The organism is Arthrobacter sp. CMU6, assembly GCF_059090205.1.
On sequence record NZ_JBNHFL010000023.1, the window covers coordinates 1 to 56661 of the forward strand.

The following is a 56661-nucleotide window of genomic DNA, read 5'->3' on the forward strand; positions in this document are numbered from 1 at the left end:
CCCCGCTGTTCCTTTTTCTCCTTTTTTGGGCCCCGCGGGGCCCCTTACCCCAAATAATGTCCAAAAAACCCCCTGTATAACGGGGGTATTGATTACCCGGGGGGGGGCCCCCCCTTTGGGGGGGCCCCCACTCCCTGTTGCTATTGGATTACGACGGCGGTGTGCCGCGGGTTAGGTGTTAGTCGTCGCCGCGGAGGATGGCCAGCAGGCGGATGATTTCCACGTACAGCCACACGAGCGTGACGGTCAGGCCGAAGGCGGCGGTCCAGGAGAAGCGCTCCGGCGCTCCCGCGCGGACGCCGGCCTCAATGCTAGTGAAGTCCATGATCAGCGAGAAGGCAGCGAGGCCGATCGCGAGCAGGCCGATGAAGACGCCCAGCGGAATGCCGAAGATTTCAAAGCTCGTGCGCAGGCCGAACGGGGAATCCACCGCGCCGGTCCACATCATCACCATGTTGATCAGGGCGAAGACCGCGTAGCCGATCGTGGCGATCATGAAGAAGCGCATCGCCTTGGGGGTGGCGCGGACCTTGCCGCTCTTGAAGAGCACCAGGGTCACGGCGAAGACCGACAGGGTGCCGATGACTGCCTGCAGGCCGACGCCCGGGTACATCCCGTCGAGGATGCGGGTCAGGCCGCCGAGGAACAGGCCCTCGAGGGCAGCGTAGGCCAGGATGAGGGCCGGCGAGGGCTGCTTCTTGAACGTGTTGACGAGGGCCAGCACGAAGCCGCCCAGCGCGCCGACGATCATGAGCATGCTGGCGAGCGGCAGGGCCACGACCAGCGTGACGGCGGCACCGGCCACCACTGCGGCGAGGCAGATGGCGGTCTTGACGATGACGTCGTCGAAGGTCATCCGCCCGGTTTCGGACGGCCCCGCGGCAGGCCGGTTGTACATCTGCTGCAGCTGGTCGTTGCTCATGTTCTGCTGCTGCGACATCCAGCCGGACTGTGCGTCCATGACCTGGCCGGGGGCGCGGCCCTGGCCGTACGCCGGCTGGCCGAACTGGTTCTGGCCGTAGTTGTTGTCGCCGTACGCCTGCGGGACAGGCGGTGCCTGGGTGGCTCCACGGAAATTCTTTCCGTTGAAGATCGGGTTTCCGCCAAGTGCCATTGCGGGTGTCCTCCATGTATGGGGTCGAGTGATAAATCTTCTGGTCACGCTATCAATTTCCACGGACCAGCGGCCCGGAAAGTTCCTGCTGGTGGCGGCGCATTTCAGTTGTTACCGGATCGCTATCTGATGGTCAGCTCCGCCCACACGGTTTGTACTGCTCGCGCTGTACGATAAGCGGGTCAGGGTGACGAATATCACAGCTAGTCAAGACCCGCTCTACCAGCAAGGATATACGCCATCCTCCGTTCGCAGCGGCTGCAATGACGCGGCCGCCACCACCCCCACGTGGAGGTTTACAATTTGAGACGCACACCGAGAGGGCTGCCTATCCGGCGGCCGGCCGGGCTGCTGAAGGTATGGGGGGCCATTGCCTCCGCCGTCGTGGCACTTTTGCTTGTCGCAGCGCCGGTATCGCAGGGCGCCACTCCGGCTCCGACACCACCCCCGTCGAACCAGCAGTTCCAGGACACCATCAGCGGGTTTCTCCGCGACGATACACGGCGCCCCATCGAAGGCGTGAAGATCACGGCCAAGAGCGGGACCTTCACCGGCGAGGCAACCTCGGGCGCCAACGGCGCCTGGCGGATCGGTGTTCCCACCCAGGGCACCTACGAGATCCAGCTCGACGAATCCACGCTTCCGGAAGGAATCAAGCTCGCCGAAGGCCAGTCGAACCCTCGCACTGTCACCTTTAGCCAGACGTCTAACCTCTCGGTCATCTTCGCCTTCGGCAAGGGCATCGTGGTGCAGCAGCAGGACTTCGGCCAGAACCTGCTCAACAGACTCGTGGCCGGCCTTAGCTTCGGCCTTCTGCTGGCCCTTGCTTCCGTAGGCCTGTCCCTGATCTTCGGTACCACCGGCCTGACCAACTTCGCGCACGGCGAGATGGTGACCCTTGGTGCTGTGCTGGTCTTTGCATGCAGCGCCTTGAACCTGCCCTTCTGGCTGGCCATAGTCTTGGCACTGGTTGGTGGCGGGCTCTTTGGCTACGCGCAGGACGCCGGGCTCTGGCGTCCGCTGCGCCGCCGCGGCACCGGCCTGGTCCCGATGATGATCGTCAGCATCGGCCTGGCTCTGGCCGTCCGCTACATCATCCAGTTCTACTTCGGCGGTGCCACCCAGCAGCTGCCATTCGCACAAAGCGCGGAAATCCAGCTCGGCCCGGTTTCCATTTCTCCCAACAATCTCTGGTCGCTCATCATCAGCGCCATTGTGATCGGGCTGATCGGCGTCATCCTGCTGAAGACCCGCCTGGGCAAGGCCACCCGGGCGGTGGCGGACAACCCCGCCCTGGCCGCGGCCTCCGGGATCGACGTCGACGGCGTCATCCGCCTGGTCTGGATCGTGGGCGGGGTCCTGGCCTCCCTGGGCGGCATTCTCTGGGCGTACTACCGGCCCGGCGTCACCTTCGACATGGGGTCACAGATCCTGCTGCTCATCTTCGCCGGTGTGACCCTCGGCGGGCTGGGCACCGTTTTCGGTGCCCTGATCGGCTCAGTCATTGTCGGCATCTTCGTGGAGCTGACCACCGTCTTTGGCCTCGCGGCCGACCTCAAATACGTGGGAGCACTCTTCATCATGATCGTTGTCCTCTTGTTCCGGCCCCAGGGCATCCTGGGCCGTCGTGAGCGCGTGGGTTAGGAGACAGCCATGGATTTCGGATTTATCCTTTCCAGCGCAGCGGGCGAGCTTTTCAGCCCCACGACGGCGGCCTACGCCCTCGCCGCGCTCGGCCTCGCCGTGCACTTCGGCTACTCGGGCCTGCTGAACTTCGGCCAGGCCGGCTTCATGGCGGTCGGGGCGTACGGCTTCGCGATCTCGACGCTCACCTTCCGGGTGCCCTTCTTCGTCGGGCTCCTGATCGCCATCGTCTGTTCGGTGCTCTTTGCCCTGGTGCTGGGCATTCCCACCCTCCGCCTGCGGGCGGACTACCTCGCCATCGTCACCATTGCGGCAGCGGAAATCGTCCGGTATGTCGTCACCACCAACCAGCTCACGTCCGTGACCGGTTCCGCCAACGGCCTCGCCGCCTTCGAGGGCGGGTTCTATTCGATGAACCCGTTCCCCGAGGGCTCCTACTTCGGCATGAACAACCGTGACTTCTTCATCCGGGTGGTGGGCTGGGGGCTCGTGGCCGTCGGCTGCGTCCTTGTCTGGCTCCTGATGCGCAGCCCGTGGGGCCGCGTGCTGAAGGGCATCCGCGAGGACGAGAACGCGGTCCGGTCGCTCGGCAAGAACGTCTATGCCCACAAGATGCAGGCGCTGGTGATCGGCGGGATCTTCGGCGCGCTGGCCGGGATGATCTTCACGCTTCCCCGCGGCGCCGTGCAGCCCGCCAATTACGGGACCGAGCTGACGTTCTTCCTCTGGACCTGCCTGCTGCTGGGCGGCATGGCCACGGTCCTGGGTCCGGTGATTGGCGCCATGATCTTCTGGGTGGTCCTGTCCCTCACGCAGGGCATCCTGTATGGACTGATCGAATCCGGCGCGGTGACCTGGCTGACCACGGTCCAGGCCGGCCAGCTGCGCTACATCCTGGTGGGCATCGCCCTGATGCTGCTGATGATCTTCAGGCCGCAGGGTGTCTTTGGCAACAAGAAGGAGCTGGCGTTCGCATGAGCAAGCACAGCGAGGAATCAATGGAAGAGGGCGTCGACTACATGACGGACGCCCGGCCGATCGCCGTCGGGGAGAACACCCCCGGCTGCAAGAAGCGGGATGCGATCGTCGTCGCCGAAAACGTCACCCGCAGCTTCGGCGGCATCAACGCCGTCGACGTTGATTACCTGGAGATCCCGCGGCACAAGATCACCGCCCTGATCGGCCCCAACGGGGCCGGCAAGACCACCCTGTTCAACCTGCTTACCGGCTTTGACACGCCGAACTCGGGCAAGTGGCAGTTCGAGGGCCAGAGCATCGCCGGGGTGTCCTCCTACAAGGTGGCGCGGATGGGCATGGTCCGCACGTTCCAGCTCACCAAAGTCATGGGCAAGCTGACGGTCATGGAAAACATGCGGCTCGGCGCTTCCAACCAGCCAGGCGAAAGGCTGTCCAAGGCCCTGTTCAAGAACATCTGGGGCGGTCGCGAGAAGGAAATCACTGAGCACGCCAACGTCCTGCTGGAGAAGTTCAAGCTCGATACCAAGAAGGACGACTACGCGGCGTCGCTGTCCGGCGGCCAGCGAAAGCTGCTGGAAATGGCCCGGTCCCTGATGGTCCGGCCCAAGCTGGTGATGCTGGATGAACCCATGGCAGGGGTCAATCCGGCGCTGACGCAGTCCCTGCTGGACCACATCAAGAACCTCAAGTCCGAGGGCATGACCGTCCTCTTCGTGGAACACGACATGCACATGGTCCGGCACATCGCGGACTGGGTGGTGGTCATGGCTGAAGGAAAGATCGTGGCCGAGGGCCCTCCGGGCGAGGTCATGAAGGACCCCGCCGTCATCGACGCCTACCTGGGCGCCCACCACGACGTCGATCTCGGCGACACCGAGGGCATCAGGGCGCTCGAGCAGGAACTCGTCAAAGATGAGGAATCGATCGTCGGCACCGAGGACGCGGGCATCATCGCGGTGGACGCCGTGGCTCCCAAGATCACCGAAGCCGGACATGACACCGGCAATGGGCCAGCAGGTGCCGGATCCACAGCCGTCGGACGGCCCGCCGCCGCACAGGCAGAAAAGGACAAAGAATGAGTGCCACGAGCGCGGCCCCGGCCGCAAGCAGCGCAGCCGAGGACGGTGCCGTCGTCAAGGTCACGGATCTGGTGGCCGGCTACCTCCCGGGCGTCAACATCCTCAACGGGTGCAGCATCGAGGCCAGGAAGGGCGAACTGATCGGCATCATCGGCCCGAACGGGGCCGGCAAATCCACACTGCTGAAGGCCATGTTCGGCCTGGTGAAGGTGCACTCCGGATCCGTGGTGGTCAGGGGCCAGGACCTGACGGGGCTCAAAGCGAACAAGCTGGTGACCCAGGGCGTCGGTTTCGTGCCCCAGACCAACAACGTCTTCTCCACCCTCACCATCGAGGAAAACATGCAAATGGGCATGTTCCAGCGGCCCAAGGATTTTGCGCAGCGCTTCGACTTCGTCACCAGCCTCTTCCCGGAACTCGGGAAGCGCCGCGCTCAGCGCGCGGGTTCGCTGTCCGGCGGCGAGCGGCAAATGGTGGCGATGGGCCGTGCCCTGATGATGGAGCCGGCAGTGCTGCTGCTGGATGAACCTTCGGCAGGCCTCTCCCCCGTCAAGCAGGACGAGACGTTCCTGCGGGTGCACGAGATCAACCGTGCCGGCGTGTCCGTGATCATGGTGGAACAGAACGCCCGCCGCTGCCTTCAGATCTGCGACCGCGGGTATGTCCTGGACCAGGGCAAGGATGCGTACACCGGAACGGGCCGTGAGCTCATGAAGGACCCAAAGGTCATCCAGCTGTATCTCGGCACGCTGGCCGACGAGGATTAGACACAGCACCACGAGGAAGCCCCCGTCCGGCTGGACGGGGGCTTCCTTGTTGTGCGGCGGAACGGCGGCTTACAGCTTGCCGAATTCCTCCCGGGCCGGCGTGTACTTGTTGTCATCCTGGTACTCGTAGATGCCAATGGATGCTTCCGTCGGGTCACCGGCGTCGGAGAAGGTCACCGGGCCGGACTCGCCGTCGTAGTCGATGTCCTTGCCGTTGCGGAGCAACGTGACACAGGACGCGAAGTCAGTGCACTTCTCGCCGCCCTCGGAAACTGCCTTGAGCTGCTTGGCGATCTCCGTGCCCTTCGTGCTCTTGGCGGCCTCGGCTGCCAGTGAGATCAGGTTGACGGCGTCGTAGGACTCACCGGCGTAGCTGTAGTCCTTCAGGGCAGGGTCGATGGCGAGAAGCTTCTTCTTGAAGTCTTCCTTGGCGAAGGTACCGGGGATGGTTCCCTGGGCGCCCTTCAGCGTGCCGGCCTTAAAGTCCTTGCTGTAGTCGGACGTGTTGCCGTCCACCATGAACAGCTGTGTCGGCTTAACGCCCTTGCCCGTGATCAGCGGGACAATGCTCTTTGCCTGGTCAAAGGTGATCAGGGCAATGGCGTCGGGCTTGGCGGCGATCACCTTGTCCACCTGGCTGCTGAACTGTGAGTCGCCCTCGTTGAAGAGTTCCTCGGCCACAACCTGACCACCGGCTGCTTCAAATGCGGCCTTGACGTTCTTCGCCAGGCCCGTGCCGTAGGCGTCGTTCAGGACGATCATACCCACTGTCTGGGCGCCACACGTTGCAATGTAGTTGCCCAGCACCTTGCCCTGCAGGACGTCGGAGGGAGCCGTCCGCCAGTACAGGCCCTTGTCGTCCCACGTGGTGAAGTCGGGAGACGTGTTCGCGGGCGAGAACTGGATGACACCTGCGCCCGTGATCTGGTTGATCACGGTCTTGGACACACCCGAGGAGGCTGCACCGATGATGGCGCTGACACCCTGGCCGAGCAGTGCCGTGGTGGACTGTGTGGCGATGTCCGTCTTGGTGTCGCCGGAGTCGCGGTGGACCACCTGCACCGGCTTGCCGAGCACGCCGCCGGCGTCGTTGACTTCCTTGATGCCGAGGTTAACACCGGCGATTTCGGGTGGGCCGAGGAACGCGAGCGACCCCGTCGTCGGCAGGAGCGATCCAAGTTTCAGCGGTGTGGGGGTGATGGTGGTTGCTGCCGGCACGTTGCCGGTCTCTGTGGCGGTGCTGCTTGCCCCGGCCGTGGCACTGGGAGCAGGGCATGCGATGCCGCCCGCCGCTGCAGAGGATTCGGTCGCGCTTGGGGTGGACCCGCCACCACAAGCCGTGGCCAGGAGGGCGACGCCGATGCTAAGCACAGTGAGCTTAGCCACCCTGGGCGCCGCCTGGGGGAGTGAAATCATTTAGAGTCTCCTCGATCGAAAGGTGCGAACGGCCTTTGATGCGATTTTTGGTCAGGGGTTCCTGAGCTAAGTTCAAGCTAATCCAATTTGAGCGTGAACATAAGTGACTAAGGTCACATCCTCATAACAGTCGTTGCATATTGGAACACCGGCGACACCGCGGAGAAAAGTTGTACCCCAGGTGGGACTCGAACCCACAACACGCGGATTTTAAGTCCGCTGCCTCTGCCAATTGGGCTACTGGGGCGCCCGGACAATCGTATCGCCTCAGACGGCAGCCAACGGCCCCGCGTAACGGAATGTGCCGTGGACCCCGCCCGGCCACAGCGCGAGGGGCAGCAGCTGGAAATGGTCGCCCCAGTTCTTGTCCGGCGCCTCGACGCCCAGGGATGACGCCGGGACGAAGCCGAACCGCGGGTAGTACTCCGTGCTTCCGAGCAGCGCTATGCCCTTCTCCCCCGCCGCGTTGGCACGGACCACCGTTTCGCGCATCAGCGCCGAGCCGATGCCGTGGCGCTGCAGCCGCGGCGTCACGCCGATGGGTCCAAGGCCCAGCAGTTCAAGATCCTCCACCCATGCGCGGGTGCTGATCACATAACCGACGATTTCGCCGTCGAGTTCCGCGACGATGCTGAACTCCGGCAGGTATTCCTCGGCGACGAACAGCTCGCGGAGCACCTTAACCTCAACGGGCTCCCCCGCCACCGGCAGGCCCGTGACCGGGGAAACAGCGAAGGCTTCGGCGGTCAGGGCCAGGAGGGCCTCGCGGTCCCCGGGCTGTTCGTTGCGCAGGACCAATTCCCGCACAGGCTCGGGCTCTGGGGCGTTGGCGGCCGAGAGTTCGGCCAGGACCTCCAGCGCCCGCGCCGAGTCAACCACCGGCACCAGGAGATGGTCGTGGTGGAAGCCGGCAAGAACGTTGCAGCTGATCCTAGCCTGGGTCAGGGCCCTGCTGACGGCCGCGGTCAGGCCCACCGCCTCCAGGGCCGAGTGGACCTCCAGGGTGATCCAGGCGGCCACGAAATCGTAAGGCAGGTCCAGCGCATCCGCTTCGGCCCGGGGCAGGACCACCGTGAGACCCTCTGCCTCCCGGACGGCGGCCTCGACGTGCCCCGCAAGCGGCTTACCGTGCGGCCAGAGAACGTACACGTACTCCCCTTCCCGGAGCACCGGACGCATCGAGGCAAGGAGAGTCTGGAGGTTCTTTTCACCCGTCATGGAGCCAGTCTATGACCGCACCCTCGCCTGCCCGGGAGGGCCACACCAGGGAGGGCCGCACCCAGGAAACGCGAAAGCGGCCGTTCCCCGGGAAGGGAACGGCCGCCGTCGTCAGTTGCGGGGCCACCGCCGCCGCGGGTTCCCTAGCTGAGCGGAGCGAAGCGAGGGAGGCGGTGGGGTCCTACTTGGCCTCAGCCGTGACAGCATCCTTGGCGCCGCCCTGGGCCGGGGCGGCGGACTTCTCCGGAGCCTTCTCGGCCGGTGCGGCCGGAGCCGGTGCAGCCGGAGCGGCGGGCTTGGGCGCCGGGGTGGCAGCGGCCACGAAGGCGCCGCGCGGGTTGTCCAGGTCCAGCAGCTGGGTGGTGTCGCGGCCAGCGAAGAAGCTCAGGATCCAGTTGAAGATCACGCGGAACTTGCGCTCGAACGTCGGCATGGCCATGCCGTGGTAGCCGCGGTGTGCCAGCCACGCGAGGGGGCCCTTGAGGCCGATGCGGCCGAGCAGGTTGATGTTGGCAACGCCCTTCCACTCGCCGAAGCCGGCCACAGCACCGAGGTTCTTGTGCTTGTAGTCCACCAGCGGCTTGTCCCAGCGGGAAGCCCACAGGTTCTTGGCGAGGCGCTTGGCCTGGCGGAGCGCGTGCTGGGCGTTGGGAACGCAGGTGCCGTCCGGCAGGCCGCCGCCCGTGAGGTCGGGAACCGCTGCGATGTCACCGGCAGCCCAGGCGTTGTCGATGATGCCTTCGTCGCCCGCGATGCGCAGGTCCGGCAGGACGCGGACACGGCCGCGGGGCTCCAGCGGGAAGTCGGTGGAGCGCACCATCGGGTTGGCCTGCACGCCGGCAGTCCAGACGAGGGTGTCGGACTCGAATTCCTGGGCCAGGGTCTTGTCCGGCAGGTTGATGAGCCTGAGTGCGCCTTCGGCGTTGTCCAGCGACGTGTTCAGCAGGACCTCGATGCCGCGGCTGCGGAGGTGCTCCACAACCCACTCGGCCTGCTTCGCGGTGACCTCGGGCATGATGCGGCCCATGGCCTCGACGAGGACGAAGCGGACTTCCTCCTGCTTGACGCGCGGGTTGTTGCGGACCGCGGCGCGGGCGAGGTCTTCCATTTCGGTGATGCACTCGATGCCGGCGAAGCCGCCACCCACCACCACGAACGTCAGGGCGCGGGCGCGTTCGGCCGGATCGGTCATGGTGGAGCCGCGCTCGATGCGGTCGAGGACCTTGTTGCGCAGCGCAACGGCTTCCTCGATGGTCTTCAGGCCGATGCCCTTGTCCGCCAGGCCCTTGATGGGGAACGTGCGGGTGATGGCGCCGGCGGAAAGTACGACGTCGAAGTACGGCACCTCGAAGTTGTCGCCGCCGTCAGCCGGGGCAACCACGGCCGTGCGGTTGGCGTGGTCGATGGACACGACGCGGCCCTGGATGAGCTCGGTCTGCTTGAGGTGCTGGCGGTGCGAGACGACTGCGTGGCGCGCCTCGATGTTTCCGCCGGCAACTTCCGGCAGGAAGGGCTGGTAGGTCATGTAGGGCAGCGGATCAACGACGGTGACGATGCCGCCTGCGTTCGCGATCTTCTTCTGCAGTTTGAGGGCTACGTAGAGGCCGACGTACCCGCCGCCGACGACGAGCACACGCGGACGATCCTGGAGCTGTGGGGTGGTTGCCATAACTCCAGAGTACCGTACTTTGTGAAAATCTTCACTAACTTTGCCGGTCGGCCGAATCCACCCTCGTCACGGCACCGGTTTCCGGCTCCTCCAGACCACCGCCGGACCCCCGGGAGGCCCGCCGCAGCTGGACCGCGCCCGCCACAATAATGGCGATGAACAGCCCGCCAAACCCGATGACCACAGCAGCCGGCAGGGCACTGTCCAGCTGCGACGGCGGCACGGCAACCGGCACAGTCGCCTTGGGCAGCGTGGCCTGGGCCGTGGGCGCCGGGGCCGTCGGCTCGGGAGCAGGCGTGGCAAGGTTTCCGCGCCGGTGGACGCGGATCCAGTCCGCAATCGAACCCAGCGGGTTGGCCTTCGTTTCGGCCACATCGTCCTTGAGCGCCGCCTCCGCGTTGAGGACGCCGAAGCCGTACAGCGGGTCCTTGCCCGGTGTGCCCTCGTCCTTCGCTGTGGTGACGATCCTGTTGATGACCTGCTTGGCGCTCATCTCGGGCCACTTGGAGCGGATCAGCGCCGCTACGCCGGAGACGATGGGCGTCGCACCGGACGTGCCGGCCCATTCCGCATAGCTGCCGCCGGGCAGTCCGCCGGCGAGTTTCTCCGCAGGCGCCGCCACTCCGATGCTGATGCCCTGGGAGGAGGAATCGGTGCTTGCCTGTCCGCTCCGGTCCACGCCCGCAACGGTCAGCACGCCCGGAATGGTGGCCGGAGCCCCCACCTGGACGTTGCCGCCCACCCTGTTGCCGGCCGCGGCCACAATGACCACGTCCTTCTGCTCGGCGTACAGGAAGGCGGCGTCCCAGCTTTGCGGCCACTCAGGCGACGTGCTGCCCAGTGAAATGTTGATGACCTTGGCACCGTTGTCCACGGCCCAGCGGACCGCCTCCGGGATCTGGTCCTGGTCGCTCTTGCCGCCGGGGTTGGGCGAGCCCAGCCAGGTGGATACGGAGAGGATCTGCGCTTCGGGGGCCACGCCCATGATGCCGTCCGGCATGGCTTTGGACGCGGTCGCGCTGGCGCTCGGTGAAGGCTTGGCCGTCGCCTTCTTCGCCGGCTGGTGTCCGCGGCCCGCGAGCATGGTGGCCACCAGTGTGCCGTGCTCGGGCTTGGCACCGATGCTCTTCTCGCCGTCGGGGGCGCCGGCACCGGAGACGTCATGGCCGCCGGCCACCACGCCCTTGAGGTCAGGATGGCCCCCGTCCACGCCGCTGTCGATCACAGCGACCTTCACGTTGGCGCCTTTGGAAACCTCCCACGCCTTGGTGATGCCGGCTTCCTTGAGCCAGTACTCCTTGTCCCGCCAGGAATCCGCCTGTGCGGCCGGCGCGGTGGCGACGGCGGACGCGGCGATGCCACCGGCAAGCACCGCGGACAGAAGGGCCGAGACCGTCCGGCGAGGCCGGGCTGTTGCTCTGGTCATTCAGGATCCAATGCTTGGTTAACGCGGTGCCTCGGCACTCAGGGCAATTCCATCAAGAATATCGTGCTCGCTGGCGGTGGCCGTAATGATGCGGCCGCCGCTGAGCTCGCCCATGCGGGTGAGGATGCGCCGCCAGACCAGCGCGCCGGCGCCGATGACGTCCACCCGGCCGGGGTGCATGTACGGCAGCTCGGCCCGCCGCGCACGTGGCATCTGCAGCAGGTCGGTGGCCGCGGCCTGGACGGCGGAGATGGACAGTTCGGCGCCGTGGATGGCGCTCGGCAGGTATTCGGGCAGCTTGAGCGCGTGCGCCGTGATGGTGGTGATGGAACCGGCCACCCCGACGACGGCGGTGCTCCGTTCGAGCGGAACGTCCAGTCGCGCTTCGGCGATGGCGGCGTCGACGTCAGCCTCCGCGGCGGCGATCTGCTCCGCCGTGGGCGGGTCGGACGTGAGGTGGCGTTCGGTCAGCCGGACACAGCCGATGTCCACGGACTTCGCGGCGATCACGCCGTTGGCGTCACCGAGCACGAACTCGGTGCTGCCGCCGCCCAGGTCCACCACCAGCACCTTGTCCGCCGCCGAAATGGGTAGCACGCTGCTGGCACCGGCGAAGGACAGCGCGGCTTCCTCGTGGCCGGTGATCACCTCGGGCTCCACGCCAATAAGGTTCTGAATGCCGTCGACGAAGACCTGGCGGTTCCGGGCATCCCGGCTGGCCGAGGTGGCCACGAAACGGATTTTCTGGGCCTGGTACTCGCGGATGAGCGCGGCGTAATCTGCCGTGGCCGCGAAGGTGCGCTCCAGCGCTTCGGGCGCCAGCTCGCCGGTGGCGTCCACGCCCTGGCCAAGCCGCACCACGCGCATTTCACGCACGATGTCGGTGAGCTTCGTCGCCCCATTGGTGTGGTCGATGTCCGCGATGAGCAGGCGGATGGAGTTGGTCCCGCAATCAATGGCAGCCACCCGGGTCATGCGCCGGCCTCCGTCGTGGTTGGGTCGGTTGTGGTTGCGTCCGTTGTGGTTGCATCCGTCTTGGATTTGCGGACGGGCGCAGGCCTGCCGACGATGTCCGGCAGTCCCTGCGGGCCGTGGCGGCTGAGGTCCCTGGACGGCGCTTTACCGGCAGTGTCCCAGGCGCCCTGGCAATAGCAGCGGTCGGCAGTCCACCACTCGCTGATGGCGGCGATGGCTTCGTCGCCCAGCGGATTCACGCCCTGACCGGCGGCCAGCGAGTGTCCCACCAGGACGTGCAGGCACTTGACGCGGGTGGGCATGCCGCCGGCGGAGACGCCGTCGATCTCCGGGACGTCGCCGATCCCCGAGCGTGCCCCGATGTCGGCGCGGGCAGCGAGGTAGGCCTCGTGGGCCGCCCGGTAGGAGGCAGCGAGGGACTCGTCGGCGGCAAGCCGGTCGTTCATTTCGTTCATGAGGCCGCCGGCTTCAAGCCGGGAGACAGCCGACGTGATGACAGGGTGCGTCAGGTAGAACGTGGTGGGGAACGGGGTTCCGTTGCTGAGGCGCGGGGAGGTTGCCGCCACGAGCGGGTTTCCGCAGACGCAGCGAGCCGGGATTTCCACAACGTCACGCACCGGCCTCCCCAGCTGGCGGCTGAGCACATCGAGATCCTGCGCCGATGGCTGCCTCGATTCACCGGGGGCGGTTGCCGTGTTGTCGTCCACTGGCGTGGCCGTCCTTCCTGCCCGGATCTGGCTGCCCCGAAAATTCCGGTGGACAGTCCCGCGGCGGGCGCCGCTCCTAGTCTGTTGCCGAGCGCCTGATGGACTCCCAGAGGGAATCCACCCAGGGCACGTCGGCGGGGTCTTGTGTTTCTGCTGCACTGGGCTGGCTGCCTGATGCGCCGGCCGGCAGGTCACTGCCGAACACCCAGTAGCCGGTCTCTCCCGGCATAACCATGTTAATGCGGTCCCGGGCCTGCTGCTTGACGTAGTTGGGATCCTGCCAGCGCGAGACCTGCCGCTTGAGGTTGTCCTGGTCCGCCTTGCTGTCCGCGATGTCCGACTCCAGGGCCGCGATTTCCGCCCGCTTGTCGATGAAGATCTTCACGGTGGGGGCCAGCATGATGGTGATGGCGACCATCACCACGGCCAGCGCCAGCATGCGCCCGGAAAACGCCTTGGCAGGAACGGGGTCGAGGTTCTCCTCCTCGGCCGCAACGGCTGATGAGCCGGACTTCCCGCGGCTGTTCCCGGGGCTGCCAGGCTTGCCGGTTCCCCCCTTGGCACCCGGGCTGGTCTTGGCACCGGCCGGGGCTTTGGTACCGGGACCCGCTTTGGGACCAGCGCCAGTCTTGGGACCGGCACCAGCCTTGGCACCGGCGCCGGTCCTGGCACTGGCGTCGTGGCCGCTGCCCGATGCTTTCGCGCCCGCGCCCCCGTGTCCCGTCCCGGCGTCATGGCTGGCCGCGCCCGGACGCGGGCCGCCGAAGTCCGCCTGGATGACGTCTCCCCCGGCCGATCCGGCGGAGGACTGCTGTGCTGGTGGGGTCACCCTGGGAACTTTGGGGCGGCGGGTAGCCATGACACTCCTGTAACGTGTGGGCGCCTAAAACAAAACCGGTGGCTATGGTCTTTCCACCATAGCCACCGGTCGGCTGTTTCTTGGGCTACTAGGCCTTGAAACGCGGGAACGCGCTGCGGCCGGCGTAGCGTGCGGCGTCGTCGAGTTCCTCTTCGATGCGCAGCAGCTGGTTGTACTTGGCAACGCGCTCGGAACGGGCCGGGGCACCGGTCTTGATCTGTCCGGCGTTGGTGGCAACGGAGATGTCGGCGATCGTGGTGTCTTCGGTCTCGCCGGAGCGGTGCGAGGTGATGGTGGTGTAGCCGGAGCGCTGGGCCAGGGAAACGGCGTCCAGGGTTTCGGTCAGGGAGCCGATCTGGTTGACCTTGACCAGCAGGGAGTTGGCCGTGGCGGCGTCGATGCCCTGCTGCAGGCGCTCGGGGTTGGTGACGAACAGGTCGTCGCCCACCAGCTGGACCTTGTCACCGATGGTGTCAGTGAGGATCTTCCAGCCTTCCCAGTCGTTCTCGTCCAGCGGGTCCTCGATGGACACCAGCGGGTAGTCGGCAACGAGTTCGGCGTAGTAGGCGCTCATCTCGGCGGCGCTCAGGGCCTTGCCCTCGAACTGGTAGGCACCGTCCTTGAAGAACTCGGAGGAGGCGACGTCCAGGGCCAGGGCGATGTCGGTGCCCGGGGTGTAGCCGGCGTTCTGGATGGCTTCCTGGATCAGGTCCAGGGCAGCGCGGTTGGACGGCAGGTTCGGGGCGAAGCCGCCCTCGTCGCCGAGGCCGGTGGAGAGGCCCTTCTGCTGCAGCACGGACTTGAGGTTGTGGTAAACCTCAACGCCCCAGCGCAGGCCTTCGGAGAAGGTCTCAGCGCCGATCGGGGCGATCATGAATTCCTGGATGTCGACGTCGGAATCCGCGTGGGAGCCGCCGTTGAGGATGTTCATCAGCGGAACGGGCAGGACGTGGGCGTTCGGGCCGCCCAGGTACTTGTACAGCGGCAGGTCAGCAGAGGCTGCTGCGGCGTTGGCGACGGCCAGGGAGACGCCGAGGATGGCGTTGGCGCCCAGCTTGCCCTTGTTGGCGGTGCCGTCCAGGTCGATCATGGCCTGGTCGATGCTGCGCTGGTCGGTGGCGTCAAAGCCGGTCAGGGCCGGGGCGATCTGGTCGATGACGGCGTCAACGGCCTTCTGGACACCCTTGCCGAGGTAGCGGCCCTTGTCGCCGTCGCGCAGTTCAACTGCTTCGTGCTCGCCGGTGGACGCACCGGACGGAACGGCAGCGCGGCCGATCTGGCCGTCGGACAGGAGAACTTCAACTTCGACGGTGGGGTTGCCACGCGAATCGAGAATCTCGCGGGCGTGGATGGCATCGATAAGCGCCATGGATTTGCTCCTTATGGGCAATTTACTGGGGAACTCTAGAAAAAAATCTCGACGTCCTCGTCAGGACCTAGCGTAGTCGAGAGTGGTGCACGTTACGGAAACCTATCCGGAACCCGGACGTCATGATCCCGGCGCGGAAGTTTCCGGATGGCGGTTCTGGTACCGCCGGACGGCCCCGCGGAGGGCGCGTTCGGCGTCGAACCCCCTGTTCCGGGCAGAACGGACGACGGCGAGCAGCAGCTCGCCGAGTTCGGCTTCGGTCTCGCATGTTTCGGCGAGCTCAACCGCCCGGCCTTGTTGCCCCGCCGCAGTTTCGGCGGGCTCAACCATCGGCAGCCCGGCCCGCTCGGCCCGGTCAAGGGTTTTCTGGGCCTGGGCCAACGCCGGCAGTGCCACCGGGATGCCTTCGAAGGGCGTGCTGCGCTCCGGGCTTTCGGACTTTTTGACGGCATCCCACTTCAGCACTATCTCCTCCACCGTGGCGGGAAAGGAGTCCTGGAGTGAACCGTCCGGACGGAACACGTGCGGGTTGCGGCGGATCATCTTCCCGGTGAGGCCGCGCGCGACGTCGCCGAAGTCGAACACGCCGCGTTCCTCGGCGAGCCGGGCGTGCAGCACCACCTGGAGCAGCACGTCGCCCAGCTCGCCCTTCAGTTCTGCCTCGTCCGCGCCGGTCTCGATGGTCTCGGCCACTTCATAGGCCTCCTCCAGCAGGTACTCCACGAGCGACTCGTGGGTGAGCGCGCCCATCCAGGGGCAGTGCTCGCGGAGGGCCGCAATCACCCGCAGGAGCTCCGCAACTTCAGGCGCCGGTTCGGCAGGCTGGCCGGTTTCAGCCAAGGTCGCCGTACGCGTCGTTGATGTACTCCACGAGTGCTTCCTTTTCCTCCAGGGGCAGGAAGGACGCCTCGGCGGCGTTGAGCGTGAGCTCCAGCAGGTCGTCGAGGTCGTAGTCGAAGGTTTCCACCAGCAGCTCGAACTCGTCGGTGAGCGTCACGCCGCTCATCAGCCGGTTGTCGGTGTTGATGGTCACGTTGAAGCCCAGCTGGTAGAGCATGTCCAGCGGGTGGCTTTCGATGCCTTCACCGAAGCCTGCGATGGCGCCGGTCTGCAGGTTCGAGGACGGGCAGATTTCCAGGGCGATGCCGCGGTCACGGATCCAGCTGGAGAGGTTCCCCAGCGTGACCAGGCCGATGTTGTCGCTGTCCTCGTCGTCGGCGTCGTCCTCGTCGAACTCCACCATGATGTCCTCGGCGATGCGGACACCGTGGCCCAGGCGCAGGGCCCGGCCGTCAACCAGCGCGGACTGGATGCTTTCCAGTCCGGCGGCTTCACCGGCGTGCACGGTGGCAGGGAAGTTGTTTTCGGCCAGGTAGGTGAATGCGTCGCGGAAGCGCGAGGGCAGGAAGCCGTCTTCGGCGCCGGCAATGTCGAAGCCTACGGCGCCCTTGTCCCGGTGCCGGACGGCGAGTTCGGCAATCTCCTGGCCGCGGTCGGCGTGGCGCATGGCCGTGATCAGCTGGCCTACCTGGATCTCGCGGCCGGTCTCGGCCACGGCGTCCACACCGGCGTCGAGGCCCTCCTGCACTGCCTCGACGACCTCGTCGAGCGTCAGTCCCTTCTGGAGGTGCTGCTCAGGTGCCCAGCGCACTTCGCCGTACACCACGCCGTCGTCCGCCAGATCCTCCACGAACTCCTTGGCGACGCGGAACAGCCCTTCCTTGGTCTGCATGACGGCGACCGTGTGGTCGAACGTTTCCAGGTAACGGACCAGCGAGCCGGAATCGGCGGATTCGCGGAACCATTCGCCCAGTGCGGTCGGGTCGGTGGACGGGAGGGTGTGCCCCACCGCCTCCGCCAGCTCGATGATGGTGGCAGGGCGCAGGCCGCCGTCCAGGTGGTCGTGAAGGGAAACCTTGGGCAGGCTCTTCAGGTCGAAGTCAAGGGCAGGGGCGGCGTCAACGATTGGCTCAGTCACGTACCAACTCTAGGGTTGGACCGGCGGCAATGCCAACGAGCGCGCTGCACGGTGACGGGCGGCCCGGAAAGGCCGCCCAGCCGCGCCGCTAAGCCACCCGGCTGGCCTGTTCCCGGCCGCCTTCCGGAATGCTGCCCTCTTCCGGCGCGGGGCTCCCTGCCGGCGCTGGGACGGCATCATTGCGGCCGAGCCGCTTGTGCCACCAGCGCAGGGCGTGGTCAATGACGATGCCCAGCAGGATCGCGAACACCACCGCGATACCGGCGCCCATCAGCGGGTTGTGGTGCAGCCACGGGAAGGAGCTAGCAACGAGGCCGATGCCGATCGAATAGCCCACCCAGGTGAAGCAGGCGAAGGCATCCAGCAGGAAGAACCTGCGGTGCGGGTATCCGGTGGTGCCGGCAACGTAGTTCACCGCCACGCGCCCCCACGGGATGTAGCGCGCCGTGAAGATCAGCACGGCGCCGCGCTTCTCAAGTTCGTACCGCGCCCAGCCGAAGATCTTCTGCACCTTGGGCCGGCGCATCCACTTCCAGCGCTCCAGGCCGATCTTCCGGCCCAGCATGTAAGCCATGTTGTCACCGGCAATGGCGCCGGTCAGGGCAGTCAGGCCGAGGATCCAGAGATTGGGTTCGCCGCTGTGCCGGGAGAAGGCCGCCAGCGCCACGATCAGCGTCTCGCTGGGGACCACCATCGCGAACCCGTCAACGAAGAAAAACACGAGCAATACGGGATAAATCCACCACTGACCCGCTGCATGGAGCACGGCCTCATTAATAAACTCCACGCGGGTGTTGCTCCTAGGGACTATAACAAGACGGGAAGTGACGCAAATCGCTCTTTAGTGTCGCATGGCGGGAGGATAGTCCGCTATGCCTTGATTGGAAAGTCAACGTTCTTCGAGCGGATCCTGAATGCGGTTCCGGAGCCGGTTGATGCCGAGGTCAACCAGGATGCCCAGCACAATGGCACAAACAATGGCGATCACGGCCCCCAGCAGGTGGTTTTCCTCGAACCACTGGCCGAAGAACAGCCCGATGGCCACGGAATACGAGGCCCAGAGGGTGGCGGAAAGCACAGTCAGCCCGATGAAGCGGGAGTGGGAATAGTGCGTGGCTCCTGCGGTCAGGTTGACTGCCACCCTGCCGATGGGGACGAACCGGGCCACGAGGATCAGCGACGCCGGCCGCTTGCGCAGCTCCCGTCCGGCCCACCGGAACGCGCGCTGCATCCGCGGTCCCCGCATCCACGCCCAGCGCTGTATGCCCACGCCCCGGCCGATGAGGTAGGCGGCGTTGTCGCCGGTGAACGCGCCCAGTCCTGCCACGGCCGCGAGCAGCCACGGGTTGGGAACGTCGGCCGTCGCGGCGACGGCGGCCAGGCCCACCACCACGGACTCGCTGGGAATGGGCGGGAAGAACCCGTCGATGATGCAGCAGGCGAGGACGATGAACAGGACCCACGGCTGGCCGGCGGCAGCCAGGATGAAGTCATTGATGGCCTGCACGGTCAGGCGATGCGGTCGATGATGAGCTGCTGGGCAGGCCTGGAGCCTTCCGGCGCGATGGTGACGGCGTGCTCGAGCGCCTCCTTGGCCCGGGCAAACTTCTCCGGCGTGTCCGTCAGCAGGGTCATGAGCGGTTCGCCGGCACGCACGCTTGCGCCGGGCTTAGCGTGCAGCCGGACGCCGGCAGCGGCCTGCACCGCGTCCTCTTTCCGCGCCCGCCCGGCGCCGAGCCGCCAGGCCGCCACACCCACGGCGAACGCGTCGAGCGCCACGAGGACACCGTCGGCCGGCGCGTAGATGGTTTCCGCTTCCCTGGCCGCCCGCAGCTTTGCCCGCGGGTCGCCGCCCTGCGCCGCGATCATCCGGTTCCAGACGTCCATCGCCCTGCCGTCCTTGAGCGCGGCGGCGGGATCGGCGTCGGAAACACCGGCACAGCACAGCATCTCCTCCGCGAGCCTCACCGTCAGCTCGACGACGTCGGGCGGCCCGCCGCCCGCAAGGACCTCAACAGATTCCTCCACCTCGATGGCGTTGCCCGCGGTAAGTCCCAGAGGGGTGCCCATGTTGGTCAGCAGGGCCACGGTTTCCACCCCGGCGTCCTTGCCGAGGGCCACCATGGTCTCAGCCAGTTCGCGAGCGCCGGCCTCGTCCTTCATGAACGCCCCGCTGCCCACCTTGACGTCCAGCACCAGCGAGCCCGTGCCCTCGGCGATCTTCTTGCTCATGATCGACGAGGCAAGCAGCGGGATGGACTCGACAGTGCCCGTGACGTCGCGGAGCGCGTAGAGTTTCCTGTCCGCCGGAGCGAGCCCGGGGCCGGCGGCGCAGATCACCGCGCCCACATCCTGGAGCTGGGCCAGCATTTCAGCGTTGCTCAGGGAGGCGCGCAAGCCTGGAATGGACTCGAGTTTGTCCAGCGTGCCGCCGGTGTAGCCCAGACCGCGCCCGGACAGCTGCGGCACGGCCACGCCGAATACCGCGACGAGGGGGGCCAGCGGCAGGGTGATCTTGTCCCCCACGCCGCCGGTGGAGTGCTTGTCGGTGGTGACCTTCACGCCGCCGTCGGGCCGCCGGAGGCCGGAGAAGTCCATCCGCTCCCCCGAGGCGATCATCGCCGCGGTCCACTGCGAGATCTCGGCCCGGTCCATGCCGTTGAGCAGGATGGCCATGTTCAAGGCGGCCATCTGCTCCTCCGCGATGACGCCGCGCGTATACGCATCGATGGTCCAGTCGATCTGCTCGGGGCTGAGCGCGCCCTTGTCGCGCTTGGTCCGGATGATTTCGACGGCGTCGAACGCCTCGTTCTTTTGGGTCACCGGGTTCCCTCCAGGTGTTCGGGGCCAAATGCGTCGGGCAGCACCTGGTCCATGGTCTTGATCCCGTGCGTGGTCATCAGCTCCATGCCGGGTGCCCGGAACTCGTAGAGCAGCTGCCGGCAGCGTCCGCAGGGCATGAGCACGTTGCCGCCGCCGTCGACACAGTAGAAGGCCCGCAGCAGGCCGCCGCCGGTCATCTGCAGGTTTCCCACCAGGACGCACTCGGCGCACAGGGTCAGGCCGTAGCTGGCATTCTCCACGTTGCAGCCGCTCACGGTCCGGCCGTCCTCGGTCAACGCCGCGGCCCCCACCGGAAAGTTCGAGTAGGGCGCGTAGGCGGCCTTCATGGCGTCGCGCGCGGCGGCTTCCAGGGCCGTCCAGTCGATGACGGCGCCCGCTTCGTTGGCGTCGTTCTGCACGGCCGTCACCCCTTGGCGTACGGGATGCCGCTGGCCGGCACCCGGGTGCGCCGAAGCGCACTTCTGAGCCCACTTTAGTGTCCTGTGGCATGTCCGGGTAACACGCCGAGCGCGAACGGGCACTTGAGGCCCCCGGGCAGGGGGCTTAAGTGTCCGTTCGCGCTCGGTGGTGGAGACTGTTGTGCCGCTAGAGGCGGACGAGCATCTTTCCGGTGTTCCCGCCGTCGAGCATGTCCATGAAGGCCTGCGGAGCGTTCTCCAGGCCGTCGACCACCGTCTCGTCGTACCGGACGGTCCCGTCGGCGAGCCAGCCGGCCATCCGCCCGGCGAACTCGGCGGCATGCTGCCGCTGGCCGCCCACCAGGAACCCGCGCAGCGTGAGCTGCTTTCCGATCGCCACCGCCAGGTTGCGCGGCGCTGCCGGCGGTTCCGTCGAGTTGTACTGCGCGATGGCACCGCACATGGCCACGCGGCCGCCCACGTTCAGGACGGACAGCGCCGCTTCGAGGTGCTCACCGCCGACGTTGTCGAAGTACACGTCTATGCCGTTGCTGCCGGCGGCGGCCTTCAGCTGGTCCAGGACCGGGGCATCGCGGTAGTTGAAGGCGGCGTCGAAGCCCAGGTCCAGCAGGCGCGCAACCTTCTCGGGTGTGCCCGCGCTGCCGATCACCTTTGAGGCGCCCATTGCCTTGGCGATCTGCCCCACAAGCGAGCCAACGGCGCCGGCGGCACCCGAGACGAAAACGGCATCCCCGGGCTTGAACTCCGCGACCTTCAGCAGGCCGGCGTACGCGGTGAGTCCGGTCATGCCCAGCGCACCCAGGAAGGCAGAGGCCGGTGCCAGGTTCGTGTCCACGGTGGTGGTCCGCTCCGCGTCCACCGCCGCGTGCTCCCGCCAGCCGAGCTGATGTACGAGACGTCCCCCACCTTGCGCACAGCGGACCGGGACGCGATCACCTCGCCCACCGCACCGCCGTCGAGCGCTTCGTCCAGCGCGAACGGCGCTGAGTAGGATTTGGCGTCGTTCATGCGGCCGCGCATGTAAGGGTCCACCGAGATGAACAGGTTCCGGACCAGGACCTGGCCCTCACTGAGGGCGGGGACTGGTGTCTCGGCGAGCCTGAAGTTTTCCGGGACGGGCCGTCCCGACGGGCGCGAGGCCAGCTGGATCTCGCGGGTGGTCACCGGCACTGCCGTTGCTGCGCCGGCGCTCACGCTGCGAACTCCACGAGCGTGAGTGCGACGTCCATGTTGCCGCGCGTCACGTTGGAGTACGGGCAGATGCTGTGCGCCTTGGCCATGAGCGCCTCGGCGGTGTCGCGGTCCAGCGCCGGGAGGGCGACTTCCAGCTCGGCGGCCAGGCCGTAGCCCTCGCGGTCCTCGAAGGCGCCAAAGTGGATCTTGGCTGCGACAGCGGAGTCAGTGAGGTCTGCCCTGGCCTGCCGTCCCACCACGCGGAGGGCGGAGTGGAAGCAGGCCGCATAGCCTGCCGCGAACAGCTGCTCCGGGTTGGTCCCCTGGCCGCTGCCGCCCAGCTCCACCGGGCTGGCGAGGTTGACGTCGAGTTTACCGTCCTGGGTCCGTGCGGAGCCGTTGCGGCCTTCGCCGGATGCGAGGGCCTCGGCCGTGTAGAGAGTCTTCAAGGTGTTTCCTTCGGATAGAGAGGTCTGGTGGTTTGTGGGCTGCGTGTGCGCGAAACGCCGGTTGAGCGAAGCGCGGCTAGAGGAAACGCGGCTGGAGCGAAACGCGGCTAGAGCGAAGCGTGCAGGGCTGCTGTGAGCTTGCCGAGGGTTTCTCGCAGCTGGTCAAGTTCGGCGGGGCCCAGGCCCGCTGCGGCGGCGAGGCGCTGGGGAACGCCGGTGGCCTTGCTGCTCAGGGCCCTGCCCGCCTCGCTCAGGTGCACGGCGACGCGGCGCTCGTCCTCCGCCGAGCGCCGCCGCTCCACGAGGCCCAACGCCTCGAGGCGCTTGAGGAGGGGCGAGAGGGTTCCGGAGTCGAGACCCAGCTCCTCCCCCAGTTCCCGCACGCCGCGGGGCTCGTTCTCCCACAGCACGAGCATGACGAGGTACTGCGGGTACGTCAGGCCGAGCTCCTCCAGGAGCGGGCGGTAAACGGCTGTGGCAGCCCGCGACGCGGAGTAGAGGGCAAAGCACACCTGGCGGTCAAGGCGGGGAGCATCGGGCATAGCCATAACAGTAGCTGCAATTCAATTGTGCACAAGCGAAGAACAGCGCGAACTGGCAGCTGCCGCAAATTTCAGATTTGAGGGTATTAGCTGCCAGTTCGCGCTGCGTGCAGGGGGCTCAAGTGTCCGTTCGCGCCGGGCGGCTAGGCCTCGAGGTCGCGGATGGTGCGCAGTGCTGCGGCAGTGAGGACCTGGATGCCGAAGCCAAGGGCGCGCTCGTCCAGGATGTAGTCGCCGCGGTGAAGGTCGTACTCCTCGCCGCCGGGGGTCTTGGTGCCGAGGCGCATCATGGCCCCGGGCAGCTCTGCCAGGAACCAGGCGAAATCTTCCCCGCCCATGGACTGCGGCGTCAGCATCACGGCACCCTCGCCGATCTCAGCGCGCGCTGCCGCCTCAATCAGCGCCGTCTCGTGCTCGGAGTTGACCACCGGAGGAACGCCCCGGGTGTGCTCCAGCCGCACGTCGACGCCGTAGGGCGCAGCCACCTGGTGCACCACTTCGTCCAGCAGTTCACCGGCGCTGTGCCAGGCATCGCGGTCCAGGCAACGCATGGTTCCGGCCATGTACCCCGTGCCGGGGATCGCGTTGGGCGCCGATCCTGCGGAGATGTGCCCCCACACCACCGAGACGCCGCTGCGGACATCCACCCGGCGGGAGAGGACGGCTGGCACGTTCACGGCAATCTGTGCCAGCGCGAACACGAGGTCCTCGGTCAGGTGCGGGCGCGAGGTGTGCCCGCCGCGGCCGGACAGTTCGATCCGGATAGTGTCCGACGCCGAGGTGATGGCGCCAATGCGCGTGCCGATCTTGCCCACATCGATGCGGGGGTCACAGTGCAGCGCGAGGATGCGGGGCACACCTTCCAGGACGCCCTGCTCGATGCAGGAGTGCGCACCGCCGGGCATGGTTTCCTCGGCAGGCTGGAAGATGATGCGCACGGACCCGCCCAGCGGGGACTCCTGGTGCATGCGGTGCAGCACGAGCGCAATGCCCAGCATGGTGGTGGTGTGCACGTCGTGGCCGCAGGCGTGCGTGACGCCGTGGTTCTTCGAAGCGAACGGCAGCCCCGTTTCCTCGATGATCGGCAGGGCGTCGATGTCACCGCGCAGCGCCGTGGCGATCGGGCCTTCGCCGATGTCCACGGTCAGGCCGGTGCCCTCCAGCCGCCGGGGCTCAAGGCCGGCAGCCTCGAGCCGCTCCGCCAGCTTGTCGGTGGTCCGGAATTCCCTGAAGGACAGTTCCGGGTGCGCATGCAGGTCGCGGCGAAAATCGATCAGTTCCGGCAGCAGGGGCTCAAGCCATGGCCCCACGAGTGCCGTCGGCTCAGTTTCAGTAGTGTAATTGCGCACACCTCAACTGTAGCGAGGCCGCAATAATTAGCGTCATCGCCTTCTCCGCGTTACGTGTCCGCCGTCTCCGGTTTACGTATTCCTGGGTAACGCTGGAGGGCGTTCATGGGTAACACTGGAGGGCGCCGGCCTGGGCAGACGACGGCGCCCAATCAAACGTCGCGCTAGAGGACGTCGGTGTCGCCGCTGGCCTTCAGGGCGTCCACCGCCTGCTTCACCCTCTGCGAGTGCTGCTTGGTGGTAACCAGCAGCGCATCCGGGGTATCCACGATGACGACGTCCTTAATGCCGATCAGCGCAATGACTCGTTTGGTGTCCGAGACCACCACGCCGCTGGCGTTTTCGGTGAAGACGCGGGCGCCCTCGCCGAGGACGGTCACCTCGTCCACTTCTTTGGCGCTGTTGAGCCGGCCCACGGAGGCGAAGTCGCCGACGTCGTCCCAACGGAACGAACCGGGCACGACGGCGACGTCCCCGGCCGCCGCTGCGGGCTCGGCGACTGCGTAGTCAATGGCAATCTTGGGCAGCGTGGGCCAGATCCGCGCGGTGACTTCGTCACGCTGCGGGGTGTCCCACGCCTGGGCAATTTCCTGCAGGCCGTTGAACAGCTCGGGCTGGTTCGCTTCCAGGTGCTTGAGCATGAGGGAAACGGGCGCCACGAACATGCCGGCATTCCAGACGTACTCGCCGCTGTCCACGTACTGCTGGGCAACGTCCTCGTCCGGCTTCTCCACGAACTCCACTACGGCCTGGGCGCTGGGCGCGCCGGGTATGTGCAGCGAGTTTCCGGACCGGATGTAGCCAAAGCCCGTGGACGGGTGCGTCGGCTTGATGCCAATGGTCACGATCTTGCCGGCCGCCGCGGTGTGGATGGCTTCCCGCACCGCATCCTGGAAGAGACCGTCGGGGCTGATGACGTGGTCCGCGGCGAAGGAGCCCATAATGACGTCCGGATCGCGCTGGTGCAGGATGGCTGCGGCCAGGCCGATCGCGGCACCGGAGTCCTTCGGTTCGCTTTCGAGCACGAGGTCGCCGTCCTGCACCTCGGGCAGCTGGCTGCACACGGCCGTGCGGTGCGCCACGCCCGTGACAACAAGGACACGGTTGCCGGCCAGCGGTTCGAGGCGGTCGTAGGTGGCACGCAGAAGCGTGCTGCCCGACCCGGTGAGGTCGTGAAGGAATTTGGGAGCTGCTGCACGTGACAGAGGCCAGAGGCGGGTCCCCACACCGCCTGCAGGAATCACAGCGATAAAACGGCTGAGAGGTGAATCCTGGCTTGTCACTTTGTCGTTACTCATCAGGCCCTACTTTAGCCGACGCACCTCAAGGCGGCCTTTCACCGGCGGCCGGCATGCGGATACAGCGGCAACAGATGTGGTGTTGGTCTCAAAAAACCCGAAAATCCGTACAGTACGTGGCGGGCAAGGACCACCTGAATTGAATAAGCTGTGAGCGAAGCCTAGATTTAGGCCTGAGCTACGAGTGCTCTCGCAGTAGGCGTTCCCCCCGCGTGGATCCCACGCCAGCGCCGCTGTGTCGCAGGGAGGTTTATTCAGTGCCGACGAAACCAGCTGGCACCTTGTACCGCGGCCGTGAAGGCATGTGGTCTTGGGTTGGACACCGCATTACTGGTGTAGTGATCTTTTTCTTCTTGTTGGTCCATGTGCTGGACACCTCGCTGGTGAGGGTGTCGCCTGAGGCCTACACCGCTGTAATCGGTGCCTACAAGAACCCGCTGATGGCCCTGGGTGAAACGGGCCTCGTTGCAGCGATCGTGTTCCACGCCTTTAACGGCCTGCGGATCATCGCCGTCGACTTCTGGAAGAAGGGCGCCAAGTACCAGCGTCAGATGCTCTGGGTGGTGCTGGGCCTGTGGGTCGTCACCATGGTCGCCTTCGCCATCCGCCACCTGTCCCTCGCGCTCGGAGGTCACTAAGCCATGTCTGCAACTGAGATCCAGTCCCCGCGCAGCGGACAGATCGGCGGCAAGCCCGAATCCGGCAAGATCGACCCGAAGTACCGCCGCAGCGGAAGCTCGCGCGGCAACTTCGAAATGCTCGCCTGGCTGTTCATGCGTCTGTCCGGCGTGGTCCTGGTTGTGTTGATCTTCGGCCACCTCATCGTGAACCTCCTGGTGGGCGAGGGCATCCACGCCATCGACTTCGGCTTCGTTGCCGGCAAGTGGGCAGATCCGTTCTGGCAGTTCTGGGACCTCGCCATGCTGTGGCTCGCCATGCTGCACGGCACCAACGGCGTGCGAACCATCATCAACGACTACGCCGAGAAGGACTCCACCCGCTTCTGGCTCAAGATGGTCCTCTATGCAGCCTCCGCCGTCATCATCATCCTCGGCACCCTGGTGATCTTCACGTTCAACCCGTGCCCGGTAGTGGACGGCGTCCAGCTGCCCGGCGGCTTCTGCCCCGCGTAGCATCCCGTGGCGGCCCGCCATCCATTGGCGGGCCGCGATTTTGTGCGGAGACGGCTCAGACCGCCCGCTGTTTTATTGCGAATTTTGAGAGAAAGAGCGTCTGGTATGCAGGTCCATAAGTACGACGTCGTCATCGTCGGTGCCGGTGGCGCCGGGATGCGCGCCGCGATCGAATCTGGTCAGCGTGCGCGAACAGCAGTACTGACCAAGCTGTACCCCACCCGCTCCCACACGGGTGCGGCGCAGGGCGGCATGTGCGCAGCCCTGGCCAATGTCGAGGAAGACAACTGGGAATGGCACACCTTCGACACCATTAAGGGCGGCGACTACCTGGTAGACCAGGACGCCGCCGAGGTCATGGCCAAAGAGGCCATCGACGCGGTACTGGACCTCGAGAAGATGGGCCTGCCGTTCAACCGCACGCCCGAGGGTCGCATCGACCAGCGCCGCTTCGGCGGCCACACCCGTGACCACGGCAAAGCTCCGGTGCGCCGCGCGTGCTACGCGGCCGACCGCACGGGCCACATGATCCTCCAGACCCTGTACCAAAACTGCGTTAAGCACAACGTTGAGTTCTACAACGAGTACTACGTCCTGGACCTCCTGACCGTCGAGGAAGACGCCGTACGCGAGGACGGCACGCCGTTCAAGCAGAAGCGCGTTGCCGGCGTCGTGTCCTACGACCTCGCCTCCGGCGAGCTGCACGTGTTCCAGGCCAAGTCCGTGGTGTTCGCCTCCGGCGGCGCCGGCAAGGTCTTCAAGACCACCTCCAACGCCCACACCCTGACCGGTGACGGCATGGGCATCGCGTTCCGCCGCGGCATCCCCCTCGAGGACATGGAGTTCTTCCAGTTCCACCCGACCGGCCTCGCCGGTCTGGGCATCCTCCTGTCCGAAGCCGCCCGCGGTGAAGGCGCCATCCTGCGCAACTCCGAGGGTGAACGCTTCATGGAGCGCTACGCCCCCACCATCAAGGACCTCGCCCCGCGTGACATCGTTGCCCGCTCCATGGCCAACGAGGTGCGTGAAGGACGCGGCTGCGGCCCGAACAAGGACTACGTGCTCCTTGACCTGACGCATCTTGAGCCGGCCCATATCGACGCCAAGCTGCCGGACATCACCGAGTTCGCCCGCACCTACCTCGGTGTGGAGCCCTACACGGAGCCCGTCCCCGTCTTCCCGACGGCGCACTACGCCATGGGCGGCATCCCCACGAACATCAGCACCGAGGTCCTGCAGGACAACGACACCGTGGTTCCGGGCCTCTACGCTGCCGGCGAGGTGGCCTGCGTGTCCGTGCACGGCTCCAACCGTCTGGGCACCAACTCCCTGCTGGACATCAACGTGTTCGGCAAGCGCGCCGGCATCGCAGCCGCGGAGTACGCCAAGACCGCTGACTTCGTGGAGCTGCCGGAGAACCCGGTGGCATACACCACCGAACTGCTGGACATTGCCCGCAACGGCACCGGGGACGAAAAGGTGGCGCAGATCCGCAAGGAACTGCAGGACACCATGGACGCCAACATGCAGGTGTTCCGCACGGCAGACACGCTCAACCAGGTCCTGAAGGACATCGAGTCCTTCGAGGAGCGCTACAAGCGCATCAACGTCCAGGACAAGGGCAAGCGCTTCAACCTGGACCTGCTGGAGGCCGTTGAGCTCGGCTTCCTGCTGGAACTGGCACGGGTCATGACGGTTGCTGCCCTGCACCGTGAGGAATCCCGCGGCGGGCACTTCCGCGAGGACTTCCCGGACCGCGACGACGAAAAATTCATGAAGCACTCCATGGCGTACAAAGAAGACCACGCACCGGCCGACGGTTCCGCGGAGGAGGCAATCGCCGGTGTGCGGCTTGCCACCAAGCCGGTTGTCTTTACGCGCTACGAGCCGATGGTGAGGAAGTACTAATATGTCCGCTGAACTTGCTGAGCCAGCCTCCAAGATCGAACTTCCCGCCGGTGTGGGCGGCGGCGGGGAAATCCCGACGTTCGACATCACCCTGCGCGTCCGCCGCTACGACCCCGAGGTTTCCGCCGAAGCCCGCTGGGACGACTTCAAGCTGACCATGTACGGCACGGACCGCGTGCTGGACGCCCTGCACAAGATCAAGTGGGAAGTGGACGGCAGCGTCTCCTTCCGCCGCTCCTGCGCCCACGGCGTCTGCGGTTCCGATGCCATGCGCATCAACGGCCGCAACCGTCTCGCCTGCAAGACCCTGCTGAAGGATCTGGACACGTCCAAGCCCATCACCGTTGAGCCCATCAAGGGCCTGCCGGTGGAGAAGGACCTGATCGTGGACATGGAGCCGTTCTTCCAGTCCTTCCGAGAGGTCATGCCGTTCCTGATCAACAAGGGCCACGAGCCCACGAAGGAACGCCTGCAGTCCGCCGAGGACCGTGAACGCTTCGACGACACCACCAAGTGCATCCTGTGCGCCGCGTGCACGTCCTCCTGCCCGGTGTTCTGGACCGATGGCCAGTACTTCGGCCCGGCAGCGATCGTGAACGCCCACCGGTTCATCTTCGACTCCCGTGACGACGCCGGCGACATGCGCCTGGAGATCCTCAACGACAAGGAAGGCGTGTGGCGCTGCCGCACCACCTTCAACTGCTCCGAGGCATGCCCCCGCGGCATCCAGGTCACGCAGGCCATCGCCGAGGTCAAGCAGGCCATCCTGGCCCGTAAGATCTGAGCCCGCTTATTTAGCGACAAACGGACGACGGCGTCGCTCACCACGTACGGGAAACGTACGGTGAGCGGCGCCGTCGTCGTATCAGACCCGATTATCGAGCTTGTCGAGATCCGGGTTACGGCAAGCTCAACCAGCAGGTAGGTAAAAGATGCACCGCTCCGAAAAAGTCTCGTTCGAAGGCACCACCGGTGAACTGCTGTCCGGCATCCTCGATGTTCCGGACGGCCCGGTGAAGGGCTGGGGCGTCTTTTCGCACGGCTTCACGCTGGGCAAGGACAGCCCCGCGGCGTCCCGGATGTGCAAGGCCCTGGCGGACAACGGGATCGGCATGCTCCGCTTCGACAACGTGGGCCTCGGCGGTTCGGCAGGGCAGTGGTCCGCAGGCTCCTTCAGCCACAAGGTGGCGGACACTGTCCGGGCGGCGGAGTACATGCGGGCCGAGGGCCGGGCCATCTCCCTGCTGGTGGGGCATTCCTTCGGCGGCGCCGCCGTGCTCGCGGCAGCGTCGGAAATCCCGGAGCTCGATGCCGTCGCCACCGTCGGGGCGCCCTTCTCCCCCAAACATGTGGCCCACGTCTTCGATGCGGCGCTGGACAAGATCCTCAGCGAAGGCAGCGCCGAGGTGGACCTGGGCGGCAAGCGCGTGGAAATCCGCCGGCACTTCGTGGAGGACCTCGAAAACGCCGACCTCACGGACTGCATCCGGCGCCTGCACAAGCCCCTGATGGTCCTGCACTCCCCCACGGACAACACCGTGGGCATCGAGAACGCCAGCACGATCTTCCAGACCGCCCGCCACCCGCGGAACTTCGTCTCGCTGGAGGGCAGCGACCACCTGCTGACCGGCAAGGGGCAAGCCGCGCGGGCCGCGAAGATCATCGCGGCGTGGGCCGACCAGTACCTCGACGCCGGACACTGACCCCCACCGGGCGCGGATGCTCGGCCGGGTGGTACCGTTCCACCGGCGTCTTACCGGGCTGCACCTGCCGTGGCCCCCAGCCGGTGGTTTTTGCCGCCGGGGCCGCCTTCAGGTCCTCCTCGCGGATGGCCGACCAGGACGCGGCAACAAGATAGACCCGGCTCACCAGGTTGAACCAGATCAGCAGGCCGATGATGATGGCGAACGGCGCCAGGATGGGGTTGCGTCCCGCCCCGGCCAGCAGTTCGGTGCTGAATACCTGCAGGACCGTGGTGCCCACCCCGGCGAGGATGGTCCCTTCCAGCAGCGCCTGACGTGACAGCTTCAGACTGCCGGCCAGGCGGAACATGATGAGCGCCGTAATCCAGCTCAGGAGCAGCGGCACGGCGATCTTGATCAGTGCCGCCGGCGGCCCCGCCACGGCCGGGTCCAGCCGGAGCTGCTCGATCACCCAGCCGGCCGCGGTGCCGAACACAAGGGACGCGCCCGAGCTGATGACCAGGGCCACGCCGAGCAGCAGCAGCGTTCCGGCGTCGTGCAGTTTGAGGACCACGGGATTGAGCTTGAGCGGGCCCAGCATCATCACTCCGCGGAGGCCTTCCCGCACCCCGGCGATCCAGCCCAGGGAGGTAATGACGGTAACGGCGGCGGCAATGACTGCCGTCCAACCGAGCCCGTCGGGGTTCAGGAGGTCCTTCGGGTCCACCAGGCCCTCCCCGCCGTCCACCTTCAGCAGGCCCGGCGCGCTCTCGGCCACGCTGGCAATGATCCGGTCCAGGAGCGCGGGCTGGCCGCGCAGGGCCAGCCCCGCAATGGAGAACCCGGTGGTCAGCAGGCCCGTGATGGAGAAGAACATGTTGAAGCCGATGCCCGCACTCATCAGCGGTCCGTGCTGCCTGGTGTAGTGCTGCAGCACCCGGACGGGACGGAAGGTGTTAAGCCGGGCCTGCAGAAACTGGACCAGGGCCATGAGCCGGGGGAAGGTCCCCTGGCCGGACCTCCGGGCCTTGCCCCACTCCACCCGCTTGCGGATGACCTCCAGCTTGAGCTGTGCCCGTTCAGTGGGGAGCGGTGGCTCCGTCAGCGTTTGTTGCTCGGAGGGAGTCCCGTTCGTCGTCTGGTTCGGTACCAAAGTCAAGCTCTTCCCGTAGCTGCCAAATACCGTCGGTGTCGTGCTCGTAGAGTCCCATGCTAACCACCGGGAAGGTCGCCCTGTAGTCTTTCAGCACCGTTTCGGCCTCATCGAGACTCTCCGGTGCGACGTCGTGGGCAATGGTCACATGGGGATGGTAGGCAAAGGGCAGCTCACGTTCGAGCGGTCCGGTCTGGAGCTTTTCGTGGAGGTCGACACACTCCTGGAAGCCCTCGTCGACCCTGATGAAAACCACCGGCGAGACGGGCCGGAAGGACCCTGTTCCCGCGATGGTCACCATGAACGGCGCCTGCGTCCGGGCCACCGCCCGCACGTGGTCCCGGGCCGCTTCCCAGTCGTGCGTGGGGGTGGTGGTGACCAGGGTGATGTGCGCCGGGATGACGGTGGCCATGGGGTCCCCGAAGGATGCCCGCCACCGCTGCAGTTCCTCGGCGATTTCAGGCGGGAAGCCCAGAATGACCCCAAGGCTCATTCCGTTGCTGACTCCGCTGTTGGCGGGCGTGGGGGCCGGCATCTCGCTAGCGGGCTCCGGCATATGGCAGGAATCCGGTCTTGGCATAGACGTCCGCGAGGGTGGCAGAGGCGATTGCGCGGGCCTTGTCCGCCCCGTGGGCCAGCAGCCGGTCCAGCTCCGCGGGGTCGGCAAGCAGTTCGTTGGCACGCTCGCGGATCGGGGTCAGCCGCTCGGTCACCACCTCGGCAAGGTCCACCTTGAGGTGGCCGTACATCTTGCCGTCATAGGCGGCCACCAGCTGGTCAACGGTCTGCCCGGTGATAGCCGAGTAGATGGTCAGCAGGTTGGACACGCCGGGCTTCGTTTCCCGGTCGAACCGGATCTCGGTCTCCGCGTCGGTCACGGCGGACTTGATCCGCTTGGCGGTGACCTTGGGGTCATCGAGCAGGTTGATTAGGCCGTTGGGCGACTCCGCAGATTTGGACATCTTGGCGGTGGGAAGCTGCAGGTCGTAGATCTTCGCCGATTCCTTCTGGATGAAGGGCTCCGGAACGGTGAACGTCTTGCCGAACCGGGTGTTGAACCGGGTGGCGAGGTCGCGGCTGAGCTCCACGTGCTGGCGCTGGTCCTCGCCCACCGGTACGCCGTGCGGCTGGTAGAGCAAAATGTCCGCGGCCTGCAGGATCGGGTAGGTGAACAGGCCGACGCTGGCATGGTCCGAACCCTGCCGGAGCGCCTTGTCCTTGAACTGGGTCATGCGGGACGCTTCGCCGAAGCCCGTGATGCAGTTCAGGACCCAGGCCAGCTGGGCGTGTTCGGGCACCTGGGACTGGACGAACAGGGTGCACTTGTCCACGTCCACGCCGCCGGCGATGTACTGCGCGGCTGTGACCCGCGTCCGGTGCGCCAGTTCCGCGGGGTCCTGCGGGACGGTGATCGCGTGCAGGTCCGGGATGAAGAAGATGGCGTCGTATTCATCCTGCATCCGCACCCAGTTCACGAGGGCGCCGAGATAGTTGCCAAGGTGCAGGGAATCAGCGGAGGGCTGCATGCCGGACAGGATGCGGTGCCGGATCCCGGCAGCCGGCTGGGTGCCGTCCGCTGCTTCGGGCTGCGCAGCGGCGTCGGTCACGGTGGAAGTGGAGGTCATTCGTCGAAGCCTTCGGAACTAGAGCCGGTAGTCCACTACCAGCGGGGCATGGTCAGAGAAGCGGGTGTCCCACGAGGGTGCCCGGTCCACGACGGCCGAAACTGCTGCGGCCGCGAGGGCGGGGGTGGCCAGGTGGTAGTCGATGCGCCAGCCGGCGTCGTTGTCGAAGGCCTGGCCGCGCTGCGACCACCAGGTGTAGGGGCCGTTGACGTTGCCCGCCAGGCCCCTGTGAACATCCTTCCAACCGATCTCCTCACCGAAGAAGCGGTCAAAGTAGGCGCGCTCCTCCGGCAGGAAGCCGGCACGCTTGACGTTGCCCTTCCAGTTCTTGATGTCCAGCTCAGTGTGGCCGACGTTCAGGTCACCGGTGACCAGGGCGTGGTCGCTGTGCTTGGTGAGCTCGGGCAGACGCGTGCTCATGACATCCAGAAAGCGGTATTTGTCCTCCTGCTTGGGCGTGCCCGCCTCGCCGGAGTGCACATAGGCGCTCACGACGGTCAGCTGGGACGCGTTGCCTTCGGCGTCGCGGACGCGGAAGTCGGCCTCCACCCAGCGGCCGGCGGTGGCGAAGTAGTCATCGCCGATGTGGTCGCGGGTGACAAGGGGCTCCTCGCGGGAGGCGATGGCGACGCCGGCGCGGCCCTTGGCCTCGGCTTCGGCGTGCAGGATGTGCCACCCTTCGCCGATGAGCTGGCGCACGATGGTGTCCGGGGCCCGGACTTCCTGCAGGGTCAGGATGTCCACTTCGCGGGCCGCAAGCCACTCGCCCATGCCCTTTTTGTAGGCAGCGCGGAGGCCGTTGACGTTGACTGTTGCGATGCGAAGGTGGTCCTTCTTCAATGCCGAGCTCACCCGTTCCACTCTAGTCGATGATGGTTCCGGTCACGGGTTCGCCGGACCCGCCGGACGACTTGATCATGTCACGGGCGTTGGTGGCAGTGATCTCAATGGTCTCGAGGGCGCGGCGGATGGTGTCCTGGTCCGCAGCTGCGCCCTTGGCCCGCTCCTGCTCCACCACGCGCACCTGCACCTGGACGATCTTGAAAGAGTGGTCCAGCTTCATGTCCCGGATCTCCTCCGCCTCGCCGCGTTCACGGACCAGGCGGGTTCCGCCGTGGTCGGCCGAGGCGGTGGAGGGCGCGCGGCCTGTGGCGGCGTTGAACGCGTTGTGCGCCTCGTTAATCTTGGCCCCGGCCTTCTTGGCCGCCCGCTGGATGCTGAACACCACGAAGGAGGCCAGCGCCAGCCAGAACAGTGCGATGACGGCAACAACCCAGCCGACGACGTCGTTCTGGTTGGCGGCGAAGATCACTGCCACCAGGAAGGCGGTGATCAGGACCAGCAGGCCCGGACCGCTGATGCGGAACATGGAGAATCCGCCCCGGCCCGGCGTGGATGAAGACTTGGAGCTGCCCAGAGATTGCATGAAGCTATTCTCTCAAATCCCGGGAGCGCCCCAGAACGCTTCCACCGGCGGCGAACACCTGCCTACTTCAGGAACAGGCTCCGCAGCCTGCCGGTGGTGAGCATGAGGCCCAGCACGATCATCACCAGGTAGTAGCCCACGTGGATTGCCGTGGCCGGGGTGAAGGAGGCAGCGCTGATCTGCCGCAGCAGCTCCACCCCGTGCCACAGCGGCATGGCCTGGATCAGCCACTGGATGTACTCGGCGTAGACGCTCAGCGGATAGAAGGTGGCGCTGAAGAGGAACATCGGCAGCATGATGAAGTTCACCCAGTCCATCTGCTGGAACGTCTTCATGAAGCTGGTGATACCCATGCCGAAGCTGGCGAACCCGAAGGCGATCAGCACCGACGCCGGAATCATCAGCAGCGCCCACGGCGTGGTGATCAGGCCCATCAGCCCCATGACCGCCGTGAACCCGGTGGCGTACAGCAGGCCGCGCAGCAGCGCCAGGAAGATCTCGCCGATGGCCACGTCCAGCGGCCCGAGCGAGGTGTACAGCATCCCCTGGTAGAGCCGGGCGAAGTTCATCTTGAAGAAGACGTTCCAGGTGGAGTCGTACACCGCGCCGTTCATGGCCGAAACCGCCAGCAGCGCCGGTGCGATGTACGCCGCGTAACTGATCTCCTGGCCGCCCGGACCGGCGACGGAGCCCACCACGGCGCCCATCCCGACGCCCATCGAAATCAGGAACAGCACCGGCTCGAAGAAGCCGGACAGCATGACTAGCCAGTTGCTGCTCTTGGTGGCCATCAGCCCGCGCCCGATCACCGCACGGGCGTTGCGGGAGTACAGCGGGCCGAAGCGCCGGTTCCGGGCCTCCTCCGTGACGGCGTGGCCTTGGGTCAGGACTGTCACTGTCCCATCCTCCTGATGAATTGGCGCTTGGTGAGGACCCAGCCGAACCAGGCCAGGGCCAGCAGGAACACGACATGGATGATGGTCAGCACCGGGGATTCCTCGTAGCCGAAGGTCATCACCCGGCCCAGTTCCGTGCCGTGCCAGATCGGCGAGATCCAGCCGATCCAGCGGACCAGCACGGGCAGCGTGTCCAGCGGGAAAAACGTGCCGGAGAACAGAAACAGCGGCATGACGATGAACCGCATCACCATGGCGAACTGGCCTTTGTCCTCCTTGATGGATGCCGCGTAGGCCATGAGCGGCAAGCCGAACGAGAGCCCGGCCAGCGTGGCCACCAGCACGGAGCCCCAGCCCCAGCCGCTGGGTGAGGCGCCGAACATGGCCACGATGACGAAGTAGATGACGGACTGCAGCAGGAACCGCAGTGTCACAGCGATGATCTGCCCGGCCGCGATCTGTTCGGGAGTCAGCGGCGAGGCGTGCGGACCGTAGTACACCCGGCGCCATTTGAAGCCGTCCATCACCGGGAACGTGAACTCGTTGGCTGCGGTCATGACCGCGGCCGACACCAGCAGCGCCGGGGCGATGAAGGCGATGTAGCTGACGCCGCCGAAGCCGGCGACGGTGTTGGTGTCCACCAGCGTGGCCAGGCCGACGCCCATCGCGAACAGATACGCCGCGGGCTGGCCCACGCTGTACAGGAAGATGGACCAGCCGTACCCCTTCATGACGCGCAGGACCTGCTCGGCGTAGTAGAATGCGCCCCAGCGCCGCGCCTTGGCGGCCGACACCCCGGGAGGGTGGGCGCGCAAGGTGCGTCCCGCCGTCGGGCCTTCCGGTGCGTTCCCGGCGGGAGCGGGCCCGGCAATGTGCCCGCCGGCGTGTCCGGCGGTTGACGGCTCAGTCAATGAGGCTCCTGCCGGTGAGCCGGAGGAACACGTCCTCCAGCGAGGACCTGCGCACCAGCGAGGTCAGCGGCCGCAGCCCGCGCGCGGAGACTTCCTCCAGCGCCGCCTCGCCGTCGTGGGTGTAGATCAGCACGCGGTCCGGGAGGGTTTCCAGGCGTTCGCCGATGCCCTCGAGTTCGGCACCGATGCTGGCGTTGCGCTCCGACCCGAACCTCAGCTCCAGGACCTCGCGGGTGGAGTAGTCCCGGATGAGCGCGGCCGGCGAGCCTTCCGCCATGATGCGGCCCTTGTCCACCACGATCAGCCGGTCGCAGAGCTGCTCGGCCTCGTCCATGTAGTGCGTGGTGAGGATCAGCGTGACGCCCTGCTCCTTCAGCCGGAACAGCCGGTCCCAGAGAATGTGCCGCGCCTGCGGGTCGAGGCCCGTGGTGGGCTCGTCAAGCAGCAGGATGCGCGGCTCGTTGATGAGTGAGCGCGCGATGGTGAGGCGGCGCTTCATGCCGCCGGACAGGGCGTCCACCTTGGACTTGGCCTTGTCCGTCAGCTGGGCGAATTCGAGCAGTTCGTCGGCCTTGGGCTTGAGGTAGCTCATGGGCAGGCCGAAGTAGCGGCCGTAGACCAGCAGGTTGTCCCGGACCTTGAGTTCCTCGTCCAGGTTGTCCTGCTGCGGCACCACGCCCAGGTGCGCGCGCACCTCCGGGCCGTTCTGTTCGGGGTCCAGCCCCATGATGGTCAGGTTTCCGGAGGTCCGCTGGGAAACCCCGCCGATCATTTTCATGGTGGTGGACTTCCCGGCGCCGTTGGGGCCGAGCAGCCCGAAGGACTCCCCCGCCGGAACACTGAAGGAAATGCCGTCGACGGCGGTGACCTCGCCGTAGGTCTTAGTCAGGTTCTCGGCGGTAATCACGTACCGCGGCGGGGCGGGCACGGCGCAGGGCCCTGATTCTTTCTCGGGCCCTCTCTCGTTGGCGGGCACAGGCTTTTTGGACGTTCCTTCGGCGGAATGGAGTTCGGGCACCCCATTACGCTAGTACGCGTCGTGGGCCAAAGGAATAGCTAAATATCAAAAAGCCGGAACAGCAACGCGAGGTCGGTATCGCCCAATCCGGAGGCACCAGCGGGCGATATCTGCCCCTCCCCGCCCGCCCCCTTGCCTCGCAAGTCCGCTCCGGCTCCCTGCCCTCGCAAGCTCGGGCCGGGGCCCTCGCCGGAGCGGCTCCACGGCCAGGGAACCCGGCGGGCATGGGCCCCCGTTGTGCTTTGTGTTACCTGCGGTTCCCCCGGGCCTCGCCGCGTGAGTCGCCGCGGAGGACCTCCAGGCGCTGGCGGTACTCGGTCTCGTCAATTTCGCCGCGTGCATAGCGCTCGCGCAGGACGCTTTCGCCGCCGCGGGCGGTGGCCCATTCGTGGTTCCGTCGCCAGGTGCGCCGGGCGAAAAAGATGAGCAGGCCGATCACCAGGATCCAGAACAGCGGGAATAGTAGGAACCACGGCGAGAATCCGCCGCCCCATGGGCCGTGGGCAACGGGATCGGCCGGCAGCTGCGCGGACTGGACCGCGAATGTGGTGGCTAAGGATGAAGTCATGTCATGCTCCCAAAATCTCCGTAAGGGCCGTCTTTCGGCTCTGCTTCGAGTCTGCGCGTCCGACGGCTGCGGGTCGTCCGACGCCGGGAGACACCTTGGGTGCCCCGCGTACTCCGCCGGGAGTCCGGCCATTGCTTCCTCAGCCGGCCCAGCCCGGCCGCACCAGCCCGGATTCGTAGGCCAGCACCACCAGCTGTGCCCGGTCCCGGACCAGCAGCTTGGTCATGATGCGTGAGACGTGGGTTTTGGCCGTGAGCGGCGTGATCACCAGCCGGTCCGCGATCTCCGCGTTGTTCAGGCCTTCGCCCACCAGCCGCAGGACCTCGCGCTCCCGTTCGGTGATGTTCTCCAGCGACACCGGAGCCGCCGTGGCCCGGGACTGCAGCGCCAGCTGGGCCATGATGCGCCGGGTGACGGACGGCGAGAGCAGGGCGTCGCCGTCGTGGACCACGCGGACGGCGCGGAGCAGCTCCTCGGGTTCGGTGTCCTTCACCAGGAACCCTGCGGCCCCGGCCCGCACCGCCTCCGCGATGTATTCATCCAGTTCGAAGGTGGTGAGGATGATGATCCTCGTCCCGTTCAGGTTCCGGTCCGCCATGATTTTCCGGGTGGCCTCCAGCCCGTCCATCTCGGGCATTCGGATGTCCATCAGCACCACATCCGGACGCTCCCGGGCAGCGAGGCGAACGGCGTCACGGCCGGTTCCGCACTCGGCCACCACCTCCATGTCCGCTTCGGCGTTCAGGAGGGCACGGAAGCCGGCACGGATGAGCGTCTGGTCATCGGCCAGCAGGATCCGGATCACTGCGCATCCCGTTTCACTGTGATTCCCGCTTCGTTCCTGGAGAGGGACGGGACGGCGGACCGGCTACCGGGAGCACGGCCCGGACCCGCCAGCCCGGATGCGGCGGCGGGTTCAACGGCGCCAGGTGCAGCGAACCGCCCACGGCTGCTGCCCTCTCCCGCATCCCGGTCACGCCGTTGCCTTCCGGAACCCCGGCGGCCCCGGCGCCGTCGTCGTCAATGGTCACGGTGAGCTGCTTTCCGGGGTTCCCCGCCGCCGTCGTGCCCTCCAGGGCGAGGATGACGGCAGCCTTCCGGGCACCGGAATGCCGCACCACGTTGGTCAGGGCCTCCTGGACGATCCGGTACGCCGCTTCCTGGGCGGCGTCCGGCAGCTCCTGCACGGCGGCCGCCTCGGGCGCAGTCAGGCTGACCTCGAGCCCGGCGCGGCGTGCGTCGTCGGCCAGCCCGGGAAGCCGGTCCAGCCGGGGCGGCGGCGCGGGGCTCAGCGGAGCATCCTCGCGGAGCACGCCCAAGAGCTGGCGGACCTCGGCGAGCGAATCCTTGCTGGCCGCCTTGATGGCTTCCAGCGCGGGGCGGAACTGGGCAGGGTCCTTCTCGCCCAGATGCAGCGCCACGGACGCGCGGACGTTGATCAGGGACAGGGAGTGGGCAACGACGTCGTGGATGTCCCGGGCAAGGGCAAGCCGGTACTCATCGCGGGCAGCCTGTTCGCGGGCCTCGTGCTGGCGCCGCCGTTCCGCCACCCGTTCGGTGCGCAGCCGCACGCCCTCCCCCACCAGCACAAGAATGGCCAGCCACGAGGTCCCGGCGAATGCCCGGACCAGGGCGAACTCGTCGCCGGCGGCCGCCGCGACAGTCACCAGGACGGCTGCACAGGCGCCGGCCACGGCCCAGGTCTGCCAGCGCTTCCCGGCCGCGGCGGACAGCACGATCGCCAGCGCCAGCGACAGGAACACCGGGCCCCAGGCGTAACCAAGCGCCAGGTACGCTGCGACGGAGGCGGCCGCGGCAGGCAGCATCACCAGCGGGGCGCGCCTCCGCAGCGACAGGGCCGCCGGTCCTGCGAGCAGCAAGACGAACGCGAGGGCATCCAGCGGCCGGTGGTCAGGCTGCCGGGCGGAGGCGAAGATAGTGCCGACCACCTCGAAGACCGCCACGGCAACCACGATGGCTGCTGTGGGCGGTCCCCGGAAACGACGCTGCATAAGTCCGAGCCTAACCGGGACGGCCCCACCCGTCGTCGGCTTAACGGCGTAGGGCGCCTACTCCCGGAGGAGTAGGCACCCCACGTGGCGGTGGTTGAGCCCGCCGGTTGAGCTTGCCGAAACCCAGGATCTCGCTCCCCACCCGCACCCCAACCTCGGTCAGGGAACCCTCCCCACCAGCACCCTGACCTCGCAAGCTCGGCCCGGGAACCCTGCTGGCGTGGGCCCGGCGCGATCAGCGGTTTGGCGCGATCAGCGGATTAGGCGATGCCCGCCTGGCGTTCGGCGGTTTCCACCACGTTGGCCAGGAGCATGGCGCGGGTCATCGGACCCACGCCGCCCGGGTTCGGGGACAGCCATGCGGCGACGTCTGCGGCGTCGGGGTGCACGTCACCGGTGACCACCGCCTTGCCGGTGCCGTCGTCAACACGGCTCACGCCGACGTCGAGCACGATGGCGCCCGGCTTCAGGTCCTCGGCCTTGACCAGGTGCGGCACGCCGGCCGCGGCGATCACGACGTCGGCCTGCCGTAGTTCGGCGGGCAGGTCGGCGGTGCCGGTGTGCGCCAGGACCACGGTGGCGTTGACGTCCTTGCGGGTCAGCAGCAGGCCCACCGGGCGGCCGATGGTCACGCCGCGTCCCACAACGAGGACGCGCTTGCCCTTCAGGTCAATGCCATGGCGGCTAAGCAGTTCTACGCAGCCCTTGGGGGTGCAGGGCAGCGGGGACTTCATGGGGCCGCTGATGTTGGCCACGAGCCGGCCCAGGTTCATCGGATGCAGGCCGTCGGCGTCCTTGTCCGGATCCATGGCCTCCAGGATGACGTCCTGATCGATGTGCTTGGGCAGCGGCAGCTGAACGATGTAGCCGGTGCATTCCGGGTTGTCGTTCAACTCGCGGACCACGGCCAGGAGCTCGTCCTGGGTGGTTTCCTCGGGCAGGTCGCGGCGGATGGAGTTGATGCCCACCTCGGCGCAGTCCTTGTGCTTGCCGCCCACGTACCAGGTACTGCCGGGGTCAGACCCCACCAGAATGGTGCCCAGTCCCGGAGTGACGCCCTTGGCCTTGAGTGCGGCCACGCGTTCGGTCAGCTCGGCCTTGATGGCAGCGGCGGTAGCCTTGCCGTCAAGGATCTGCGCGGTTTTTGCGGTTTCAGTCACGGATCACCACTGCTCGTGCTGCGGGTACAGCGGGAAGTCGGCAGCGAGCTTGTCCACGCGGGCCTGCAGGGCCTCAACGTCGGTGGCGGAGCCGGCCTTCAGCGCGGTGGCGATGATCTCGGCAACCTCGGTGAATTCGGCGGCACCGAAGCCGCGGGTGGCCAGGGCCGGGGTGCCGATGCGCAGGCCGGAGGTGACCATCGGCGGGCGCGGGTCGAACGGCACGGCGTTGCGGTTCACTGTGATGCCCACGGAGTGCAGGAGGTCCTCGGCCTGCTGGCCGTCCAGCTGCGAGTTGCGCAGGTCCACCAGCACCAGGTGAACGTCGGTGCCGCCGGTGAGGACGGAGACGCCGGCCTCGGCAACGTCGGACTGGTTGAGGCGGTCGGCGATGATCTTGGCGCCTTCCAGGACGCGCTCCTGGCGCTCCTTGAATTCGGCGGTGCCGGCAATCTTGAAGGCCACGGCCTTGGCAGCGATCACGTGCATGAGCGGGCCGCCCTGCTGGCCCGGGAAGACGGCGGAGTTGAGCTTCTTGGCCCATTCCTGCTTCGCCAGGATCACGCCGGAGCGCGGCCCGGACAGGGTCTTGTGCACGGTGGAGGTGACGACGTCGGAGTGCGGCACCGGGCTCGGGTGCAGTCCGGCGGCAACGAGGCCGGCGAAGTGCGCCATGTCGGTCCAGAGCAGGGCGCCCACCTCATCGGCGATCGACCGGAACGCGGCGAAGTCGAGGTGGCGCGGGTACGCGGACCAGCCGGCGATGATGACCTGGGGCTTTTCGGCGATGGCCTGCTCGCGCAGCTTGTCCATGTCGATCCGGAAGTTGTCTTCCTCGACCTGGTACGCGGCAACTTCATAGAGCTTGCCGGAGAAGTTCAGCTTCATGCCATGCGTGAGGTGGCCGCCGTGAGCCAGGGAGAGGCCCAGGATCTTGTCCCCGGGGGTGATCATGGCGTGGAGCGCGGCGGCGTTGGCCTGCGCGCCGGAGTGCGGCTGGACGTTGGCGTACTCGGCGCCGAACAGAGCCTTGACCCGGTCGATCGCCAGCTGCTCGGCGACGTCCACGTACTCGCAGCCGCCGTAGTAGCGGCGGCCCGGGTAGCCCTCGGCGTACTTGTTGGTCAGAACGGAGCCCTGGGCTTCCATGACCGCGCGGGGCGCGAAGTTTTCGGAGGCGATCATTTCCAGGGTGCCGCGCTGGCGGCCGAGCTCCTGGTCCAGTACTGCGGCGATCTCGGGATCGAGTTCAGCCAGCGGCTGGTTGCTGACGGAGGAGGTGCTAACGGAAGTCGGTGAAGTAGTCACGAAGAACTCCTGGCTAGGGATGGGCACTGCTAAAGGTCAGGCTACCGGCTTGAACGTTGCTCCGCCCTTCGATGACCACCATCCGGAAACGCTTCTGGACGCAGATCCATTAAGGGCGCCGCAGCGCACTGGGCGGCTGCTCTTCGAGAAGCGCAGCGCTACCGGCAAAACATGACCCTCGGCCCAGGCGTACGATCCGTGGTCTTCGTGAATGCCGCTCCCTGGTGGTTAGCCACCCAAACGCCAGTTGCGACCCCACCACAGTATCAAAAGCGCCGCCCACGCGCGGGTAGGCTGTTCTTCGTGAATGAAGACCAGCTCGCCAAATCGTACGTAGTAACCCTGTCCTGCCCCGACCGCCCCGGAATTGTGCACGCCGTTGCCGGCGCCCTGCTCGTGGCGCGCTGCAATATTACGGATTCCCAGCAGTACGGCAGCGAGTCCACTGGAACCTTCTTCATGCGCGTGGAAGCCACCACCACCGCCTCCCAGGCTGAGGTGGTTGCCGCCCTGGAGCCGGTGGCCGAAGCCTTCGGCATGCAGTGGAACCTGAACCCCGTGGGCCGGAAGGTCCGCACCCTGCTGATGGCCAGCAAGTCCGCCCACTGCCTGAACGACCTCCTGTTCCTGCAGCGCTCCGGCACCCTGCCCATCGAGGTTCCCGCTATTGTTTCCAACCACCGGGACCTGGCCGGGCTGGCGGAGTTCTACGGCATCCCGTTCCACTACATCCCTGTGACGGCCGACACGAAGGAACAGGCCGAGGACCAGCTGCGAAAGATCATCGCTGAAGAGGGCGTCGAACTGACCGTCCTGGCCCGTTACATGCAGATCATCTCGGACGATCTCTGCACCGAGCTGACTGGCAAGGCCATCAACATCCACCACTCCTTCCTGCCGTCCTTCAAGGGCGCCAAGCCCTACCACCAGGCCCATGCCCGCGGCGTGAAGCTGATCGGCGCCACCGCGCACTACGTCACGGCCGCGCTGGACGAGGGCCCGATCATTGAGCAGGAAGTCATCCGCGTGGACCACGCGCGGACGCCGGAGCAGTTTGTGCAGATGGGCCGGGACGTGGAAGGCCGCACTCTTGCCCAGGCCGTGCAGTGGCACGCCGAGCACCGCGTGCTGCTGGACGGCAACCGGACTGTCGTCTTCAACTGATCTGCCGCCTTCAACTTTGCCGGCCAACTTCGCCGCCGCGGACCGTGTCCGCGGCGGCGGCTTTTCGGCGGCGGTTCACACACAGCGGGTTTTAACCAAAACTGGTTAACACGATGACTCTGCTGACGGAAACCTCGCTGGAACCCTTCATCGCCCTGCTCAAGGCCCAGGGCAGGCACGCCGTGCTGGACGTGTGCTGCGGTCCGGGCGACGACGGCCTCAGGTTCGTCCAGGCCGGCATCCACTACACGGGCGTTGATCCCTTCGACGGAAACGTCCGGTATGCGATGGCCCGCAGATTGAGCGTGTCGGTGGCAGACCCGGCGCGCCTGCCGTTCGCGGCGAATACGTTCCCGGCGGTCTGGGCGGTCCAGTCGCTGGAGGGGCTCACGGCGGAGCAGGCGGACGACGTCGTGCGGGAGCTTGAGCGCGTGGCAGAACCAGGTGCGCCGATCGCCGTCGTCCTCCCCTGACTGCTGCCGGACCGCTGCTATGCCCGGTCCGCTGTGGCGGACAGCTGGCTGCCTTGGGACACCGCGGGCGGGTTGAGCCGCACGCGGACCGCGGCGCCGGCGCAGAGTATGACGGCAAGCCCGCCCACAACGGTGGCCCACGTCAGCTGCTCGCCGAGCAGCAGCGCAGCCCAACAGATGCTCATCACCGGCTGGGCCAGCTGGACCTGGCTCACCTGGGCCATGGGCCCGAGGGCAAGGCCGTGGTACCAGGCAAAGAAGCCCAGAAACATGCTGACGACGCCGAGGTAGGCAAAGGCGGCCCACTGCGCCGGCGTACCCGAAGGCTCCTGCCGGGACACGGAGAACACCATAAGGGCCACCATCAGGGGCGAGGCCAGGACAAGGGCCCAGGATATGGTCTGCCACGCGCCAAGCTCGCGGGCCAGCAGGCCTCCCTCGGCGTACCCCACGGCAGCAGCCAGCACGGCGCCGAAGAACAACAAATCCGTCCAATGCAGCTGGCCGAACCCGCCGGGCTGTGCGACGGCGAACGCGATAGCGGCAAAGGCCCCCGCCCCTGTCGCGATCCAGAATGCTACCCGTGGACGCTCGCGGCCGCGGAACACCGCCAGCGTTGCAGTTGCAGCCGGGAGCAGGGCTATCACCACGGCCCCATGGCTGGCCGGCGCGGCGGTGAGCGCGTATGTCGTCAGCATGGGGAAGCCGATGACGACCCCTCCAGCGACCAAAGCCAGGCGAAGCCACTGCGTGCCGCGGGGCTGGCGCTGCCGCGTCAGCGCAAGTGCCGCGGCGGCCAGGACGGCCGCCACCACTGCCCGGGCCGAGCCAATGAACAAAGGAGACAGCCCCTCCACTGCGAGGCGGGTCAAGGGAACGGTGAACGAGAAAGCCACCACCCCCAGGAGGGCCCACCAGATTCCGGCACGCGAGGATCCGAGTGCCGGTCCCGCAAGCGACCCCATGGAAGGCGATATCACCGGGCGAACTTGAACAGTAGCGCTACTATTGTCTCTCATGAACAACGATAGCAGTTCCCGGATCGCGTCGCGGCTGAGGGAATGGGTCGCCGGGGCAGCGCCGGGATCCCGGCTGCCGTCGACCAGGTCGCTCGTCGCGGAGTATCAGGCCAGTCCCGTCACCGTTCAGAAGGCGCTGCAGTCCCTCACGAGGGAGGGCGTCATCGAGAGCCGGCCGGGCGTGGGGACATTCGTGCGGGCCGTCCGGACCGCGCGGCCCTCGGACTACGGCTGGCAGACGGCCGCCCTGCGGTCACCGCAGGCTCCGCTCCGGCCGGCCTCCGCCGCCATGCGGACAGCACCCAACGATGTCATCGCGTTCCATTCCGGCTATCCTGCCCGCGAACTCCTGCCCGAGCGGCTGGTGCTCGCGGCGCTCGCGCGGGCGGCCCGCGGCGAGGCAGCGCTGTCGCGTCCCCCGGCGGCAGGGCTGCCCGAGCTGCAATCCTGGTTCGCCCACGAGCTCGGAAGCTCCACCCTGGCCGGCATTACGCCGCCCAACCCGAGCGACGTCGTCGTGCTTCCCGGCAGCCAAAGCGGCCTGAGCTCGATCTTCAGGGCGCTCGTCGGCTACGGACACCCGCTCCTGATCGAGTCCCCGACCTACTGGGGAGCCATCCTGGCTGCGACGCAGGCCGGCGTCCGCGTGGTCCCGGTACCCAGCGGTCCCGGCGGCCCGGACCCGGACGAACTGGCCCGCGCCTTCGAGGAAACGGGAGCCCGGATGTTCTATGCGCAGCCGAATTACGCGAACCCCACCGGCGCGCAGTGGGACAGCCGGCGCGGCGAACAGGTACTGGACGTCGTGCGCAGGAACGGCGCCTTCCTCCTCGAGGACGACTGGGCGCACGACTTCGGCATCACCACCACTGCACAGCCGGTGGCGGCCCGCGACGGTTCCGGCCACGTGGTGTATCTCCGTTCGCTGACCAAGAGCGTCTCCCCTGCCATCCGGGTGGCCGCCGTCATTGCGCGCGGCCCGGCACGCGACCGCATCCTCGCCGACCGGGGAGCCGAGTCGATGTATGTCAGCGGCCTGCTCCAGGCCGCGGCACTCGACGTTGTCACCCAGCCGGCCTGGCAGACCCACCTGAGAAGCCTCCGGCACCAGCTCCAGTCCCGCCGCGATCTTCTGCTCACGAGCCTGATTCAGCACGCACCGCAGGCCCACATCGAGAATGTCCCTAAGGGCGGGCTGAACCTCTGGGCACGCCTGCCCGACGGGACCGACGTCGAACAGCTCTCCCGGAACTGCGAAAGCGCCGGCGTCATCATTGCGGCCGGAACGGAATGGTTCCCCGCCGAACCGGCGGGGCCGTTTATCCGACTCAACTACGCGGGCCCCAACCCGGGCGCATTTCCCGAGGGCACCCGGATTCTCGGCCAGGAGCTCTTGCGGACCTCCGGGTAAGCCTGCTGTTCTGCGCGCACCTAGGATGGGGAGTGGTCTGGGTGCGAAGCGCCGGCGTTATGCCGGTCAGGGCCCCAGCTATGAGAAAGGACAATACTTCTTGGGCTATGTCTATCTGGCACTGGCGATTGCCGCAGAGGTCCTCGGCACAAGCCTGCTCAAGTCCACGGAGGGATTCAGCCGGCTCTGGCCCAGCGTCTGGTGCCTGGGCTCGTACGGGGTTGCCTTCGCGCTGCTCTCGCAGGTGGTCAAGAATGTGCCGGTCGGCGTGGCCTATGCCCTCTGGTCGGGCCTCGGAACGGTCGCCATCGTGGCCATCGGCGCCGTGTTCCTCGGCGAGGAACTGAACCTCATGAAAGTCCTCGGCATCGCCCTGGTGGTGGCCGGCGTCGTCGTCCTGAACGTCGGCGGAGCGCACTGACCTTTGGCCCCGGGAAGAAAGTACTCCCGGCCCGGCTTGTCCTAGGCTTGGGTGCATGGCTCCCATTTACCCCTTCGCCGGCGACACGCCGGACATCCACCCCTCCGTGTTCGTCGCCCCGACGGCGTCGATCATCGGCCGCGCCACGCTCGCCGAGGACGCCAGCGCGTTCTACGGCGTCTCGGTGCGTGCGGACACCGCCGCCATCACCGTGGGCACCGGCAGCAACCTGCAGGACAACGTGGTCCTGCACGCCGACCCGGGCTTCCCCTGCAGTGTCGGGGCGCGCGTCAGCGTCGGGCACAGCGCCGTCGTCCATGGCTGCACCGTGGAAGACGACTGCCTCATCGGCATGAGCGCCACCATCCTCAACGGGGCGGTGATTGGCGCCGGCTCGCTCGTGGCGGCCGGCGCCGTCGTGCTCGAAAGGACTGTGGTCCCGCCCCGCTCACTGGTGGCCGGGGTGCCGGCCAAGGTCCGCCGCGAACTCACCGATGAGGAGTTCGACGGCGTGAAGCGCAACGCGGCGCACTACCGCGAGCTCGCCGAGGCGCACCGCGAACTCCACTGGCACAACCGCTGAGCTGAAGACCCGCATCTGGTGCCAGGACGCCAAACCGGTCCGGGGACAGCCGGATTCGGGTGTCCCCAGACCGTTGGCGCGTCCCAGGACCATTCCGGTGTCGCCGGCCAGCCCGGCTCAGTCCAGGCTGATCGGTCCCAGCTCGTCCAGCAGGTCACCGGGGCCGGGGTTGCCGGGCGCCGAGGAGCCGCCGAGGTGGTTCACCACACCCCAGACCGCGTTCAGGCCCGTGGTCACGGCGCCTTCGGCCCAGCCTGCGGTGAAGGACACGTCGTCGCCGGCCAGGAAGATGCCGCGCTGGCTTTCCGGCAGCTGGTCCTGCTTGAAGTGCGTGAAGAGCCGCTGCTGGTAGCGGTAGTGGCCGGGCAAGTTGGCCTTGAACGCGCCCATGAAGTTGGGATCGGCCTCCCAGGAGACGGTGATGGGCTGGCCCACGATGTGGCTGGCGATGTCCACGCCGGGGTAGATCTGCTCGAGCGAGTGCAGCATCAGCTCCACCCGTTCGTCGGCGTCGAGCGCCAGCCACTTCAGCGCGTCGTCGTTCCAGGTGTAGGACAGCAGGATTACGGCCGGCTGGTCGGGTCCGTTGTCCAGCAAATAGGTGGCGCGGTTGAGCCGGTCCGTGAGCGTCATGGACAGCACCTCCCTGCCGGTTTCCGGATCGATGTCCTTCCAGAACGGCCGGTCCACCATCACGAACGTCTTGGAGGACTGCATGTAGTGCGAGCGCTCGATCGCCGTCCACAGCTCAGCCGGGAACAGCGCCTCCTCGGTGTGGATCCGCGTGGACAGCAGCCACGACTGGCAGGTTGTGACCACGGCCGGGTAGGAGGCTTCCCTCCCCCAGCGTTCCCGGATGCGGAGGTTGCCGTCGGCGTCGCGGCTGATCCGCTCCACCGCTCCGCGCGGGGAGCCTGAGTGCAGGGACGCCAGGGACGTCCCCTCCGGCCAGTGGGCCATGCCCGACGGCGCGTGGCGCCAGAGTGCCTCGGGGAGCCTTTGCGCTCCACCGGCGATGAGCCGGTGCTGGTCGTCGGCGTCGGTGTAGACCACGCGGAGGATTTCCAGGATGGAGTTCGGGAAGTCGGTGTCCCAGCCGCCGGTGCCGAAGCCAACCTGGCCGAACGCCTCGCGGTGCGCGAATCCCGCTTTCCGGAACGCCTGGCTGCCGGCGATGAAGCCGTAGAAGGTCTCCTCATCAAGTTCGGGAAGAAGCTCATTCCACAGCTCCTTGATCCGGGCCGTGTCCCGCGCCCGGATGGCCTCCTGCATCTGGGTGAACTGCGCGCCGTCGTTCACGGCCGCTTTCCAGGCGTCCGCCACCTCACGGAAGAACGGCGGCAGGTCCGCGGAGGTGGTGGCGTAGTGCTTCTGCCCCGCCAGTTCAATCACAGTGCTGGAGGTTGCCGGTGCCAGCGGGTTGGGGAAGTCCCGCGTCTCCAGTCCCAGCAGGTCCACATAGTGGTAAAAGGCCTTGCCCGAGACCGGGAACCGCATGCCGCCAAGGTCTGCCACCACGTCCGGGGCTGCCGGGAAGCTGGCGGTGCGCAGGCGTCCGCCGAGCTGGTCCGCTTCGTAGAGCACCGGGCGCAGCCCAAGCCTCATCAGTTCGTACGCCGTCACCAGACCTGACAGCCCGGCGCCCACCACGGCGACCTCGGTGCCGTGCAGTTCCGGCGGGACCGAACCAAGCCCGTCCGGGTGGGACAGGTAGTGGTCGTAGCTGAACGGGAAATCCGGGTTCAGCATGGTCACCGGGGCGCCTGCCCCGGGCAGGCCGGGTGCGGTGGTGACGGCGCTTGACGGGTCGGAAGCCGGCAGTTCGGTAGCGGTTGTCATGAAGGTCTGTCTCCGTGGTCTCGTGTTGTCTTACTGGTGGGAGGTTGTCTGTTCAGCAGATGCGGGGACTGGGGAACGGTCTCGGCCGGATAGTTCACGGTATTCCTCCTGCCCCAGCGCGGCCACCCGCGAGTGCCGCCTGCCGTAGCCGAAGTAGGCGGCCAGTCCCACAAGCATCCAGATCCCGAAGGTCACCCACGTTTCCGCGCCCAGGTTGGCCATCAGGTAGACGCACATCAGTGCACCCAGGATCGGTGTCAGCGGGAAGAGTGGAACCCTGAACGTCCGTGGAAGCTCCGGCCGCGTACGGCGAAGGTGGATGACGGCCACGTTTACCAGGGCGAACGCGAACAGGGTGCCGATGCTGGTGGCGTCCGCGAGCGCCCCGAGCGGAACCAGCCCGGCGGTGAGGGCGACGGCGGTTCCCACGATCAGGGTTCCGGCAACGGGTGTGCCGGTGCGGTGGGAGACGCGGCCAAAGACGCCGGGAACCAGCCCGTCGCGGGACATGGAAAGAAGGATGCGGGTCTGCCCGTAGAGGACGGTCAGCACGATGCTGGCGATCGCGAGCACGGCGCCCACGGCGAACACCAGCGCAATCCACGGCTGGCCGGTGACTTCCTCCAGGATTTTCACCAGTGCAGCCTCCGTGCCGTCGAACCAGCCCCACGGGCGGGCGCCGATGGCTGCAACGGCAACCAGAACGTAGATGGTGGTGACGATCAGCATGGACAGCATGATGGCCCGGGGAAGGTCACGCTTGGGATTGCGGGCCTCCTCGCCTGCGGTGGAGGCAGCGTCGAAGCCGATGTAGGAGAAGAACACGCGGGAGGCGGCAGCCGAGACGCCGGCGGCCCCCATCGGCAGCAGCGGCTCGAAGTGGCCGCCGTTGAAGGCGGTAAACGCCACGGCGCAGAAGAAGACCAGGATGCCCACCTTGACCAGCACGATCGCGGTGTTGATCCACGCGCTTTCCTTGGCGCCACGGACCAGCAGGACCATGGCCAGCACCACGATCACCATGGCGGGGATGTTGACCAGGCCGCCGTCCCCGGGCGGCTGCGACACCGCATCCGGCAAGACCTGCCCGAAGACCGCCAGCGTTTCGTTGACGTACTGGCCGGCGCCCACCGCCACGGCAGCGACGGACACCGCGTATTCGAGCACGAGGCACCAGCCGCAGATCCAGGCCATGCCCTCACCCATGGTGGCGTACGTGTACGAGTAGCTGGAGCCCGCCGCCGGCACCAGGCCTGCCATTTCGGCGTAGGACACGGCTGAGAGCAGCGCGGCCAGTCCGGCAATGGCGAACGAAATCCAGATAGCCGGTCCGGCCAGCGGCACGGACTCACCCAGGATCACCAGGATGCCGGTGCCGAGGGTGGCCCCCACGCTGATCATTGTCAGCTGCAGGACCCCGAAGCTGCGGACCAGGCGGGTTCCGCCATGGCCTGTCTCGGCTTCCTGGACCATCTGCCCGATCGGCTTCCGGCGGAGCAGCTGGGCTGCCAGTCCGGGCCGGCCAGCCTGCACCGGAGGCCGCTGTCCTGCTTGGGTGGGCACAGTCATCATTGACGTCCGTTCGTGAGTAGTTGGGGGCATTCCGTCGCTCAAGCCTAGGCTTGTGAGTGACCTCTCAATGCTGTGCAAAATGACCTAGAGTGTTCTGGCATGGGACGTAATGCACAACAGACCGCAGCAGTGGAGCCCGCCGGGGGCACCCCTCCGGCCGCCGGTCCGGCGGTGGAACACCAGAGCGGCGTCACCCTGGACCAGCTCCTGGCGAAGCTGCCTCCCGAGCTTGTGATGCTGCACGACGGCGGCAACGGTTCCGGCCTCCTGCGGTGGGTCGAGCCGAGTGAACTGGAAGACCCCACGCCCTATCTGCTCGACGGCGAGTTCCTCCTCACGGCCGGGTTGCCTTTCGTTGAGGGCGCGGGCGGCAGCGGGGGCGGGGCGGACGGGGCGGACGGGGCGCGTGCCGCGGACGGCACCGCCGCGGACGGCACCGCCGGCGACGGCACCGCAGGTGACGGCACCGCAGGTGACGGCGCCGGGGTCGACGCCTATGTCCGGCGTCTGGTGCAGGCCGGGGTGGTGGCCCTCGGGTTTGGCCTCGAGCCGTACTTCAGTGCTGTTCCGGAGGCGGTGGTGGAGGCCTGTATCCGGCAGAACCTGACGCTCGTGCAGGTGCCGAGCACGGTTCCGTTCGCTGCGATTGGCCTCGAGTTCTCGCGGCTCCTCGAGTCGGACAACGCCAAACTGCTCCGGCACCTCGCGGACACCAACCGGCAGCTGATGCGGGCCGTCCTGTCAGCCCGGCCGGAACACGAACTGCTCGCCGCCCTGGCCCAGCGCGTTCCGGTGTGGGCCATGCTGCTGGGCGCCGACGGGCGGGTGCGCGCCCGGGCGGGCTCCGGCGTCGAGGTTGCAGCTCTGCAGCCCCTGCTCGGCCGGCTCCTGGGCGGCAGCGGTCCCCGCGTGGAGATGGATTCCCTCGATCGCCCCGGCTCCCGGCTCGTGTTCGGGCACCCGCTGCGCAGCACCCGCGACGCGAACCTCGGGGCACTTGTGCTGGGCACCGACACGCCGTTGACCCCGGCGCAGAACAGCGTTGTCTCCTCCGCCGTCGGGCTCCTGGAGCTCCTGGTGCGGCAACGGACCAGCGGGTCACTGGCGCCGAGCCAGCTGGCGACGTCGCTGCTGCTGCATCCGGACAGCCTGTCCGCCGGCGGCGCGCGGCACATCAACGGACTCCGCGACCTGCTGGCCCAGAGCACTTCCTCCACGCGTTCCGGTCCCCTGCGCGTCGTGCAGGGAATCAGGGCGGCGCAGGGCAACACGACGGAGCCCGGCACTAGGGCCGAGAAAGGCATCCGGCAGGATCAGGCCGCGGGGCAGGCTGCCGGGCGCACCGGCGACAGCCCGGTGCGGGAGCTGCTGCAGTGGCGCCGGCTGTTCGACACCAAGCTTGTAGAGCTCACGGACTACGGCTTCGCCGCCATCACCCGGCTCAGGGTGGATGACGCACTGCTGGGCGAAGTCGAGAAGTTGGGGTGGCGGCTGGTCATCGGGGACGCCACCGAACTCACGGACCTGAGCGGCGCCGACCAGCGGGCGACAGCGCTGCGGCAACGCGTCCAGACCACCGGCAAGAGCGCCAGGGTGGGTGAAGTGACCTGGACGGTCGCCGGACTGCTGGGACATGAAGCCGGAACCATGCTGGCCGGCCGGCTGCTGGAGCCGGTGCTCAGCCAGGACAGCGACCGCCGGACCGCGCACCTGTCCGTACTGAGGGCATGGCTTGGCGAGAACGGGAACTGGGATGCCACCGCCAAGGCGCTGGGACTGCACCGCAACAGCGTCCGGCGGCAGATCAACGCGGTGGCGGAACTGCTGGACACCGACCTGAACCAGGCGCAGGTCAGGGCCGAACTCTGGATCGCACTGCAGTACGTGGACGAGGCGCCGGGCACCTGACCGGACCCTACAAAGGCTTTGCGGCGCCGCCGTGCTCCTGGCTGCCGCTCTTCTCCCAGGCGCGGTAAACGTCCGGGCGCCGTTCGCGCAGATAGGGCACGGCATCGCGCGCCCGGCTGGCCGCCTCGGCACTGACCTCCGCGTACAGCAGCTCGGGGTGGGGACCGGCAGCGGCGAGCAGTTCGCCGTCGGGACCGGCAATGACGCTTCCCCCGAGGAAGGTGCAGCCGTCCTCCTCCCCGGAATGGTTGGCATACGCCACCGTCAGCTGGCTCTCCAGTGCGCGTGCCCGCAGCAGCACCTGCGGCACCGATTCGAAGCCGTGGGCCAGCGCCGTGGGAACCAGGAGCAGGTCGGCGCCGGCCGCGGCCGCCGCGCGCACCGTTTCCGGGAACTCCACGTCGTAGCAGATCGCCAGCGAGGCTTTGATGCCACCCAGATCGACGACGGCGGGGGCTGCTTCGGAGGGGCTGAATGCCTTGCGCTCCTCCGGGCCAAAAAGGTGGACCTTGGCGTAGCTCAGGAGTTCGTCCCCGCGGGCGTCCAGCACCGTCGCCGTGATCTGCCACTGCCCGCCGGCCGTGACGGCGGGCAGGCTGTACACCAGGGCGATCCGGCGCCGGGCAGCAATGCCGGCAAGGGTACGCCGGATGCCGGGCAGGGTTCCGGGGTCCAGCTCCGCCCTGACCCGCAGCGGCGCATACCCCACCGGGAAAAGCTCAGGGGTCACGAGCACGGCAGCACCCGCTTCCGCGGCGCTCTGAGCCGCCCGGTCGATGGCTGCGCAGTTCCGTTCGATGTCCAAAACACTGGAGTTCGCCTGCATCAGCGCCAGCTTCACCGTGATCACCTCAAGTCTTCGGGGACGCCCGCCCAGCTCTGGGACGTCGTTTCCATCAGCGTAGCCGCGGCGGCAGCCGCCGATCCGGCCCATTTGCACCGTCCAGCCCTTCCCGTGGGACGGATCGTCCGGCGCCTGGAAATGGCCACGTGCTCCAGCGTTGCGTTAACTTCTTGACTACAAGGCTGCTGATGGTGCAATGTTCATTTCATGCCCTCTCCATCGCGCTCAACGAGGAGCCGAACCAAAAACCCCGGGTCGCAATCCGCCCTCAGGCACCTGAACCAGCAGCGGATCATCGAGTGCCTGCTCAACGGCCCCTCGACCCAGGCGGAGCTCGCGCGGCAGACGGGACTGTCCACGGCGACAGTGTCCAACATCGTCAAAATCATGCAGGACTCCGGCCTCGCCTCCACAGAGCCGACCACCAGCTCCGGGCGGCGCGCACTCAACGTCCGACTCAACAGCAACGGTGCCGTGGCGGTGGGCATCGACTTTGGCCGGCGGCACCTGCGGGTGGTTCTCGCCTCGCTCAGCTACCACATCATCGCCGAGGAATCGGTGCTCCTGCCCCTCGGCCACCACGCGGAACAGGGCATCCAGGCGGCCGTCGCCCTCCTCGACAAACTGCTGGCGGACAGCGGAGTGGAGCGCAGTGCTGTGGTGGGTGCCGGCGTCGGAATCCCCGGCCCGATTGACCGCCGGACCAGCACCGTGGCGCAGGGGGCGATCCTGCCTGAGTGGGTGGGCATCGACATCCAGGAACGCCTTGAAGAGGCGTTCCAGTTCCCCATTTTCATAGACAATGACTCGAATCTGGGTGCCCTGTCAGAGGTCACTTGGGGCCCGCACAGCGGCATCAGCAACCTGCTGTTCATGAAGATCGGTTCCGGCATTGGCGCGGGCCTGATCCTCAATGGCAACCCGTACTACGGCAACGTCGGGATCACCGGTGAAATCGGCCACGCGACCATCCACGAACACGGCCTGATCTGCCGCTGCGGCAACAGGGGGTGCCTGGAGACCATCGCCTCCACCACCACCATGATCGAGCTGCTCAGCCGTGGCGAGGAGCGTCCCCTCACGCCCGAGGACATCGTCCGCAAGGCGCTGGCGAGGGATGCCGCAACCCTGCGCGTGGTGGACGACGCAGGCCTTGCGGTAGGCAGGGCGCTAGGGAATGTGGCCAACCTGATCAACCCCGAGGTGATCGTGGTGGGCGGTCCCCTGGCGGGGCTGGGCGACATCTTGCTGGACCCCATCCGCCGCGGGCTGGTGCGGCACGCCGTGCCGGTCATCGGCGAAACCACCACCCTGACCATGTCCTCGCTGAACGACCGGGCGGAGGCTCTCGGTGCCGCATCGCTGGTCTTCCAGCACGCGGGAATCCGCCGCACGTAGCGTTTCGTTATCCCGCTGTTGCGTTAAATACTTGACGACAACGGCATGCTCCATCTACTTTTTCATCAGACGGCCCTGCGGATTGCAGGGAAGACAACGAAGTCAATGCATTGGAGGCGTAAGGGCAAATGACGTCCCTCAACACGCAGAGCGAGCCGGTTCTTCTGGAGATGCGCTCCATCACCAAGGAATTCCCCGGCGTTAAAGCCTTGTCCGATGTGAACCTGGTGGTGAAGGCCGGGGAAATCCACGCGATCTGCGGGGAAAACGGCGCCGGAAAGTCCACCCTCATGAAGGTCCTCTCCGGCGTCTACCCCTACGGCAGCTACAAGGGCGACATCGTGTACCAAAACGAGGTGCAGCAGTTCAGGGACATCCGGGCCAGCGAGCACGCGGGCATCGTGATCATCCACCAGGAGCTGGCGCTCATCCCGGAGCTCTCCATCACGGAGAACATCTTCCTGGGCAACGAACCGGTCAAGCGCGGCGTGATCGACTGGGCCGAGGCCCGCACCCGCTCCCGTGAACTGCTCGCCCGGGTGGGCCTGCGCGAGGACCCGGACACCCCGATCAAGGAAATCGGCGTCGGCAAGCAGCAGCTGGTGGAGATCGCCAAGGCGCTGAACAAGTCCGTGAAGCTCCTCATCCTGGATGAGCCCACCGCCGCCTTGAACGAATCCGACTCCCAGCACCTGCTGGACCTGATCCTGGGCCTGAAGGGCCGCGGCATCACGTCGATCATCATTTCCCATAAGCTCAACGAGATCGAGCAGATTGCGGACTCCATCACCATCATCCGCGACGGCAAGTCCATCGAGACGCTCAACGTGAAGGCCGACGGCGTCGACGAGGACCGCATCATCAAGGGCATGGTGGGACGGACCCTGGAGTCGCGCTTCCCGGACCACGAGCCCAAGATCGGGGAGGTCCTGTTCGAGGTCAAGGACTGGACAGTCGGCCACCCGCAGATCCAGGACCGCCTCGTCTGCAAGGGCTCCAACTTCTTCGTCCGCCGCGGCGAGATCGTCGGTTTCGCCGGGCTCATGGGCGCCGGCCGCACCGAACTGGCCCGGTCAGTGTTCGGCCGTTCCTACGGCCGCTTCATCAGCGGCCGGATTTACAAGAACGGCAAGGAACTCCACCTGAAAAACGTCAAGCAGGCCATCGACGCCGGGCTGGGTTACGTCACAGAGGACCGGAAGTCGCTGGGACTGAACCTGCTGGACGACATCAAGACCACCACCGTCTCGGCGGCACTGAAGAAGATCAGCAAGCGCCTGGTGGTGGATGCGAACAAGGAATTCACGGTGGCCGAGCAGTACCGGAAGTCCCTGCGGACCAAGACGCCGTCCGTGGAGGAAGGTGTGGCCAAACTGTCCGGCGGGAACCAGCAGAAGGTGGTCCTGGCGAAGTGGATGTTCACCGACCCGGACCTGCTGATCCTGGACGAGCCCACCCGCGGCATCGACGTCGGCGCCAAGTACGAGATCTACGGGATCATCCAGCAGCTGGCCAACCAGGGCAAGGGAGTGATCGTGATCTCCTCGGAACTCCCGGAACTGCTGGGACTCTCGGACCGCATCTACACCATCTTCGAAGGCGCCATCACCGGTGTCCTGAACAAGGATGAAGCCAGCCAGGAAAGCCTCATGAAACTCATGACCTCCGCCCGCAAGACCGCCGCCTGACCTTCTGGAACACTTCCAGAACCTTCCAGAACGAGGACAACAAATGAACGCGCTCAAGAAGCTCTTTGGCGGCAACACCCGCCAATTCGGCATGATCTTCGCCTTGGTGGCACTGATCGTCTTCTTCCAATTCGCCACCGAGGGCCGCACGCTGACGCCGGGCAACGTGATCAACCTCTTCAACGGCAACTCCTACATCCTGATCCTGGCCATCGGCATGGTGCTGGTGATCATCGCCGGCCACATCGACCTGTCAGTCGGATCCGTG

54 protein-coding genes, 1 tRNA gene, 1 pseudogene and 1 riboswitch (1 of these 57 only partly in view) are annotated in these 56661 nt (G+C 66.9%); of the genes and pseudogenes, 18 read left to right on the forward strand and 38 right to left on the reverse strand.

Features of this window, described 5'->3' with window-relative positions; genetic code table 11:
* Window positions 1-178: 178 nt before the first annotated feature.
* A complete protein-coding gene (locus AC5RWD_RS16070) occupies window positions 179-1114 on the reverse strand; it encodes a Bax inhibitor-1/YccA family protein (protein ID WP_494020971.1) in 936 nt (311 codons plus the stop codon).
* 348 nt (window positions 1115-1462) lie between these two features.
* Here AC5RWD_RS16070 and AC5RWD_RS16075 point away from each other — a divergent pair, with 348 nt between their 5' ends.
* Genes AC5RWD_RS16075 through AC5RWD_RS16090 form a run of 4 tightly spaced genes read left to right on the forward strand, consistent with a single transcriptional unit; the run spans window position 1463 to window position 5582 of the window.
* The gene (locus AC5RWD_RS16075) at window positions 1463-2758 is read left to right on the forward strand and encodes a branched-chain amino acid ABC transporter permease (protein WP_494021040.1); all 1296 of its coding nucleotides are present in this window, start codon (window positions 1463-1465) and stop codon (window positions 2756-2758) included.
* A 9-nt stretch (window positions 2759-2767) separates the two neighbouring features.
* Window positions 2768-3736, forward strand: a complete 969-nt coding sequence (locus AC5RWD_RS16080) for a branched-chain amino acid ABC transporter permease (protein WP_494020972.1) — start codon at window positions 2768-2770, stop codon at window positions 3734-3736.
* The gene (locus AC5RWD_RS16085; protein WP_494020973.1) at window positions 3733-4815 is read left to right on the forward strand and encodes an ABC transporter ATP-binding protein; all 1083 of its coding nucleotides are present in this window, start codon (window positions 3733-3735) and stop codon (window positions 4813-4815) included. The genes AC5RWD_RS16080 and AC5RWD_RS16085 overlap by 4 nt, the downstream gene beginning before the upstream one ends.
* Window positions 4812-5582, forward strand: a complete 771-nt coding sequence (locus AC5RWD_RS16090) for an ABC transporter ATP-binding protein (protein ID WP_494020974.1) — start codon at window positions 4812-4814, stop codon at window positions 5580-5582. Before AC5RWD_RS16085 ends, AC5RWD_RS16090 begins: the two co-directional genes overlap by 4 nt.
* A 69-nt stretch (window positions 5583-5651) precedes the next feature.
* Here AC5RWD_RS16090 and AC5RWD_RS16095 read toward each other — a convergent pair whose 3' ends face one another.
* The 20 genes and pseudogenes from AC5RWD_RS16095 to AC5RWD_RS16190 all read right to left on the reverse strand — a co-directional run bounded on the left by AC5RWD_RS16095 (window position 5652) and on the right by AC5RWD_RS16190 (window position 25273).
* The gene (locus AC5RWD_RS16095; RefSeq protein ID WP_494020975.1) at window positions 5652-6998 is read right to left on the reverse strand and encodes an ABC transporter substrate-binding protein; all 1347 of its coding nucleotides are present in this window, start codon (window positions 6996-6998) and stop codon (window positions 5652-5654) included.
* A gap of 173 nt (window positions 6999-7171) precedes the next feature.
* A tRNA-Leu gene (locus AC5RWD_RS16100) sits at window positions 7172-7245 on the reverse strand.
* A 20-nt stretch (window positions 7246-7265) separates the two neighbouring features.
* Window positions 7266-8216, reverse strand: coding sequence for an N-acetyltransferase (locus tag AC5RWD_RS16105; RefSeq protein WP_494020976.1), 951 nt, complete (start codon window positions 8214-8216; stop codon window positions 7266-7268).
* 181 nt (window positions 8217-8397) lie between these two features.
* Window positions 8398-9885 (reverse strand): NAD(P)/FAD-dependent oxidoreductase, encoded by a 1488-nt coding sequence (locus AC5RWD_RS16110; RefSeq protein ID WP_494020977.1) that lies wholly within the window; start codon window positions 9883-9885, stop codon window positions 8398-8400.
* 34 nt (window positions 9886-9919) lie between these two features.
* Window positions 9920-11311: a S8 family serine peptidase gene (locus AC5RWD_RS16115; protein ID WP_494020978.1), complete on the reverse strand. Its 1392-nt coding sequence runs from the start codon at window positions 11309-11311 to the stop codon at window positions 9920-9922.
* A gap of 18 nt (window positions 11312-11329) precedes the next feature.
* Window positions 11330-12286 (reverse strand): Ppx/GppA phosphatase family protein, encoded by a 957-nt coding sequence (locus AC5RWD_RS16120; RefSeq protein WP_494020979.1) that lies wholly within the window; start codon window positions 12284-12286, stop codon window positions 11330-11332.
* Entirely contained in the window at window positions 12283-12993 is a 711-nt protein-coding gene (locus tag AC5RWD_RS16125; RefSeq protein ID WP_494020980.1) for a DUF501 domain-containing protein, read from the reverse strand. The genes AC5RWD_RS16120 and AC5RWD_RS16125 overlap by 4 nt, the downstream gene beginning before the upstream one ends.
* 76 nt (window positions 12994-13069) lie before the next feature.
* Entirely contained in the window at window positions 13070-13852 is a 783-nt protein-coding gene (locus AC5RWD_RS16130; RefSeq protein WP_494020981.1) for an FtsB family cell division protein, read from the reverse strand.
* Window positions 13853-13940: 88 nt separating this feature from the next.
* Window positions 13941-15221 (reverse strand): phosphopyruvate hydratase, encoded by a 1281-nt coding sequence (gene eno / locus AC5RWD_RS16135; protein ID WP_494020982.1) that lies wholly within the window; start codon window positions 15219-15221, stop codon window positions 13941-13943.
* A gap of 120 nt (window positions 15222-15341) precedes the next feature.
* Complete coding sequence (locus tag AC5RWD_RS16140; protein WP_494021041.1) at window positions 15342-15971, reverse strand: MazG nucleotide pyrophosphohydrolase domain-containing protein; 630 nt, start codon at window positions 15969-15971, stop codon at window positions 15342-15344.
* A gap of 82 nt (window positions 15972-16053) precedes the next feature.
* The gene (locus tag AC5RWD_RS16145; protein WP_494020983.1) at window positions 16054-17199 is read right to left on the reverse strand and encodes an adenosine deaminase; all 1146 of its coding nucleotides are present in this window, start codon (window positions 17197-17199) and stop codon (window positions 16054-16056) included.
* Window positions 17200-17287: 88 nt separating this feature from the next.
* Window positions 17288-17986 carry a DedA family protein gene (locus AC5RWD_RS16150; protein WP_494020984.1) on the reverse strand — a complete coding sequence of 233 codons (699 nt, stop codon included), beginning with the start codon at window positions 17984-17986 and terminating at the stop codon, window positions 17288-17290.
* A 102-nt stretch (window positions 17987-18088) separates the two neighbouring features.
* Window positions 18089-18706 (reverse strand): DedA family protein, encoded by a 618-nt coding sequence (locus AC5RWD_RS16155; RefSeq protein WP_494020985.1) that lies wholly within the window; start codon window positions 18704-18706, stop codon window positions 18089-18091.
* A 2-nt stretch (window positions 18707-18708) separates the two neighbouring features.
* Complete coding sequence (locus AC5RWD_RS16160) at window positions 18709-20022, reverse strand: thymidine phosphorylase (RefSeq protein WP_494020986.1); 1314 nt, start codon at window positions 20020-20022, stop codon at window positions 18709-18711.
* A complete protein-coding gene (locus AC5RWD_RS16165; RefSeq protein WP_494020987.1) occupies window positions 20019-20450 on the reverse strand; it encodes a cytidine deaminase in 432 nt (143 codons plus the stop codon). The genes AC5RWD_RS16160 and AC5RWD_RS16165 overlap by 4 nt, the downstream gene beginning before the upstream one ends.
* A gap of 178 nt (window positions 20451-20628) precedes the next feature.
* Window positions 20629-21656, reverse strand: a pseudogene (locus tag AC5RWD_RS16170) (NADP-dependent oxidoreductase).
* A complete protein-coding gene (locus AC5RWD_RS16175) occupies window positions 21653-22084 on the reverse strand; it encodes an organic hydroperoxide resistance protein (RefSeq protein ID WP_494020988.1) in 432 nt (143 codons plus the stop codon). The pseudogene AC5RWD_RS16170 and the gene AC5RWD_RS16175 overlap by 4 nt, the downstream one beginning before the upstream one ends.
* A gap of 107 nt (window positions 22085-22191) precedes the next feature.
* Window positions 22192-22626, reverse strand: a complete 435-nt coding sequence (locus tag AC5RWD_RS16180) for a MarR family winged helix-turn-helix transcriptional regulator (RefSeq protein ID WP_494020989.1) — start codon at window positions 22624-22626, stop codon at window positions 22192-22194.
* Between the two features lie 143 nt (window positions 22627-22769).
* A complete protein-coding gene (locus AC5RWD_RS16185) occupies window positions 22770-23975 on the reverse strand; it encodes an amidohydrolase (RefSeq protein WP_494020990.1) in 1206 nt (401 codons plus the stop codon).
* A 164-nt stretch (window positions 23976-24139) separates the two neighbouring features.
* Window positions 24140-25273 carry a mannose-1-phosphate guanylyltransferase gene (locus tag AC5RWD_RS16190; protein ID WP_494020991.1) on the reverse strand — a complete coding sequence of 378 codons (1134 nt, stop codon included), beginning with the start codon at window positions 25271-25273 and terminating at the stop codon, window positions 24140-24142.
* 257 nt (window positions 25274-25530) lie between these two features.
* Between AC5RWD_RS16190 and sdhC the strand changes: the two genes are divergently transcribed.
* The 5 genes from sdhC (at window position 25531) to AC5RWD_RS16215 (ending at window position 30017) form a co-directional block, all read left to right on the forward strand.
* Window positions 25531-25911 (forward strand): succinate dehydrogenase, cytochrome b556 subunit, encoded by a 381-nt coding sequence (sdhC, locus tag AC5RWD_RS16195; RefSeq protein WP_076798412.1) that lies wholly within the window; start codon window positions 25531-25533, stop codon window positions 25909-25911.
* A 3-nt stretch (window positions 25912-25914) separates the two neighbouring features.
* Window positions 25915-26406: a succinate dehydrogenase hydrophobic membrane anchor subunit gene (locus tag AC5RWD_RS16200; protein ID WP_494020992.1), complete on the forward strand. Its 492-nt coding sequence runs from the start codon at window positions 25915-25917 to the stop codon at window positions 26404-26406.
* A gap of 105 nt (window positions 26407-26511) precedes the next feature.
* Window positions 26512-28314 (forward strand): succinate dehydrogenase flavoprotein subunit, encoded by a 1803-nt coding sequence (gene sdhA / locus AC5RWD_RS16205; protein WP_494020993.1) that lies wholly within the window; start codon window positions 26512-26514, stop codon window positions 28312-28314.
* Window position 28315: 1 nt separating this feature from the next.
* Window positions 28316-29098: a succinate dehydrogenase iron-sulfur subunit gene (locus AC5RWD_RS16210; protein WP_306921628.1), complete on the forward strand. Its 783-nt coding sequence runs from the start codon at window positions 28316-28318 to the stop codon at window positions 29096-29098.
* Window positions 29099-29246: 148 nt separating this feature from the next.
* Window positions 29247-30017: an alpha/beta hydrolase family protein gene (locus AC5RWD_RS16215; RefSeq protein WP_494020994.1), complete on the forward strand. Its 771-nt coding sequence runs from the start codon at window positions 29247-29249 to the stop codon at window positions 30015-30017.
* On the opposite strand, the gene AC5RWD_RS16220 is transcribed toward AC5RWD_RS16215, so the two are convergent.
* The 13 genes from AC5RWD_RS16220 to glyA form a co-directional block, all read right to left on the reverse strand.
* Window positions 29974-31038, reverse strand: coding sequence for a YihY/virulence factor BrkB family protein (locus AC5RWD_RS16220; RefSeq protein WP_494021042.1), 1065 nt, complete (start codon window positions 31036-31038; stop codon window positions 29974-29976). The two genes, AC5RWD_RS16215 and AC5RWD_RS16220, sit on opposite strands and share 44 nt — an antisense overlap.
* Before the next feature lie 37 nt (window positions 31039-31075).
* Window positions 31076-31684 carry a 2'-5' RNA ligase family protein gene (locus AC5RWD_RS16225; protein ID WP_494020995.1) on the reverse strand — a complete coding sequence of 203 codons (609 nt, stop codon included), beginning with the start codon at window positions 31682-31684 and terminating at the stop codon, window positions 31076-31078.
* Between the two features lie 4 nt (window positions 31685-31688).
* Window positions 31689-32774 carry a tryptophan--tRNA ligase gene (gene trpS / locus AC5RWD_RS16230; protein WP_494020996.1) on the reverse strand — a complete coding sequence of 362 codons (1086 nt, stop codon included), beginning with the start codon at window positions 32772-32774 and terminating at the stop codon, window positions 31689-31691.
* A gap of 18 nt (window positions 32775-32792) precedes the next feature.
* Window positions 32793-33626, reverse strand: coding sequence for an exodeoxyribonuclease III (locus AC5RWD_RS16235; RefSeq protein ID WP_494020997.1), 834 nt, complete (start codon window positions 33624-33626; stop codon window positions 32793-32795).
* A gap of 10 nt (window positions 33627-33636) precedes the next feature.
* Window positions 33637-34200 (reverse strand): hypothetical protein, encoded by a 564-nt coding sequence (locus AC5RWD_RS16240; RefSeq protein WP_494020998.1) that lies wholly within the window; start codon window positions 34198-34200, stop codon window positions 33637-33639.
* 62 nt (window positions 34201-34262) lie between these two features.
* Window positions 34263-35096, reverse strand: a complete 834-nt coding sequence (locus AC5RWD_RS16245; protein ID WP_494020999.1) for an ABC transporter permease — start codon at window positions 35094-35096, stop codon at window positions 34263-34265.
* A complete protein-coding gene (locus AC5RWD_RS16250; RefSeq protein WP_494021043.1) occupies window positions 35093-35968 on the reverse strand; it encodes an ABC transporter permease in 876 nt (291 codons plus the stop codon). Before AC5RWD_RS16250 ends, AC5RWD_RS16245 begins: the two co-directional genes overlap by 4 nt.
* 31 nt (window positions 35969-35999) lie before the next feature.
* The gene (locus tag AC5RWD_RS16255; protein ID WP_494021044.1) at window positions 36000-36935 is read right to left on the reverse strand and encodes an ABC transporter ATP-binding protein; all 936 of its coding nucleotides are present in this window, start codon (window positions 36933-36935) and stop codon (window positions 36000-36002) included.
* 337 nt (window positions 36936-37272) lie between these two features.
* Complete coding sequence (locus tag AC5RWD_RS16260) at window positions 37273-37593, reverse strand: SHOCT domain-containing protein (protein WP_494021000.1); 321 nt, start codon at window positions 37591-37593, stop codon at window positions 37273-37275.
* 139 nt (window positions 37594-37732) lie between these two features.
* Window positions 37733-38398: a response regulator transcription factor gene (locus AC5RWD_RS16265; RefSeq protein WP_494021001.1), complete on the reverse strand. Its 666-nt coding sequence runs from the start codon at window positions 38396-38398 to the stop codon at window positions 37733-37735.
* 13 nt (window positions 38399-38411) lie between these two features.
* Complete coding sequence (locus AC5RWD_RS16270) at window positions 38412-39605, reverse strand: sensor histidine kinase (protein ID WP_494021002.1); 1194 nt, start codon at window positions 39603-39605, stop codon at window positions 38412-38414.
* Between the two features lie 260 nt (window positions 39606-39865).
* Window positions 39866-40765, reverse strand: a complete 900-nt coding sequence (locus AC5RWD_RS16275) for a bifunctional methylenetetrahydrofolate dehydrogenase/methenyltetrahydrofolate cyclohydrolase (RefSeq protein WP_410558395.1) — start codon at window positions 40763-40765, stop codon at window positions 39866-39868.
* Between the two features lie 3 nt (window positions 40766-40768).
* Window positions 40769-42073, reverse strand: coding sequence for a serine hydroxymethyltransferase (glyA, locus tag AC5RWD_RS16280; RefSeq protein WP_494021003.1), 1305 nt, complete (start codon window positions 42071-42073; stop codon window positions 40769-40771).
* 174 nt (window positions 42074-42247) lie between these two features.
* A riboswitch (ZMP/ZTP riboswitch) is annotated at window positions 42248-42334 on the reverse strand.
* A gap of 42 nt (window positions 42335-42376) precedes the next feature.
* Here glyA and purU point away from each other — a divergent pair.
* Entirely contained in the window at window positions 42377-43237 is an 861-nt protein-coding gene (gene purU / locus AC5RWD_RS16285; protein WP_494021004.1) for a formyltetrahydrofolate deformylase, read from the forward strand.
* Window positions 43238-43350: 113 nt separating this feature from the next.
* A complete protein-coding gene (locus tag AC5RWD_RS16290) occupies window positions 43351-43710 on the forward strand; it encodes a class I SAM-dependent methyltransferase (RefSeq protein ID WP_494021005.1) in 360 nt (119 codons plus the stop codon).
* A 17-nt stretch (window positions 43711-43727) separates the two neighbouring features.
* On the opposite strand, the gene AC5RWD_RS16295 is transcribed toward AC5RWD_RS16290, so the two are convergent.
* The gene (locus tag AC5RWD_RS16295; RefSeq protein ID WP_494021006.1) at window positions 43728-44675 is read right to left on the reverse strand and encodes a DMT family transporter; all 948 of its coding nucleotides are present in this window, start codon (window positions 44673-44675) and stop codon (window positions 43728-43730) included.
* Between the two features lie 52 nt (window positions 44676-44727).
* Between AC5RWD_RS16295 and AC5RWD_RS16300 the strand changes: the two genes are divergently transcribed.
* The 3 genes from AC5RWD_RS16300 (at window position 44728) to AC5RWD_RS16310 (ending at window position 47144) form a co-directional block, all read left to right on the forward strand.
* Window positions 44728-46140, forward strand: a complete 1413-nt coding sequence (locus AC5RWD_RS16300; protein ID WP_494021007.1) for an aminotransferase-like domain-containing protein — start codon at window positions 44728-44730, stop codon at window positions 46138-46140.
* A gap of 100 nt (window positions 46141-46240) precedes the next feature.
* Complete coding sequence (locus AC5RWD_RS16305) at window positions 46241-46561, forward strand: DMT family transporter (RefSeq protein ID WP_494021008.1); 321 nt, start codon at window positions 46241-46243, stop codon at window positions 46559-46561.
* A gap of 55 nt (window positions 46562-46616) precedes the next feature.
* Window positions 46617-47144, forward strand: a complete 528-nt coding sequence (locus AC5RWD_RS16310) for a gamma carbonic anhydrase family protein (protein ID WP_494021009.1) — start codon at window positions 46617-46619, stop codon at window positions 47142-47144.
* A gap of 117 nt (window positions 47145-47261) precedes the next feature.
* On the opposite strand, the gene AC5RWD_RS16315 is transcribed toward AC5RWD_RS16310, so the two are convergent.
* Together AC5RWD_RS16315 and AC5RWD_RS16320 are read right to left on the reverse strand one after the other, a co-directional pair.
* Window positions 47262-48983: a flavin monoamine oxidase family protein gene (locus tag AC5RWD_RS16315; protein ID WP_494021010.1), complete on the reverse strand. Its 1722-nt coding sequence runs from the start codon at window positions 48981-48983 to the stop codon at window positions 47262-47264.
* Window positions 48984-49013: 30 nt separating this feature from the next.
* Entirely contained in the window at window positions 49014-50552 is a 1539-nt protein-coding gene (locus AC5RWD_RS16320) for an amino acid permease (RefSeq protein WP_494021011.1), read from the reverse strand.
* 102 nt (window positions 50553-50654) lie between these two features.
* Here AC5RWD_RS16320 and AC5RWD_RS16325 point away from each other — a divergent pair, with 102 nt between their 5' ends.
* On the forward strand, window positions 50655-52463 hold the full coding sequence (locus tag AC5RWD_RS16325) for a PucR family transcriptional regulator (protein ID WP_494021012.1): 1809 nt from the start codon (window positions 50655-50657) through the stop codon (window positions 52461-52463).
* Between the two features lie 7 nt (window positions 52464-52470).
* Here AC5RWD_RS16325 and AC5RWD_RS16330 read toward each other — a convergent pair whose 3' ends face one another.
* Window positions 52471-53289, reverse strand: a complete 819-nt coding sequence (locus AC5RWD_RS16330) for a nitrilase-related carbon-nitrogen hydrolase (protein WP_494021045.1) — start codon at window positions 53287-53289, stop codon at window positions 52471-52473.
* Window positions 53290-53514: 225 nt separating this feature from the next.
* On the opposite strand from AC5RWD_RS16330, the gene AC5RWD_RS16335 reads away from it, so the two are divergent.
* From AC5RWD_RS16335 to mmsB, 3 genes are all read left to right on the forward strand, one after another.
* Window positions 53515-54705 (forward strand): ROK family transcriptional regulator, encoded by a 1191-nt coding sequence (locus AC5RWD_RS16335; protein WP_494021013.1) that lies wholly within the window; start codon window positions 53515-53517, stop codon window positions 54703-54705.
* 128 nt (window positions 54706-54833) lie between these two features.
* The gene (gene mmsA / locus AC5RWD_RS16340; RefSeq protein WP_494021014.1) at window positions 54834-56393 is read left to right on the forward strand and encodes a multiple monosaccharide ABC transporter ATP-binding protein; all 1560 of its coding nucleotides are present in this window, start codon (window positions 54834-54836) and stop codon (window positions 56391-56393) included.
* Window positions 56394-56436: 43 nt separating this feature from the next.
* On the forward strand, window positions 56437-56661 hold the beginning of the coding sequence (mmsB, locus tag AC5RWD_RS16345; protein ID WP_494021015.1) for a multiple monosaccharide ABC transporter permease. Its footprint extends 1053 nt past the window's final position; the window shows 225 of its 1278 coding nt (coding positions 1-225); the start codon lies at window positions 56437-56439; the stop codon falls past the right edge of the window.

Bases quoted from the DNA above. Each gene is read 5' to 3' on its own strand.
- AC5RWD_RS16200 (WP_494020992.1), top strand. From the start codon at position 25,915: ATGTCTGCAACTGAGATCCAGTCCCCGCGCAGCGGACAGATCGGCGGC.
- AC5RWD_RS16115 (WP_494020978.1), bottom strand. From the start codon at position 11,311: ATGACCAGAGCAACAGCCCGGCCTCGCCGGACGGTCTCGGCCCTTCTG.
- AC5RWD_RS16080 (WP_494020972.1), top strand. From the start codon at position 2,768: ATGGATTTCGGATTTATCCTTTCCAGCGCAGCGGGCGAGCTTTTCAGC.
- AC5RWD_RS16085 (WP_494020973.1), top strand. From the start codon at position 3,733: ATGAGCAAGCACAGCGAGGAATCAATGGAAGAGGGCGTCGACTACATG.
- trpS (WP_494020996.1), bottom strand. From the start codon at position 32,774: ATGACCTCCACTTCCACCGTGACCGACGCCGCTGCGCAGCCCGAAGCA.
- AC5RWD_RS16320 (WP_494021011.1), bottom strand. From the start codon at position 50,552: ATGACTGTGCCCACCCAAGCAGGACAGCGGCCTCCGGTGCAGGCTGGC.
- AC5RWD_RS16070 (WP_494020971.1), bottom strand. From the start codon at position 1,114: ATGGCACTTGGCGGAAACCCGATCTTCAACGGAAAGAATTTCCGTGGA.
- AC5RWD_RS16330 (WP_494021045.1), bottom strand. From the start codon at position 53,289: ATGCAGGCGAACTCCAGTGTTTTGGACATCGAACGGAACTGCGCAGCC.
- sdhA (WP_494020993.1), top strand. From the start codon at position 26,512: ATGCAGGTCCATAAGTACGACGTCGTCATCGTCGGTGCCGGTGGCGCC.
- AC5RWD_RS16180 (WP_494020989.1), bottom strand. From the start codon at position 22,626: ATGCCCGATGCTCCCCGCCTTGACCGCCAGGTGTGCTTTGCCCTCTAC.
- AC5RWD_RS16270 (WP_494021002.1), bottom strand. From the start codon at position 39,605: ATGCAGCGTCGTTTCCGGGGACCGCCCACAGCAGCCATCGTGGTTGCC.
- AC5RWD_RS16110 (WP_494020977.1), bottom strand. From the start codon at position 9,885: ATGGCAACCACCCCACAGCTCCAGGATCGTCCGCGTGTGCTCGTCGTC.
- AC5RWD_RS16300 (WP_494021007.1), top strand. From the start codon at position 44,728: ATGAACAACGATAGCAGTTCCCGGATCGCGTCGCGGCTGAGGGAATGG.
- eno (WP_494020982.1), bottom strand. From the start codon at position 15,221: ATGGCGCTTATCGATGCCATCCACGCCCGCGAGATTCTCGATTCGCGT.
- AC5RWD_RS16315 (WP_494021010.1), bottom strand. From the start codon at position 48,983: ATGACAACCGCTACCGAACTGCCGGCTTCCGACCCGTCAAGCGCCGTC.
- AC5RWD_RS16295 (WP_494021006.1), bottom strand. From the start codon at position 44,675: ATGGGGTCGCTTGCGGGACCGGCACTCGGATCCTCGCGTGCCGGAATC.
- AC5RWD_RS16325 (WP_494021012.1), top strand. From the start codon at position 50,655: ATGGGACGTAATGCACAACAGACCGCAGCAGTGGAGCCCGCCGGGGGC.
- AC5RWD_RS16310 (WP_494021009.1), top strand. From the start codon at position 46,617: ATGGCTCCCATTTACCCCTTCGCCGGCGACACGCCGGACATCCACCCC.
- AC5RWD_RS16190 (WP_494020991.1), bottom strand. From the start codon at position 25,273: ATGAGTAACGACAAAGTGACAAGCCAGGATTCACCTCTCAGCCGTTTT.
- AC5RWD_RS16090 (WP_494020974.1), top strand. From the start codon at position 4,812: ATGAGTGCCACGAGCGCGGCCCCGGCCGCAAGCAGCGCAGCCGAGGAC.
- AC5RWD_RS16215 (WP_494020994.1), top strand. From the start codon at position 29,247: ATGCACCGCTCCGAAAAAGTCTCGTTCGAAGGCACCACCGGTGAACTG.
- AC5RWD_RS16130 (WP_494020981.1), bottom strand. From the start codon at position 13,852: ATGGCTACCCGCCGCCCCAAAGTTCCCAGGGTGACCCCACCAGCACAG.
- AC5RWD_RS16105 (WP_494020976.1), bottom strand. From the start codon at position 8,216: ATGACGGGTGAAAAGAACCTCCAGACTCTCCTTGCCTCGATGCGTCCG.
- AC5RWD_RS16290 (WP_494021005.1), top strand. From the start codon at position 43,351: ATGACTCTGCTGACGGAAACCTCGCTGGAACCCTTCATCGCCCTGCTC.
- AC5RWD_RS16260 (WP_494021000.1), bottom strand. From the start codon at position 37,593: ATGACTTCATCCTTAGCCACCACATTCGCGGTCCAGTCCGCGCAGCTG.
- AC5RWD_RS16095 (WP_494020975.1), bottom strand. From the start codon at position 6,998: ATGATTTCACTCCCCCAGGCGGCGCCCAGGGTGGCTAAGCTCACTGTG.
- AC5RWD_RS16240 (WP_494020998.1), bottom strand. From the start codon at position 34,200: ATGCAATCTCTGGGCAGCTCCAAGTCTTCATCCACGCCGGGCCGGGGC.
- mmsA (WP_494021014.1), top strand. From the start codon at position 54,834: ATGACGTCCCTCAACACGCAGAGCGAGCCGGTTCTTCTGGAGATGCGC.
- AC5RWD_RS16210 (WP_306921628.1), top strand. From the start codon at position 28,316: ATGTCCGCTGAACTTGCTGAGCCAGCCTCCAAGATCGAACTTCCCGCC.
- AC5RWD_RS16335 (WP_494021013.1), top strand. From the start codon at position 53,515: ATGCCCTCTCCATCGCGCTCAACGAGGAGCCGAACCAAAAACCCCGGG.
- AC5RWD_RS16120 (WP_494020979.1), bottom strand. From the start codon at position 12,286: ATGACCCGGGTGGCTGCCATTGATTGCGGGACCAACTCCATCCGCCTG.
- AC5RWD_RS16140 (WP_494021041.1), bottom strand. From the start codon at position 15,971: ATGGGCGCGCTCACCCACGAGTCGCTCGTGGAGTACCTGCTGGAGGAG.
- AC5RWD_RS16225 (WP_494020995.1), bottom strand. From the start codon at position 31,684: ATGCCGGCCCCCACGCCCGCCAACAGCGGAGTCAGCAACGGAATGAGC.